The following is a 51,009-nucleotide window of genomic DNA, read 5'->3' on the forward strand; positions in this document are numbered from 1 at the left end:
TTCGGCCGGGGTGGCGCCGCGCGGGCGGGTGCCGGCGATGGGACGCACGATCACCTTGCGCGCCGTGCCTTCGTCTTCGAGGCGCACGAGGATCTCGGGCGAGGCGCCCACCACGTGAAACTCCTCGAAGTCGAAGTAGAAGAGATAGGGCGAAGGATTGAGCGAACGGATGGCGCGGTAGAGCGTGAGCGGATCGGCGCGAAAGGGCTTGCTCATGCGCTGCGACAGCACCACCTGCATGACGTCGCCCTCGACGATGTAGCGCTTGATCCGCTCCACGGCCGCTTTGAAAGCTTCCTCGCCGAAGGCCGACGCCGGCTCGCTGGGGGGAAAGGGGCGCGAGACGGGGATACGCACCGGCGTGCGCAGCCGCTCGAGCAGTTCCTGCAGGCGTTTCTTGGCACGGCGATAGGCTCCGGGCACCTCGGGCTCGGCGTAGACCACCAGCGTGAGCTTGCCGGTGAGGTTGTCGACGATGGCGAGCTCTTCGGAGACGAGCAAAAGGATGTCGGGCGTGCCGATCGGGTCGGGTTTCTCGATGCCGGCAAGGCGCGGCTCGATGTAGCGCACCGTATCGTAGCCGAAGTAGCCCACGAGCCCGCCGAGGAAGCGCGGCAGCCCGGCACGCGGCGGCACCTTGATGCGATCGAGATACTCGCCGATGAAGGTGAGCGGATCGCCGTAGTCGCGCCGCTCCACGAGCCGGTTGCCGTGCAGCAGCAAGGCGCTGCGGCCGTAGACTTCGAGGCGCACCGGGCTGGAGAGCCCGATCATGGAATAGCGCCCAAAACGCTCGCCACCCTGTACCGATTCGAGCAGGTAGCTCCAGGGTCCATCGGCGAGCTTGAGATACAAGGAGAGCGGCGTGTCGAGGTCGCAAAAGGTGGTGAGCGTGACCGGGATGCGGTTGTAGCCCTGCGCCGCGAGGGCGTCGAATTCGGATTCCTGCATGGCTTCGCCCTGGAAGGACTCAAGCCAGGTAGTTTAGCAGTTCCGGGAAGCGATCGAGAAAGACGGCGGCCGGCAGACGACGCAAAGCGTCGGGATCGCCGTAGCCATAGGTGACGAGTCCCACCGCCACCCCTGCCCCCTGTCCTGCCTGGGCGTCGATGGCCGAATCGCCCACGAGCAGCGCCCGCTCGGCCGGACGGTTGAGGTGTTCACAGGCGTGCAGCACCATGGCCGGATCGGGTTTCTTCACCGGCAGGGTGTCGCCGGCGACGACGACGTCGAAAAACGGCGCCAGATCGAGCGCTTCGAGCAGCGGCAGGGTGAATTCCCAGTCCTTGTTGGTGACGCAGCCCATCACCAGGCCGCGGCAGGAAAGTTCGGCGAGCGTCTCCGGCACACCCTCGTAGGGGCGGCTGGCCGTGCCATTGACCACGGCGTAGTGCGCCTTGAAGCGGTTCGTGGCTTCGGCCACCTCCGCCGGGTCGGTACGGCCGTTGGCGGCCATGAAGCGGCGCACCAGCTCGGCGATGCCATCGCCCACCCAGCCGCGGATCGCCTGCGGCGAGGAAACCGGCAGGCCGAGGTCGCTCAAGGTGCGCGCCGCAGCCTCGGCGAGGTCGGGCAAGGTGTCGACCAGGGTTCCGTCCAGATCGAACAGCAAGGCTTCCGCCGCGATCGGCTTGGCACTCATCTTTTCTTCCTTTCCACGGTTTGCAGCCGGGCCTTCATCCCAGCGATGATCGAATCGTAGCGGTGGGGATCCTCTGAGCGGGCGGCGCCGAACACCGCCGAACCGGCGACGAAGACGTCCGCCCCCGCTTCCGCCACCTCGGCGAGGTTGTCGAGGTTCACGCCGCCGTCGACTTCCAGAAGCAGACGGCGGCCACTCTCATCGGCATAACGATCCAGCATGGTACGCGCGGCGGCGATTTTTTTCAAGGCATGCGGAATGAAGCGCTGGCCGCCGAAACCGGGGTTGACGCTCATGAGCAGCACGAAATCGAGCCGATCGAGTACGTGTTCGAGCCAGACGAGCGGGGTGGCCGGATTGAGCACGAGCCCCGCGCGGCAGCCGCAGGAGCGGATGAGCTCGAGCGTGCGGTCGACGTGCTCGGACGCTTCGGGGTGAAAGGAGATGAGATCGGCCCCCGCCTCGGCGAACTGCGGCACCAGCGCATCGACCGGTTTCACCATCAGATGCACGTCGATCGGCACGGTGGCGTAGGGCTTGATCGCACGGCACACCATTGGCCCCATCGTGAGATTGGGGACGTAGTGGTTGTCCATCACGTCGAAGTGGATCCAGTCCGCCCCGGCGGCGATCACGTCGCGCACTTCTTCACCGAGACGGGCAAAATCGGCCGACAAGAGACTGGGAGCGATCAAGAAAGTCGAGGCATTCATGAGGCGGGGGGTGGCGCGTAGAGGAAGATGAATTCCACGGTGTCGATCACCACGCGATCCCGGTCGTGCAGCGGCACGAAGGGCGCGTTGGGGAAGACGCCGTTGATCTTGGGTGGCGCTCCGCTTTCGTGGCGCAGTAACACCCGCCAGCCCTGATCGATGAGGGCGATGACGGTGTGTCCGGCCTTCCCCAGGCGGGTCACCTCGCGCACCAGGGGAATCGTGCGGGTCTGACCGTTGTTCATGCCCATCCGCAGTTGGGGAACGAGCCCGCGGCGCAGCAGCGCGTCTTGGGTGGCGGCGGGCCAAGGAGGGGTGCGCTCGAGGCGGGAAGCACCGTAGAGGAAATGGTAACGGGCGATGCGAAACGCTTCGCCCGGCTTGAGGCGGTATTGCTGGATCTTCTTGCCCTCGACCCAGGTGCCGTTGCGGCTGCCCAAATCCTCGAGAAGGAGCTCGCCCCTCGAGGGCTGCAGGCGGGCATGCTGCCCGCTCACCGCCAGGCTATCGATGCGCAGATCGTTGCCCGGTTTGCGGCCGATGAAGAACTCGCGGGCGGGAAGATCGACGCGCACGAGCTCGCTGCCGTGATGGATGACCCGCAAGTGCCCCGCCCCTGCGGCAGGGGCGGGATCGGAATCAGTCGCAACCCCCATGGCATGTCCTCAGTAGGGCAAGGGACGACCCAGCCCGCGCTCGCGCGCGCGTTCGAGCACCAGGGCCGCCACGGCGAGATCCTGCACCGCCATGCCCTGCGATTCGAAGAGGGTGATCTGGCGCCCGTCCCTGCGTCCGGGGCGCATGCCGGCGATCACCTCGCCCAGTTCTGCCCACAGCCCCGGGCGGGTGCGGCCTTTCTCCAGCGCCGGCAGCAGGTCACCCGCCTCGCGCAAGGCCACCTCGCGGCTGTCGACGCAGATGAGGTCGGCGCGCAGCACGGCCTTCTCCGGTAGCTCTTGGCGCGCGAGGCTGTTCGAGCCGGCGGCGGTGACATGCACCCCCTCTTCGAGCCAGTCGGCCTCGAGCACCGGCTTGGGCGAGGTGGTGACGGTGACGACGACGTCGGCGCCACGCACCGCCGCCTCGATGGACTCGGCCGGCACGAACTTCCGCCCGGTACGTTGCACCATGGTCTCGCAGAAGGCGCGCACGTGCTCGGGGGTACGCGCGGCGACACGGAAGGTCTCGATCGGCAGTGCTTCGGCAAGCGCCAGCGCCTGCCCCTGGGCCTGCCAGCCGGCGCCGACGATGGCGGCGATCTTCGCATCGGGCCGAGCGAGGTATTTCGCCGCCACGCCGCCAGCCGCGCCGGTTCGCATCATGCCCAGCGTGTCGGCTTCCAGCACGGCCACGGGCTCGCCCGTGTCGCTGTCGAAGACGTGCACCCAGAAGCGGGCGCGGCCGCCCGAGGAGGTATAGACCTTGAAGCCGGTGAGCCGCTTGTCCGGCACCGCGCCTTGCAGCATGTGCGTCATCGAGGTGGGCAGGCGCACGCGCTGTCGGGGGTAATCCACCACCTCGCCTCTGGCGTGCGCCGCCATCACCGCCTCGACGGCGGCCATCACGGAGGGCATGTCGAGCAGCCCGGCGACTTCTTCTTCCTGCAGATAAATGGCCACGCTCGCCTCCTCGGCGCCAGGGATGGGATCAGAGCAGGCTCTTCATCAGCTTGCCCATCTCGGACGGGTTGCGCGTGACCTTGAAGCCGCACGCTTCCATGATCTCGAGCTTGGCCTGGGCCGTTTCGGCGCCCGTGGAGATGATGGCGCCGGCGTGCCCCATGCGCTTGCCCGGGGGCGCCGTGACCCCGGCGATGAAGCCGACCACCGGTTTTTTGAAGTGCTCCTTGCACCACATGGCGGCGTCGACTTCATCGGTGCCGCCGATCTCGCCGATCATGATGACGGCGTCGGTGTCGGGATCGTCGTTGAACATCTTCATCACGTCGAGGTGCTTGAGTCCGTTGATCGGGTCGCCGCCGATGCCCACCGCGGTCGACTGCCCCAGGCCGAGCTCGGTGAGCTGCGCCACCGCTTCGTAGGTGAGCGTGCCGGAGCGTGACACCACTCCGATGCGGCCTTTCTTGTGGATGTGACCGGGCATGATGCCGATCTTGAGTTCGTCGGGCGTGATGACGCCGGGGCAGTTGGGGCCCAGCAGCAGCGTCTCCTTGCCGCCGGCGGCGACCTTGTGCTTCATCTTGTTGCGCACGATGAGCATGTCACGCACCGGGATGCCCTCGGTGATGCAGATGACGAGGTCGAGGTCGGCTTCGACCGCCTCCCAGATGGCATCGGCCGCGCCGGCCGGCGGCACGTAGATGACCGAAACGGTGGCGCCGGTGGCCTCTTTCGCTTCTTTCACCGTGGCAAAGATGGGGATGTCGAAGATCTTCTCGCCGGCTTTCTTGGGGTTGACGCCGGCCACGAAGCAGTTGCGGCCGTTGGCGTACTCGAGGCACTTCTCGGTATGGAACTGACCGGTCTTGCCGGTGATGCCCTGCGTGATGACTTTCGTGTCTTTGTTGATCAGGATCGACATGGGTGGATTCCTTGGCGGCGGTTCGGTCAATGAGCGGCGGAGACGGCGGCGACGATCTTCTGCGCCGCGTCGGCCATCGTTTCGGCGGAGATGATGGGCAGGCCGGATTCGGCGAGGATTTTCTTGCCGATGTCCTCGTTCGTACCCTTCATGCGCACCACGAGCGGCACGTTCAACTGCACTTCGCGCGCGGCGGCCACCACGCCGTTGGCGATGGTGTCGCAGCGCATGATGCCGCCGAAGATGTTGACCAGGATGCCCTTCACCTTGGGATTGCGCAGCATGATCTTGAAGGCCGCGGTGACCTTTTCCGTGGTGGCGCCGCCGCCGACGTCGAGGAAGTTGGCCGGCTCGCCGCCGAAGAGTTTGATCGTGTCCATGGTGGCCATGGCCAGCCCCGCGCCATTGACCAGGCAGCCGATGTTGCCGTCGAGCGCGATGTAGGAGAGCCCGTACTTGGAGGCTTCCACCTCGTCCGGATCCTCTTCGTCGAGGTCACGGTAGGCCACGATCTCGGGATGGCGGAAGAGCGCGTTGTCGTCGAAATTGAACTTCGCATCCAGCGCCTTGATGCCGCCGTCGCCTTCGAGGATGAGCGGGTTGATCTCGGCGAGCGAAGCATCCGTCTCCATGTAGCAGGTATAGAGTTTTTTCAGGGTGTCGACGGCCGCCGGCATGGACGCCTCGGGAATGCCGATGCCGCGTGCGAGCCGCTCGGCCTCTTCGTCGGGGAAACCGACGATGGGATCGATGAAGGCCTTGAGGATCTTCTCGGGAGTCTTCGCCGCGACTTCCTCGATCTCCATGCCGCCCTCGCTGGAGGCAAGCACCGCGACTTTCTGCGTGGCCCGGTCGGTGAGGATCGAGACGTAGTATTCGTGTTTGATGTCGGCGCCCTCTTCGATGAGCAGGCGCTTGACGATCTGGCCTTCGGGGCCGGTCTGGTGCGTCACCAGGCGCATGCCGAGGATGGCCGAAGCGTGCTGGCGCACCTCGTCGAGCGAGCGGGCGAGCTTGACGCCGCCGCCCTTGCCGCGCCCGCCGGCGTGGATCTGCGCCTTCACCACCCACACGGGGCCGCCGAGCGACTTGGCCACTTCCAGCGCTTCCTCCACCGAAAACGCCGGCCCGCCCTTGGGCGTGCGGATGCCGAACTTTCTCAGGACTTCCTTGGCTTGGTATTCATGGATTTTCATGTTCACCCTTCGTTTTTCCATGCCCGATCGGGCACGAGGTTGATCGGTCGCACCGCAGCGGATCGCGACGGCGCGGCGTTCTCCCGGGGCCGAACGTTTCGGCCCCGTCCCTTGGTTTGGCACGGATAATTATAACGACAATCGTCCCCGCCTTCGTGCGGCGGTGCACGATTTCTTCGTTTGCGGCCAGCGCTCGGTGCGCTTTCAGACGGGGCTCGGCACTTCATGATAGTCGACCACGAGCCCAAATTCCTGCGCCAGCCAACACCCCAGTGCCTGCACGCCGAAGCGCTCGGTGGCGTGGTGCCCTGCGGCGATGAAGGCCACGCCCGCATCACGCGCCAGATGCACGCAGGGCTCGGAGACTTCGCCGGTAATATAGACGTCGACGCCCTCGGCGATCGCGGCGGCGAACTCGCCCTGCGCCGCGCCGCTGCACCAGGCGAGCCGCTCGATGCGCCGTTGCGGCTCGCCCAGCACCAGCGGCTCATGGCCCAGCATGGCGTTCAGCCGTTCGGCCAGGGCGGAGAGCGTGAGCGGCTCTTCGGGCCAGCCGAGCCAGACGAGATCCTCCCCGCCGCAGCGGCCCTCGGGGCGCCAGCCCATCGCCCGCGCCCAGGCGGCGTTGTTGCCCACTTCCGGATGCGCGTCGAGCGGCAGGTGATAGGCGATGAGGCTCACTTCGTGCACGAGGAGCGGCCGCAGGCGCCGGAGCCGCCAGGCGGTGAGGGTAGGATCCTCGCCGCGCCAGAAAAAGCCGTGATGCACCAGGATCGCGTCGTAGCCGCCAGCGATCGCGCGCTCGATGAGCGCGACGTTGGCCGTCACGCCGCAGAGCACGCGCCTCACGTCCGGCCGTCCTTCCACTTGCAGCCCGTTTGGGCAATAATCGCGAAACGATGCAGGCTGCAAGAGGCCGTCCAGGGCCACCACCAGATCCGTCAATCGCATGTTCGCCGCTCCTTTGGGGAATCGATGAAGAAACTGTGGCAGATTTTCGCGCAAACCGTCACCGTCGTCGCCCTCGCCGGCTTCGTCGTGGCGCAACTGAAGCCGCACTGGTGGTTCGGCGCGGGCGCCCCGCTCACCGTCGAACGCAACGCGCCCGCCGCCGCGGCGGCCAAGGACTACCGCCTCGCCGCCGCCCGAGGGGCCGCTGCCGTCGTCTCGCTGCAGCCGATGGAGGCGGATCGGGCGGAGGCAGAGAAAGCCCCGCGGCGGCTGCAGCTGCCCGAGGGGCACCCCGACATTCCCCTGCCCGACGAAGACTCGCCCCGCCTGCCCGAAGCCATGGGCTCGGCCGTCCTCATCGCCGAGGATGGCGTGCTGGTCACCAACGCCCACGTCGTGGAAGGGAACGAGCGCTTTCTTGCGCGTTTTGGCGACGGGCGCAGCATCCCGGCGCGCGTGGCGGGACGCGATCAGGAGAGCGACCTCGCGATCCTGCGGCTCGAAGCCCCCGGCCCCTTCGCCGCCCTTCCCTTCGCGCCCGCCGACAGCTTTGCCGTGGGCGACGTGGTGCTCGCGGTAGGGCATCCCTTCGGCGTGGGGCAGACGGTGACGATGGGGATCATCTCGGCGCTGGGACGCAACGACCTGGGCCTTTCCACGTTCGAGAATTTCATCCAGACCGACGCGGCGATCAATCCCGGCAATTCGGGCGGCGCCCTCATCGACACCCAGGGGCGGCTGGTGGGCATCAACACCGCCATCTTCTCGCGCACCGGTGGGTCGCTCGGCATCGGGTTCGCCATTCCGGTGCAGATCGCGCAGCCGGTGGTCGAGGAGCTGCGCTCGCGCGGTTATGTGCGTCGCGGCTGGGTCGGAGTGCAGTTGCAGCCGCTGGAAGCAGCCCTTGCCGAGGCCATGGGCGTGATGGCGCGCGAAGGGGCGCTGGTGGCGGCGGTGCTGCCCGACTCGCCGGCTGCCGCCGCTGGCCTCAGGCCCGGCGATGTCATCCTCGCCATCGACGGCAAACCGACGCGCACCGTGCGCGAAGTGCTCGACACGGTGGCGGCGATCCCGCCGGGCAAGGAGGTCACACTGCTTCTGGAACGCGAACGGCGCACGCTCGAGGTGAAGCTCGTCGCCGGTGAGCGGCCGCGACCGGGCTCGTGACCTTTCTTCCGCGTCAGTCCTGCATCCGCTGCGGCGACTTCTCTTCCCGCGGCGCGGGCAAGGTCTCTTCGGCCGCGTCCTTGGCCGAAGCGCTCCACCGTACGAAGACGACTCCCAGCTCGTAGAGCAGGATCATCGGCACCGCCAGCATGAACTGGGAGACGACGTCGGGCGGAGTGACGACCGCCGCGACGACGAAGGCGCCGACGATCACGTAAGGCCGGGCCTGGCGCAGCTTGGCGGCGTCGACCACCCCGGCCTTGGCGAGCAGGATCACCGCGATCGGCACTTCGAAGGTGATGCCGAAGGCGACGAACATGGTCATCACGAAGCCGAGATACTGCTCGATGTCCGGCGCCACCTGGACGCTCGCAGGAGCGAATTCGGCGATGAAGCGGAACACCCCGCGAAAGACGAAGAAGTAGCAGAAGGCCACGCCGAGCAGAAAAAGCGCGGTGGAGGCGATCACCAGCGGCGCGACGAGGCGCTTTTCATGGGCATACAGGCCGGGGGCGACGAAGGCCCAGGCCTGGTAGAGCACGTAGGGCAGCGCGATGAGGAAGGCGAGCAGCATCGTCACCTTGATCGGCACGAAAAACGGGGTGACCACGCCGGTGGCGATCATGGTCGCGCCGGCCGGCAAGGCATCGAGCATCGGCTTGGCGAGCAGGTCGTACCAGAATCCCGCCCAGGGCGCCAGACAGAGGAAGACGAGCAGTACCGCGATCGCCGAGTGGACCAGGCGGCTGCGCAGCTCGACCAGATGCGACAGGAAACTCTCTTCGCCGGACGTCGGTTCGCTCATCACGTCTTTCCGCTGCCAGGAGAGGGGGATGCCACTGGAACGGGCTCGGCAGGGGATGGGGCCAGCCCCAGGCCGGAGGGCAAGCTCATGGCCTCGCGTGCATCACCCGAAGGCGCGGTGCCCGTGCCAGCCGTCGAGCCCGAAGGGGCAGGCGGATGGGGGTGCGTCATGGGCAGCTCCCGTCCCGATGCCCGCACATCCGCCTTGGCGGACGGCACATCCTCCGGTTCGGCAGCGTGCGACGGGAGCGGCTCGCCGACAGCAAGCGCCTGACGCGCCTCCTCGACGCTCTGACGCAGCGGCGCCTGGACCTCCTCGGCCTGACGGCGCATCGTCTCCTGCAGCTCGCGCGCCTGGGATTCGATCTGGGCCTGCAGTTTCTTCAGTTCCTCGAGCTGGAGCTCACGCTCGATGTCCGCCTTGACGCCGGAGACGTAGCGCTGCAAGCGTCCGATGAGCTCTCCCGCCGTACGGGCCGCCTTGGGCAGGCGCTCGGGACCGAGCACGATGAGCGCCACCACGGCGATCACGATCATCTCGGAGAAGCCGATGTCGAACACACTCGCTCCTCAGCCGGACAACGAATGCGGCAGCCGGCTCACGCCTGCGTCCGCGACGCGTCGCTCTTCTCCCGCACGCCCCCTTCGATCGTGGTCTGGTCGCTCACGGCCTTGGGTGAAGCGGCGGCGGGCTCTTCTTCCGCGCTCTTCATCCCTTCCTTGAACCCGCGTACGGCGCCGCCCAGATCCTGCCCGATGTTGCGCAGCTTCTTCGTGCCGAAGATCATCACGACGATGAGCAGCACGATGAGCCAGTGCCAGATGCTAAACGAACCCATGACAGTTCTCCTATGACCTACGTCGCCGCTTCAGCGCTTGAGCATGATGGGCAGCGGCTCGTTTCCCCCGCCGAGGAGATGCACGTGCAGGTGCATCACTTCCTGGCGACCGATGCGCCCGGTGTTGATGATGGTGCGCCAGCCATCGGCACAGCCGGCCGCGAGCGCCACCTTGGTGGCGGCGACCATCAGGCGCCCCATCCAGCCGGCGTCGGCGTCGGTGAGCTCCTTGGTCGAGGGGATGTGGTGCTTGGGGATCACCAGCAGATGGACCGGCGCCACGGGACGGATGTCGTGAAACGCCAGCACCTCCTCGTCTTCATAGACCTTCTTTGCCGGAATCTCGCCGGCGACGATCTTGCAGAACACGCAGTTCGGATCGGCTTGCGTCGTCATGCTTTCCCTCCTTTGGCAATCACCACGGATTCGGCTTCCGCCGCCGTCGCCAGGCGCGCGCGTTTCTCGTCGATACCCGAGACGCCCTCCCGACGGCGGAATTCGGCGGCTATGTCCTCGACCGACAGGCCGAAATGCGCGAGCAGCACCATGGTGTGGAACCACAGGTCGGTGACCTCCCACACCAGATGCAGCCGGTCGCCGTCCTTGGCCGCCATGATCACTTCGGCGGCCTCCTCGGCCACTTTCTTAAGGATCGCCTCCGTACCCTTCTGGTACAGGCTGGAAACATAGGATTGGTCGGGATCGGCCGCCTTGCGTTCGGCGAGCGTCTGGCTGACGCGGCGCAGCACTTCCAAGTCGATCATGAGTATATCTCCTTCGGATCCTTCACCACCGCTTCGACGACTTCCCAAGCCCCGTCGCGCCAGCGGCGGTAGAAACAACTCCGCCGTCCGGTGTGACAGGCGATGCCGCCCTTTTGTTCGACGCGCAGCAGCAGCGCGTCGCCATCGCAGTCGAGCCGCAGCTCGACGAGCTTTTGCACGTGTCCGGAAGTCTCGCCCTTGGCCCACAGCCGACCGCGCGAGCGCGACCAATAGACGGCCTGCCCGCGCGCGAGCGTCTCGGCCAGAGATTCGCGGTTCATCCAGGCGAGCATGAGCACTTCGCCCGTGGCTGCGTCCTGGGCGATTGCCGGCACCAGGCCGTCTTCGCCCCAGCGCACGGCGTCGAACAGATCTTCGCTCACAGCCGTACCTCCACGCCGGCCGCCTGCATCGCCTCCTTGGCCTGGCGGATGCTGTATTCGCCGAAATGGAAGATGGAGGCGGCGAGCACCGCGTCGGCGTGCCCCTCGGTGACGCCTTCGACCAGATGCTGCAGCGTGCCCACGCCGCCGCTCGCGATCACCGGCACGGGCACGGCGTCGGACACCGCGCGGGTGAGTTCGAGGTCGAACCCCTGCCTGGTGCCGTCGCGATCCATGCTGGTGAGGAGGATCTCACCTGCGCCGAGCGCACAGACTTTCTGCGCCCATTCGATGGCGTCGAGCCCCGTGTCGACGCGCCCGCCGTGGGTAAACACCGACCAGCGTCCGGGCGCGACGCGTTTGGCGTCGATGGCCACGACGATGGCCTGCGAGCCGACGCGATCGGCCGCCTCGGCGATGAGCTCGGGCCGCTGTACCGCCGCGGTGTTGATGCTCACCTTGTCGGCCCCGGCAAGGAGCAGCGCGCGCACGTCCTCGAGGCGGCGCACGCCCCCGCCCACGGTCAGCGGGATGAAGACGCACTCGGCCACCCGCGAGACGACCTCGAGCAGGATGGCGCGCTCTTCGCTCGAAGCCGTGATGTCAAGGAAAGTGAGTTCGTCGGCCCCCTCGGCATCGTAGCGCCGCGCGATCTCCACCGGGTCGCCCGCATCGCGCAGCGACACGAAATTGACCCCCTTGACCACGCGCCCGGCATGGACGTCCAGACAGGGGATGACGCGCTTGGCGAGCATCAGGCCGTCCTTTGCGCACTGCGCCGCGCCGCGAGTTCGTCGGCGAGCGCCTGCGCGGCCTTGAAGTCCAGCGTGCCTTCGTAGATGGCGCGCCCGGTGATTGCCCCGATCACGCCGTCCTCCTCGATGGCGCACAGCGCCTCGATGTCGGCGAGCGTGGCGATGCCGCCGCTGGCAATGACCGGAGTGGCACGCAACGCACGCGCGAGCCGCGCCGTCGCCTCGACGTTCACCCCCGAGAGCATCCCGTCGCGGCCGATGTCGGTATAGACGACGGCCTCCACGCCGTAGTCCTCGAACTTGCGCGCGAGCTCGACGACGTCGTGGCCGCTACTGCGCGACCAGCCGTCGATCGCCACCTTGCCGTCCTTGGCGTCCAGCCCCACCATGACGTGGCCGGGAAAGGCGACACAGGCGTCCTGCAGGAAACCGGGATGCTTCACCGCGGCCGTGCCGATGATGACGTATTCGATGCCCAGCTCCACGTAGCGGTCGATCGTGTCGAGGTCGCGGATGCCGCCGCCGAGCTGCACCGGCACCTCGCCGTCGATTTCTTCCAGGATGGCCTCGATCGCCGCGAGGTTCTTCGGCTTGCCGGCGAAGGCCCCGTCAAGATCGACGAGGTGCAGCCGCCGCGCCCCTTGGTCGAGCCAATGGCGCGCCATGGCGGCCGGATCTTCGGAGAATACGGTGGCCTCTTCCATGCGCCCCTGGCGCAGCCGGACGCATTGGCCGTTCTTCAGGTCGATGGCGGGAATCAGCAGCATGATGTCACAGGTCCCATTGGGCGGTCTTGGCCGCCGTCGTTGTCACCCGGTGCGGCGAACCGCACCCCCTCCCCTGCGCCGCGCTCATGGAGCCCAGCGCACGAAGCGCTCGAGTAGCGCCAGCCCTGCCCGCCCGCTCTTCTCGGGGTGGAATTGAACCGCCACGAGATTGTCGTGCGCCACCGCCGAGGCGAAGACGACGCCGTAATCGGTGCGGGCGAGCACGAGTGAATCATCACGCGGCGCGACGTAGTAACTGTGCACGAAATAATAGCGCTCGCCGCTGCCTTGAGCCGGCAAAACGGGGTGTTCGCGCACGTTCTCGACCCGGTTCCAGCCCATGTGCGGCACTTTGAGATGCGCTTGCCCGGGCGCAAAGGCGCCGTCGCGTGGGAAACGCACCACCTCGCCGGCAAAAAGGCCAAGCCCGGCGGCACCGCCTTCTTCGGAGCGTTCGAAGAGCATTTGCAATCCCACGCAAATGCCGAGAAACGGCCGCTCGCGCGCCGCCCGCAGCACCGCCTCGTGCATCTCCTGGCGCTGCAGCGCCCCCATGCAATCGGGCATCGCCCCCTGGCCGGGAAAAACGACGCGGTCGGCCTCGCGCACCTCGCGCGGCGTACGCGCCAGGCGCACTTTGACACCGGGCGCGACAGTCTGCAACGCCTTCTGCACCGAGCGCAGATTTCCCATGCCGTAATCGATCACCGCGATGTTCATGGCCGGCTCACAGCACCCCTTTGGTCGAGGGCATTCGCCCCTCCAGCCGCGGATCGCGGGCGCAGGCTATGCGCAGCGCCCGGCCAAAGGCCTTGAAGAGCGTCTCGCACTGATGGTGGGCATTGACGCCGCGCAGGCCGTCGAGATGCAGCGTCACCGCAGCGTGATTGACGAACCCCTGGAAGAATTCGCGCACGAGATCGACGTCGAAAGCGCCGATGCGCGCACGGGTGAATTCGCAGCAGAAAACGAGTCCGGGGCGGCCGGAGAGATCGACCACCGCACGCGACAGCGCCTCGTCGAGCGGCACGTAGGCGTGACCATAGCGGGAGAGACCGCGCTTGTCGCCCAACGCCTTGGCGAACGCCTGGCCAAACGTGATGCCGACGTCTTCGACGGTGTGGTGGTCGTCGATGTGCGTGTCGCCTTCGGCACGAATCTCGAGATCGATAAGCCCATGCCGGGCCACCTGCTCGAGCATGTGGTCGAGAAACGGCACGCCAGTAGAGAGTTCGGCGCGGCCGCTGCCATCGAGATCGAGCGCCACGCGCACGCGGGTCTCGAGGGTGTCGCGCTCGACGACGGCGGCACGGCGCACAGGAGATTCGGTCATGGAAGAACCAAGGAAACGGAACATGGCGACGTGCGCATGATACCATTGGGCGTGTCGAGCGTAGCAACCCTGATCCCGAGAAAACGGCGCATGGATGATCGTTACTGGAGCCCTACCGTCAAGCGGCTCACCCCCTACGTTCCGGGCGAACAGCCCCGAATCCCCGATCTCATCAAACTGAATACGAACGAACATCCGCACGGCCCCTCGCCCAGGGTGCTTGCCGCCATCCAGGCCGAGCTCGACGAGCGGCTGCGTCTCTATCCCGACCCCGAAGCGACGGCGCTGCGCCACGAACTCGCACAACGCCACGGCGTGGAGCTGGACAACGTCTTCGTCGGCAATGGCTCCGACGAAGTGCTCGCCTTCGCCTTCCAGGCGCTCCTGGGTCATTCGGGGCCGGTCTGGTTTCCCGACGTCACCTACAGTTTCTATCCCGTCTATTGCACGCTCTATGGCCTGCCCCACGAGACGGTGCCACTGACCGACGACTTCCGTCTGCCCACAGATGCCTTCCTGCCCCAGCAGGGGCGCGCCGCCGGCGGCATCGTCTTCGCCAATCCGAACGCCCCCACCGGCATCGCCCTGGAACTCACCGAAGTCGAACGCATCGTGGCCGGCAACCCGCAGTGCGTGGTCCTGGTCGACGAGGCCTACGTCGATTTCGGGGCGCAGAGCGCCATCCCGCTCGTCAAGCACTACCCCAACCTCCTGGTGGTGCAGACTTTCTCCAAGAGCCGGGCGCTGGCCGGATTGCGCGTGGGCTACGCCATCGGCCAGGCGCCGCTCATCGAGGCCTTGCGCCGCGTCAAGGACAGCTTCAATTCCTACCCCCTCGACCGGCTCGCCCAGGTCGGGGCGATCGCGGCGCTGCAGGACGAAGCGCACTTCGAGGCCATGCGGCTGGACGTGATCGCCACACGCGCCTCGCTCGCGCGCGGGCTCGAAGCGCTGGGCTTCGAAGTGCTCCCCTCGCAGGCGAACTTCGTCTTCGCCCGCCACCGGGAACGGAGCGGCGCGGAGCTCGCGCAGTCCTTGCGCGAACGCAAGGTGCTGGTGCGCCGCTTCGATCAACCGCGCATCGCCGATTTCCTGCGCATCACCGTAGGCACCCGCGAGCAGTGCGCCCGGCTACTGGAGGCGCTCGCCGAGATCCTGGGGGGTTAGGAGTAAAGACCATATCTACATGTCAAGCATCAGGCATGAAGCGCCTCGAGAAACGCCTCGATGGAAACGCCAGCCTGCTTGAGCACGCCGACCAAAGTGCCAACTTTCAGCTCACGGTGATTCGGCACGACGCATCCTGCCGAGCCGCGACGCATCACGAGATGACTGCCTCGCTGACGCACGATCACGAACCCGAGCCGCTCCAAAGCGCGCACGACTTCGGCCCCGGATACGACCGGCAATTTAGGCATGTTCGGGCACGTCGAACGTCGTCAGCAATGGCCGCCCGGCAACGGCCAGGGGAAATTCCTCCAGGTAGAGCGCCGTCGCCTCACGCAAGTTGGCCAAAGCCTCTTCGATGGTTTCGCCCTGCGTCGTCGTGCCGGTTTCGGGGTTGAATGCCACATAGCCCCCTTCCGGCGCCGGAGTCAAAACAGCGGATAGTTCCATCGATCCTTCCTCATCGGTTCTCACGCCATCAAGGCAAAATGCGCATCTGCGCCGAACGCGCGTGCGCCATGAGCCCTTCGCCTTGGGCGAGCGTGGCAGCGATGGGGGCGAGCTTTTGCGCGCCGGCGCGCGATACGGCGACGAGGCTCGTGCGCTTCTGGAAATCGTAGACGCCCAGGGGGGAAGAGAAACGGGCGCTGCGCATCGTCGGCAGCACGTGGTTCGGCCCGGCGCAGTAGTCGCCGATCGCCTCCACCGACCAGTGGCCGAGGAAGATCGCCCCGGCATGACGGATCTTGTCGGCCCAGGGTTCGGGATCTTCCAGGGCGAGCTCGAGGTGCTCGGGGGCGATGCGGTTGGCGATCGCCACCGCCTGCTCCAGGTCATCCACCCGGATGAGCGCGCCGCGATGGGCGAGCGAGGCGGCGATCACCTCGCGGCGCGGCATCGTCGGCAGTAGCCGCTCGATGGCCTCCGCCACCGCATCCAGAAAATCCGCCTGCGTGCTCACCAGGATCGATTGCGCGAGTTCGTCGTGCTCGGCTTGGGCGAAGAGATCCATCGCCACCCAGGCCGGATCGCCCGAGCCATCGGAGAGGATCAGCACTTCGGAGGGCCCCGCCACCATGTCGATGCCCACCACGCCGAAGACGCGCCGCTTGGCTTCGGCCACGTAGGCGTTGCCGGGGCCGACGATCTTGTCGACCTGCGGAATCGTCTGTGTGCCGTAGGCGAGCGCCGCCACCGCCTGCGCCCCGCCGAGGGTGAAGACGCGATCGACTCCGGTGAGGTGCGCTGCGGCGAGCACCAGGGGATTTTTCTCGCCGCGCGGCGTGGGCACGGTCATGATGAGCTCGCCCACGCCGGCCACTTTGGCCGGGATGGCGTTCATCAGCACCGAGCTGGGATAGGCGGCGCGCCCGCCGGGGACGTAGAGCCCGACGCGATCGAGCGGCGTCACTTTCTGCCCCAGGCGCGTGCCGTCCGCCTCCTCGATCACCCAGCCCTCGAGTTTTTGCCGCTCGTGGAAGGTTTCGATGCGCTCGGCGGCACGCACCAGGGCGTCTTTCTGCTCGGCGGGCAGCGCGGCAAAGGCCTCGGCGAGCGCCGACTTCGGTAGTTCCAGCTCGGCCATGTGGGTCACGGTCAGACCATCGAAGCGGCGGGTATAGTCGAGTACCGCCGCATCGCCCGTGGTGCGCACCGCGCGCAGGATCTCGTCGACGGCGCGGCCGACGGCCTCGTCCGTCTGCGCCTCGAAGGCGAGCAGCGCGTCGAGCTGGGCGAAGAAGTCGGGGTCGCGCACGTCCAGCCGGCGGATGCGCGCGGCGGACGAATCAGGCGTCTGGCTGGTCATGGAGGGTCTCCGCGAAGGTGTCGATGAGCGGCTGCACCAAGGTACGCTTGAGCTTCAAGGCGGCCTGGTTGACGATCAGACGGCTGGAAATGGACATGATTTCCTCGACCTCGACCAGATGATTGGCGCGCAGCGTGTTGCCCGACGAGACGAGGTCGACGATGGCATCGGCCAGGCCAACCAAGGGCGCGAGTTCCATCGAACCGTAGAGCTTGATGAGATCGACGTGTACGCCCTTGGCGGCGAAATGCGCCTTGGCGGTCTTGAGGTACTTGGTCGCCACGCGGATGCGGCTGCCGAGCTGAACCGCCGCGCCATAATCGAACCCCTCGGGCACGGCCACGCACAGGCGGCAGCGGGCGATGCGCAGATCGAGCGGCTGATACAGCCCCTGCCCGCCATGCTCGAGCAGCACGTCCCGCCCGGCGATGCCCAGGTCCGCCGCCCCGTATTGCACGTAGGTGGGCACGTCGGTGGCGCGCACGATGAGCAGCCGCACCTCGGGACGGTTGGTCTCGAGGATGAGCCGACGCGAGGTCTCGGGGTCGTCCTGCGGCACGATGCCGGCCGCTGCGAGCAGCGGCAGCGTCTCGGTGAAGATGCGCCCCTTGGAGAGCGCGAGCGTGATCCGTTCCATGAGCCGATTCTACCGGATGCGGCGCACCTGGGCACCCAAGGCGCCGAGCTTTTCTTCGAGCTGCTCGTAGCCGCGATCCAGATGATAGATGCGCTCGATCACCGTCTCGCCTTCGGCCTTGAGCGCGGCCACCACCAGCCCGGCAGATGCCCGCAGGTCGGTGGCCATGACGGTGGCCCCGTCGAGCCGCGCCACCCCCTTGACCACGGCGGTGTTGCCGTCGATACGGATGTCGGCTCCGAGTCGCTGCAGCTCGACGGCGTGCATGAAGCGGTTCTCGAAGATGGTTTCGCGGATGACACCGCTGCCCTCGGCCACCGTGTCGAGGGCCATGAATTGCGCCTGCATGTCGGTGGGGAAACCCGGGTAGGGAGCGGTGCGCACGTCCACCGCCCGCAGCCGCGGCGGCGCCTCCAGCGCCACCCAGTCGGGGCCGGTCTCGATGCGGCAACCGGCCTCGGCGAGCTTGGCGAGCACCGCTTCGAGCGCATCGGGGTCGGCCCGGGTGAGCCGGACCTGCCCCCCCGTGATGGCGGCGGCGCACAGATAGGTGCCGGTCTCGATGCGGTCGGGCATGACGCGATAGCGGGCGCCATGCAACCGACGCACGCCGCGCACGCGCAGGGTGTCGGTGCCAATGCCTTCGATGTCCGCGCCCATGGCCACCAGGCAGCGGGCGAGATCGCTCACCTCCGGTTCGCGCGCCGCGTTCTCGATCACCGTCGTTCCCTCGGCCAGGCACGCGGCCATGAGCAGGTTCTCGGTGCCGGTGACGGTGACCAGATCCGGCACGAGCCGCGCCCCGCGCAATCCTGGCGTGGTGGCGTGGATGTAGCCGTGTTCGACGCGCACCTCGGCACCCAGCGCCTGCAACCCCTTGATGTGCTGGTCGACCGGGCGCGCGCCGATGGCACAGCCGCCGGGCAGGCTCACGACGGCTTCGCGGCAGCGCGCCACCAGCGGCCCCAGCACGAGGATGGAGGCGCGCATCGTCTTGACGAGCTCATAAGGCGCTTCGGGGGACGCGATGCGCTGCGCCTGCAGCCGCAGGGTCGCACCCTCGCGCTCGATCGCCACCCCCATGCGCGCCAGGAGCGCGAGCAGGGTGTCGACGTCGCGCAAGCGCGGAACGTTCTCGATCTCGAGCGGCTCGTCGGTGAGCAGCGCCGCGCACAGAATGGGCAGCGCCGCGTTCTTCGCCCCGGAGACGGGGATCTCACCGGCAAGCCGCGCGCCGCCGACGATGGCGAGTTTGTCCACCCCGTTCTCCTTCAGCGCGACTCGAGCTCGGAGCGCAGCCGTTCCCACTCCTCGGGCGTGAGGGTGGTGAGCGCAAGGGCGTGGATCTCCGTGCCCATCGCCGGGCCCAGCGCCTGATAGACCAGCTGGTGCTGCTGCACCTTGCGCTTGCCGCGAAACGCCTCGCTCACCACCAGGCCGGTGAAATGCACCCCATCCTTGCCCTCGACCTGCACGTGCAGGCAGGGCAGATGGGCCGCGATGGCCGCTTCGATCGCCTTGGGATCGTACATGTCGGGCTCCAGGAAGCTCATTGACGCAGTTTGTAGCCGCGGGCGAGCAGGGCCAGCGTCAGCGCCACCACCACGGCCGTGGCCGCGAGCGACACCCCCAGACTCACCCAGGGATTGGTGTCCGCCTGGCCGAAAAAGCCATAGCGAAAGCCGTCGATCAGGAAGAAGAACGGGTTGAGGTGGGACACTTTCTGCCAGAAGGGAGGTAGCGCCGCGATCGAGTAGAACACCCCCGAGAGCATGGTGAGCGGCATGACGAGGAAGTTCTGGAAGGCGGCGAGCTGGTCGAACTTGTCCGCCCAGATGCCGGCGACGATTCCCAGCGACCCCAGCAGCAGCGAACCGATCACCGCAAAAGCGAGCGCCCACAGCGGCGCGGCGAGCGGCAGATCGACGAAGACGAGCCCCACCAGGATCACCCCCAACCCCACGGCGAGTCCCCGCACCACGCAGGCGAGCGCGTAGCCCCAGAAAAATTCCTGGTGCGACAAAGGCGGCAGGAGCACGAAGACGATGTTACCCGTCACCTTGCTCTGAATGAGCGAAGAGCTGGAGTTGGCGAAAGCGTTTTGCAGCACCGACATGATCGCAAGACCCGGGATGAGAAAGGCCGTATAGGGTACCTCGCCGTAGGTCGTCACATGCCGGTCGAGCACGTTGGAGAAGATGAGCAGAAAGAGCAGCGCGTTGAGGATGGGCGCGGCCACCGTCTGGAAAGCCACTTTCCAGAAGCGCATCACTTCCTTGTAGAAGAGCGTGCGGAACCCCGCGCCGAAACATTCAGGCACTTCGCATCACCTCGACGAAGACGCGCTCCAGATCCGGCTCGCCCACGCGTAGCTCGCGCACCTCGGCCCCGGCCTCGCGCAGGCGGCGCAAGATGAGTTCGATGTCGGTGTAGTGCTCGAAGGGGATGCGCACCCAGCCATCCTCGCCTGCCTCGCCGCCCAAGGCGAGCGCCGCCTGGGGTTGGTCGAGCCGCACTTCCAGCTCATGGGCCTGGAAGCGCGCGAGCAGCCGCTCGGTGGTATCGAGCGCCACGATGCGGCCGGCCTTGAGCATGGCGATGCGGTGGCACAGCGACTCGGCCTCTTCGAGATAATGGGTGGTGAGCAGAATCGTGTGTCCTTGATCGTTGAGCTTCTGGATGAACTGCCACAGGCCGTGGCGCAGCTCCACGTCCACGCCGGCGGTGGGCTCGTCGAGCACGATCACCGGCGGGCGATGTACCAGGGCCTGCGCCACCAGTACCCGGCGCTTCATCCCACCCGAGAGCGTGCGCATGTTGGCCTCGGCCTTGTCGGCCAGCCCCAGGCCGTGCAGCAGCTCCTCGATCCAGGCTTCGTTGCGGGTGAGGCCGAAATAGCCGGACTGGATGCGCAGGATCTCGCGCACCGTGAAGAAGGGGTCGAAGACGAGCTCCTGAGGAACCACGCCGATGGCACGGCGCGCCTGGCGGTAGTCGCGCACGACATCGAAGCCCATGACGCGCACGCTGCCCTCGCTCGGGCGCGCCAGCCCCGCCAGAAGCGAAATGAGCGTGGTCTTGCCTGCCCCGTTGGGTCCGAGCAGGCCGAAGAATTCGCCGCGCTCGATGGTGAGGTCTACGCCAGCGAGCGCCGTAAAGCCACCATAGCGCTTGACGGCGCCTTGCAAGGCAATGGCAGCGGTCATGTCCCGGACGGCTCCGGCGCCAAGGGCAACAGGGTATCGACGCCGTAGAGCTGCGCGAGCGCCAGCGCCTGATGTGGCAGACCGGCGATCTCGATCGTGGCCCCGCACCGGCGCGCCCGACGCAGCCAGTCGATGAGGAGGGCCACCAGCGAGGAATCGCAGCCGCTCACGCCAGAAGCATCGACGAGGACGCGCGAGCCGGCAGCGACCCCCTCCGGCCAGCGGTCGAGGAAACCGGTGACACTGCGTAGATCGATGCGCCCTTCGAGCGGCACGCGCAGCGCCTGGCCTGAAGCAGACATCGCCTTGCTCACCCCTGCTTCGCCGTATCGGCCGGCATGGTCTCGCCGTGGGCATTCTTCTCGGCAAGTGTCTGGATGAGCCCGTCGATCCCCTTGGCCTGGATCTCCTGGCCGAAGGTGCTGCGATAGCTGGTGACCAGGCTCACGCCGGCCACCACCACGTCGAACACTTTCCAGCCGTCACCTTTGAGTTCCATGACGTAGTCGATGGCGATCGGCTCGCTGCCAGGACGGATCACCATCGAGGAGACGCGCACGGTCTTGTCGCCCGGCGCCATGCGCAGCGGCTTGAATTCGAGTTTCTCGTCGCGGTACTCACGCAGCGCGTTGGCGTAGGTGCGCACCAGCAGGGTCTTGAATTCCTGCGTGAGACGCTTGCGCTGCTCGGGTGTGGCCTGGCGCCAGGGCTGACCGACGGCGAGCATCGTCATGCGCTCGAAGTCGAAATGCGGCAGGACGCGCTGCTCCACGTAGGCGAGCCATTCGTTCATGTCCGCATCGGTCTTGATCGGACGCTGTTTGAGCCGCTCGATCACCTCGTCGGAAATCTCCTTGACCAGCACGTCCGGCGCCTTGGGTTCGGCCCGCAGGGCCGCCCCCCATGTCAGGGCCAGTAGAGCCAGGCAGGCGGCCAACCATCGCCGCATCATCGTTTGCTTCATCACACATCCTCTCTCATGTCGGGTTCGGGAAAGCCAGATATTCAGCGACTCCCGCCGTTCGAAGCGCCGTTGCCGTTGAAATCCTCATATTCGATCGGCGGATTGCCGTCGTGTATCAGATAATTACGCCGCTGGAAGTAGACATCGCGCAGGTGTGCGTACTTGTCGATGATCTGCCCTTCGGTAGCCCGATCGGCCGGCAGCAGCTCGGCGCGCTTGACCACGATCTCGGCCGCCTTGAAGGAATATTTCGCCGCATCGCCTTCGACGTAGGTGGTCGGATCGCTGTAGTAGTCGACCGGCAGCGCGGCGGTGTCGCGCAGGTTGTGACCACCGAAGAGCGGCAGCACGAGGTAAGGGCCGTCGCCCACGCCCCACACGGCGAGCGTCTGGCCAAAATCTTCGTTGTGCTTGGGCAAACCCGCCTCGCTCGCGATGTCGAGCACGCCAAGCAGCCCCCAGGTGGAGTTGAAGGCGAAGCGAACGAGGTCGTTCAAGGCTGCCTGCGGCTTGCCCTGCAGCAGGTTGTTGGCCGCGTTGCCCAGATCGCCCAGGTTGCTGAAGAAGTTGCCCACGCCCGTCTTCACCGGCGAAGGCAAGACGTTCTCATAGACCACCGCCGCCGGGCGGATCACGACGGTATCGAGCGCGTCGTTGACCTGGAACATCGCCCGGTTGAAGCCTTCCCAAGGGTCCTTGGGATTGGACGGTTGGCTGGTCGCGCAGCCCGACATTGCCACGCAGGCGGCGATCGCCGCGATCGCACGGGTTTTCTTGTTCACCTCGTTCCCCTTTCCTCGTTATTTGCTGCCGCCTTCGGCCGCCTTGTTGAACAGGAACTGGCCGATCAGCTTTTCCAGCACCAGCGCCGACTGGGTCATCTCGATGCGATCGCCGTCCTTGAGCATCTCGCTATCGGCTCCGGCCGCCAGCCCGACATATTGCTCGCCCAAGAGGCCCGAGGTCAAGATCGAAGCGATCGTATCCTTGGGAAAAGGATAGGCCGCCGAGACCTTCATTTCCACTTCGGCCTGGTACGTCTGCGGGTCGAAACGGATCGCTGCGACCCGGCCCACGACCACCCCGGCGCTCTTGACCGGAGCCTTGACCTTGAGCCCGCCGATGTCCTCGAAGCGCGCGCGCAGCGTGATCGTCTCGCCCCGCGTTCCTTCCTCCGAGACGTTGGCCACCTGCATCGCCAGGAACATCAGCGCCGCGAACCCCAGCGCCACGAACGCCCCCACCCACAGATCCAGTATCGCTCGATTCATCGCCACTCCCGGGACCGTCGCCCGTCCGTCATTTACCGATATACATGAAAGAAGTCAGAATGAAATCCAACGCCAGCACCATCAGCGAGGAATAGACCACCGTCTTCGTGATCGCCCGCGACACGCCCTCGGCCGTCGGCGTGCAGTCGTAGCCTTGGAAGACCGCGATGAGGCTAACCGCCCAGCCGAACACGAAGCTCTTGACGACACCGTTCACCACGTCTTCGCGGAAGTCGACGGAATTGGCCATCTGCGACCAGAAGGTGCCGTTGTCCACGCCGATGACCACCACGCCGATGAACCAGCCGCCGATGACCCCGACGGTGCTGAAGATGGCCGCCAAGAGCGGCATGGACAGCACCCCGCCCCAGAAGCGCGGCGCCACCACGCGGGCGATGGGGTTGACGGCCATCATGTCCATGGCCGTGAGCTGCTCGGTGGCCTTCATGAGGCCGATCTCGGCGGTGACCGCCGAACCGGCACGGCTGGCGAAGAGCAGCGCCGCCACCACCGGCCCGAGCTCGCGCAGCAGCGACAGCGCCACGATGCTGCCGAGCGCCGACTCCGAACCGAATCGCTGCAGGGTGTCGTAGCCCTGCAAGCCCAGCACCATGCCGACGAACGCGCCCGAAACCACGATGATGACGAGCGACAATACGCCAGAAAAATAGAGCTCGCGGATCGTGAGGGAAAAACGCGCGAACGACGGCCCCGAGTGGCGCAGCATCGCGAAGAGGAAGCGGGTCGCGAATCCGACCTGCCACACCCCATCGACGGTGAGATGCCCCAGGGTACGCAGCAGCTGGATCATGGCGCAACCTCCGCTTCGAGGAGCAAGCTTTCTTCGAGAGGAGGCGCCGGATAATGAAACGGCACGGGTCCGTCGGCTTCGGCGTAAATGAACTGATGCACGAAGGGATCGGGGGAATTCCGGATTTCGTCGGGCGTGCCCTGGGCGATGATCTTCCCCTGCGAGACGAGATAGACGTAATCGACGATGGACAGCGACTCGACCACGTCGTGCGTCACCAGGATGGAGGCGGCACCCAGCGCATCGTTGAGCTTGCGGATTGCCTGCCCGATCACGCCGAGCGAGATCGGATCGAGCCCGGCGAAAGGCTCGTCGTACATGATGAGTTCCGGGTCGAGCGCCACCGAGCGGGCAAGCGCCACGCGCCGCGCCATGCCACCCGAGAGCTCACTGGGCATGAGCGTGGCGGCTCCCCGCAGACCCACCGCGTTGAGCTTCAAGAGCACGAGGTCGCGGATCATGGATTCGGGCAGGTCGGTGTGCTCACGCAAGGGAAAAGCGACGTTGTCGAACACCGACAGATCGGTAAAGAGCGCACCGAACTGGAAGAGCATCCCCATGCGCCGGCGCAGGGCGTAGAGCTCCTTTTCGGAGATGCGCTCCAGAGACTGGCCGAACACGCGCACGCTTCCCTTGCGGGCGCGCAGCTGGCCGGAGACGAGACGCAGCAAAGTCGTCTTGCCCGAACCGCTGCCGCCCATCACAGCCACGAGCTGCCCACGGCGCACCGAAAAATCGATGCCGGAGAGGATCAGGCGCTCGCCGTAGCCGGCGTCGACGCCGCGCAACTCGACCACTGGATCTGCAGAATGAGGATTCGTCGTCACCGTCTCACTTCCACCTCGGATCTGCCCAATGATACACGAAGCCCGCAAACGGGACCAAGCAGGCGGCCGCGACGAAAATCCTAAAGTCCGCGCTCGGTGCGCCGATAACCCTACAAAACCCGGAGCCCAGCAAAATGCGCCCCCTGACACTTTTACCCTCACTCCTGACGCTCATCCTCCTTGCCGGCTGCGCCTCGCAGCATCAGAATGTACAGGTCGTCGTGAGCGGCAACGGTGGTCCGGAGGCCAGCGCAAGCGTTCGCGGCACCCGCAAACCTTCGCCTCCGCCGGGCGATTATGCCTACACGTACGTCGAAAATTACGACCCCTCGTCTGGCGAAGACTTCCTCGTCACCCATCGCCCACGCGAGCGCAATTGATGTCCAGGAGAACGACGATGAAACGCCTCGCCCCTCTTTGCCTCGCCCTGCTGCTGGCGGCTTGCGCCCAGAGCGCCACCCGCGAAGTGAGCACCACCTCTGCTCCTGCCGCCCCGGCAAGCCCTGCAACCGCCCCCGACGCCCTCGCCTACCGTCCAGCCAATTCCGGCGCGGCCCGATTCAACAGCAAAATCATCTTTCTCGCCGACCAGATCGAACGCAACATCCAGCACAAGAACCTGCTGCCGGCCGTGCTGGCGAGCACCTTCGTCAATCTCGACGATCTCGACGATACCTCGCCGCTGGGGCGCCTCATCACGGAAAACCTCATCCACGAGCTGCAGGTGCGCCACTGGAACGTCTACGACATCCGCCTGAGCAAAGCGGTAGCCGTGAATCCTGCGGGCGAATTCGTCCTCACCCGCGACCCCAAACTGCTCGAATACCAATACCTGGTCGCCGGCGTGCTCGCCGGCACCTATTCGGTCACCGACGACGAAGTCTTCGTCAATGCCCGGGTGATCGACGTCAATACCGGCGTGGTCGTGAGCTCTGGCCAGATCAGCCTGCCCATCGACGACTTCGTCGCCCGGCTGCTCGTCGATGGCGACCAGCTCAAACCGATGCGCATCATCCGCGGCAAATGACCTTCCGCTTCTCGGCTACGGCCGCGGCGTTGCTCACGGCGGGGCTCCTTTCCGCCTGCAGCCTCGCCCCCACGGCCAGCATGTGCCGCGAAGCGACCGAGAACGAGCTCGGTCGCATGGCCCGGCAGACCTGCCCGCGCGGCGGCAGCGTCATCATCCCCGATTTCGTCGAGGTCGACGGATACCGCACGGGGCGCTTTGGCAAGGCGCTGGGCGAAGCGTTTGGTCTGGCGTGGAGCCGGCATTGCGCCGCGCCCATGCGCCAGGTCGAGGTAGGCGAGCACCTCAGCCTCGACGAGGACGGCCTGCGGCTCCTCACCCGCGACCCCGAATCGATCCGGCAAGACATCGTGATCGACCGCTACGCCCTCGTCGGCACCTACCGCCGCGTGGGCGAGGCGCTGCAGCTCGGCGTGCGCCGCATCGATCTGGTCGACGGCACGGTGCGCGCCGCCGCCTCGGGCCAGATTCCCGAGCGCTGCTTCGGTGCGGAACCGACCCGCCGCGGCAGCAAGGAAAAGCTGCGCACCACGGTCAGCGATTGATGGTCCCGCGCGGGGATCGTCCGGCGGCTCGGCGTGCGAGCGCTCACGGCCCCTGCAGCAGAATCGCCTCGCCGCGCTCGAGCGCTGCCTGCTCGCCACGCAGGATCACCACGTCGCCCGCCTGCAATACCAGCTGCGGTTCCGGCGTCTGGGCGCGGATGCCGCGCCGGCGCACCGCCGCCACCGTCACGCCGCACTCTTCCAATCCCACATCTCCCAGGCGCCGCCCTACCGCCCAGGAATCGGGCGACAAAAGCACCGAATGCAGACGCATGCCGCCCTCGCCCGCTTCGCTCTCGTCGGAGCGGCCGGCGAAATAGCCGCGCAGCAGCGCATAGCGCTGCGCCCGGATCTCGCGGATGCGCCGCGCCACGCGCGTGAGCGGCATGCCGATGAGCGCCAGCGTGTGCGTGGCCAGCATCAGGCTCACCTCGATCGCCTCCGAGATCACCGCCGTCGCTCCGGCCGCCATCAAGCGATCGACGTCGTTCTCGGTGCGGGCGCGTACCACCACCGGCACGTCCGGGCGCAATTCGCGCAGCACCGACAGCACGCGCAGCGATGCCCCCAGTTCGGCAAAGGTCACCACCACCGCCCGCGCCCGCAACAAACCCGCCGCGATCAGGGTCTCGCGCCGGCTCGCGTCACCGTAGAGTACGCTCTCGCCGGCCACTTCCGCCTCCCGCACCCGCTCCGGATCGAGGTCGAGCGCCACCGTGGGCACCGCCTCGTGCTCGAGCAGCCGCGCCAGATACTGACCCGTGCGCCCGTAGCCGAGCACCAGCACGTGCTGCTTGACGAGCATGGTGCGCGAGGCGATCTGGGTGAGTTCCATCGAGCGGGCGAGCCACTCTGAGGCGACGAAGCGCAGCACCAGCCGATCGGACACCGCGACGATCAAGGGTGCGGCCAGCATCGACAAGACTAGCGCCGCCACCGCCGTCTGCAGCCATGCCGACGGCAGCAGACCCAGCCCCGCCGTCTGCGCGAGCAGCACGAAGCCGAACTCGCCGCCCGTACATAGCCACAGTGCCGAGCGCATCGCCACTGCCGCGTTCGAACCCAGGGCGCGCGAGGCGCCCCACACCACCGCCGCCTTGATGCCCAGCATGCCGACGAGCAGCAGCACGACGAAGACGAAATTGCGCGTCACCTCGCCCACGTCGAGGAACATGCCCACCGTAATGAAGAAGAGACCGAGCAGTACATCGCGAAACGGCTTGATGTCCTCTTCCACCTGGTAGCGGTATTCCGTCTCCGAGATCAGCATGCCGGCGAGAAACGCCCCCAGCGCCAGCGACAGCCCCAGGGCGTTGGAGAGCGCAGCCATCCCCAGCGTCACCAGCAGGACGTTGAGCATGAAGAGTTCGGGCGATTTCTGCCGCGCCACCCAGGTGAACCAGCGGCGCATCACCGGCTGTCCGAAGCGCAGCACCAGCACGAGCAGCACGGCGATCTTGAGCACCGCCGCCCCCAGCGTCACCCACCAGCGCTCGCCGTCGGGCGCCGCCAGGGCGGGCACCAGAATGAGCAGCGGCACCACCGCCAGATCCTGGAAGAGCAGCACACCGATCACTTCCCGTCCGTGCGCTTTGTCGAGCTCCAGCCGCTCGACGAGCAGTTTCGAGAGGATGGCCGTCGAAGACATCGTCAGTGCCCCGCCCAGCGCCCAGGCCGCCAGCAGCGACAAACCCAGAGACCAGCCGAGGAGCGTGAACACCAGGTGCGTGACGAGCACCTGCAGCGCCCCCAGGCCCAGGACCACGCGGCGCATCGCGTTCAACTGCGCCAACGAGAACTCCAGGCCGATCGAGAACATGAGGAAGACGACGCCGAACTCGGCCAGCACCGCCGCCCCGCCCTCCTCCGGCATCAGGCCGAGCGCGTGCGGCCCCACCGCCACGCCGACGAGCAGATACCCCATCAGCGCCGGCAAGCCCATGCTCTTGAACAAGGCTACCGCCGCGAGCGAACCCGCCAGCAGCAGCAAGACCGTCGTCAAGCCTCCCTCCATGAAAAACCCGCTCCCTGCGTTTTTGCTATACTGGGCTTCCCAGTATAAACGAGGCCGCAGCCGAGCCCATGGATCGCCCTCTTGATCCCGGGCGCATCCTCGAGAGCGCCCGGCGCACCCTGCGCATCGAATCCGAAGCCATCGCCGCCCTCGCCGAGCGGCTCGGCCCTTCCTTCGCCGAAGCCGTGCGGCTCGTCCTCGGCGCGCGCGGCCGGGTCATCGTCACCGGCGTGGGCAAATCCGGCCATATCGGGCGCAAGATCGCCGCCACCCTCGCCTCGACCGGCACCCCCGCCTACTTCGTCCATGCCGCGGAGGCCGCGCACGGGGATCTCGGCATGATCGCCCCCGACGACGTCGTCATCGCCATCTCCTACTCTGGCGCGAGCGACGAGGTGCTGATGATCCTGCCCGCCATCAAGCGCCAGGGCGCCGCCTTGATCGCCCTCACCGGTCGGCCGGACTCGCCGCTCGCGCGCCAGAGCGACGTGCACCTCGACGTGAGCGTGCGCGAAGAAGCCTGCCCGCACAACATCGCCCCCACTGCGAGCACCACCGCCGCGCTCGCCATGGGCGACGCGCTCGCGATCGCGCTCCTGCAAGCGCGCGGCTTCGGTCCGGAGGATTTCGCCCGCTCGCACCCCGGCGGCGCGCTCGGGCGCCGGCTGCTCACGCGCGTGGCCGACGTCATGCGCCCGCGCCCCGAGGTCCCGACCGCGCCACCCAACGTTCCCCTCACCGAAGCGCTGCTCACCATGTCGCGCGGCGGCATGGGCATGGTCGCGGTGGTCGATGCCGACGACCGGCCGCTGGGCATCTTCACCGACGGTGACCTGCGCCGCACCATCGAACAGGGCGCCGACCTGCGCAGCGAGACGCTCGCGCAGCGCATGAACCCATCGCCCAAGACCATCTCCCCCGAGGCGCTCGCCGCCGAAGCGGCGCGCCGCATGGAAGATGCGCGCATCAGCCAGATGCTGGTGGTCGAGGACGGCCGGCTCGTCGGGGCGCTGCACATGCACGACCTCATGCGCGCCAAGGTGCTGTGATGACCACCGCCACGGCCAAAGCCGCCCGCGTACGTCTAATGGGCTTCGACGTCGACGGCGTGCTCACCGACGGGCGCCTTTACTACGGCCCCGAGGGCGACACCCTCAAGGCGTTCCATACGCTCGACGGGCACGGACTCAAGCTGCTCGCCCGCGCTGGAATCGAACCGATCGTCATTTCCGGCCGAACTTCCGCCGCCCTGGCGCGCCGCTGCGCCGAGCTGGGGCTGCCGCTGGCGATGGGAATCGAAGACAAACACGCCGAGATGGCGACGCGGCTCGCCGCGCGCGGGCTCGGGTTCGAGGCGGCCGGCTACATGGGCGACGACGTCGTCGACCTGCCCCTCATGCTTTCCTGCGGCTTCAGCGCGGCGCCGGCCGACGCGCACGAGCTCGTCAAGTCGCGCGCCGACTGGATCGCCCCTCGCCCGGGCGGGCGCGGCGCCGTGCGCGCGCTGTGCGACTTCCTCCTGCACGCCCAAGGGCGCTGGGACGAGCTCCTCGCGCCCTACCTTCGCGCCCCATGACCCTCCTCCGCCCCACCGTCCTCCTGCCGCTCCTCTTCGCCACGCTGGTGGCCGCCTTCTCCTTCTGGCTCGAACGGCGGGTGAATCTGCTCACGCAGTCGCCTCCCGTGGAGCCCGCCGGCGAGATCGACCTCGTCTCCGGCGAGCTCGCGGTCGACGTCTATTCCGATACCGGTCTGCCCATGCACCACATCGAGGCCGATCATGCCATCCATTACCTCGCCGGCGATCGGACCGCGCTCGAGCGTCCGCGCGTCACGTCCCTGCGCGAGGACGTGCGCTTCACCGGCCGTGCCCAGCGGGCCGACGTCTTCGATCATGGCGAGCGCATCGAAGCCTTCGGCGACGTGCTCGTCACCCGAGTGCTCGACGGCGCCGAGACCCGCTACGAGGGGCAGATGCTCGTCTGGTGGCCCGACGAGGGCCGCGCCCGCTCCGACCTGCCCGTCGTGATCACTCGCGGCGAGCGCCGCGCCACCGGCGACCGGATGGAGGCCGAAGACCATCTCGCGAAAATCACCCTGATCGGCAACGCGCACGTGCATTGGCCGCCCGAGCCCAAGACGGCTGCCAACGCGCTTGCGCCGGCAAAACCCGCCGCTGGCAAAACGACCGCACCCACCCCTCGCGCCAGACCCGATTCCCGCCAACCCGCCCCCCGACGGAGTCCCAGCCGATGACCCGCCTTTTTCTGCTCCTCTGCCTGCTGTTCGTGCTCGCCGTACCGCTCGCGCACGCGGAGAAGGCCGACAAACAAAAGCCCATCGAGATCGATGCCGACCGCATCCACGTCGACGACCGGCAGAAAGTGCACGTCTTCGAGGGCAACGTGCTCATGAAACAGGGCACGCTGGAGATCCGGGGCGATCGCGTGGTCGTGACGCAAGACGAGCAGGGCTTCAAGACGGGCGTGGCCACCGCCCAGGGCGGCAGGCTCGCCACCTTCAAGCAGAAGCGCGACAACAGCAACGAATGGGTCACCGGAGAAGCCGAGCGGCTCGAGTACGACGCGCGCACCAACAAGATCAAGCTCATCGGCCGGGCCCGCGCCACTTCCGGCCAGGACGAAGTACGCGGCGCCTACATCGAATACGACCAGAACACCGACCAGTACTACGTCACCACCGCCGGCGGTGCCTCCAGCGCCCCCTCGGGCCGCGTGCGCGCCGTGATCCAGCCCAAGGACGACGGCGGACAATGAGTTTTTCCCACCCACGAGAGGAGCACTTCATGGACTACCAGAACATCATCGTCGAAACCCACGGCCGCGTCGGTCTCATCCGGCTCAACCGGCCCAAGCAGCTCAACGCCCTCAACGATGCGCTGGTCGACGAGCTGGGGCATGCGCTCGACGTCTTCGAGGCCGACGAAGGAATCGGCGCCATCGTCATCACCGGCAGCGAGAAAGCCTTCGCCGCCGGCGCCGACATCGCCGCCATGGCCAATTTCTCCTACATGGACGCCTACAAGGGCAACTACATCACGCGCAACTGGGAACGCGTCAAGACCTGCCGCAAGCCGGTGATCGCCGCGGTGGCCGGTTTCGCTTTGGGCGGCGGCTGCGAGCTCGCCATGATGTGCGACCTCATCATCGCCGCCGACAACGCCAAGTTCGGCCAGCCCGAAGTCAAGCTCGGCATCCTGCCCGGCGCCGGTGGCACCCAGCGCCTGCCGCGCGCCGTGGGCAAGGCAAAAGCCATGGAGATGTGTCTCACCGGCCGCTTCATGGATGCCGAAGAGGCCGAGCGCAGCGGCCTGGTGGCGCGCGTGGTGCCGGCCGAGCGGCTGCTCGAAGACGCCCTCGAGACCGCCAAGACCATCGCCAGCTACTCGCTGCCGGTGGTCATGATGATCAAGGAGTGCGTCAACCGCGCCTACGAGAGCCCCCTCAACGAGGGACTCCTCTTCGAGCGCCGCACTTTCCATTCCAGCTTTGCGCTCGAAGACCAGAAGGAAGGCATGGCCGCCTTCCTCGAGAAACGCGCGCCGCAGTTCAAGCACCGCTGATCTCCCGGCATCCCGACGCCGCACCCGCGCCACGATCCCCTTGGGTGAGGATCGTGGCGCGGAACCTTGCAAAGCATCGAACATTCAAAGGCTTTGTGCAACGCACAAAATCACTTGACACACAGAAATCCTTGAACTATAGTGAGTGCGTTGCTGCGATGCAGCAATCTCAATCCCTCAAGGAGGACGTACCATGAGCACCACCGACACCCTCACCCAACGCGGCCGTCAAATCTCCGATGCCTGGCTCGCCGTCGCCAGTTCCGGCTTCTCCACCATCGAACGCCTCATCGCGCTGCAGATGAACGCCCTGCGCGAAACGATCGAACAGTCGCTCGCCCACGCCAAGCAAGTGGCCGAGACCAAGGACGCGCAGGAATTCTTCAAGCTGCAGCAGGAAGCCCTCACCCCCTCGATCGAGAAAACGCTCGCTTATCAGCGCAACGTCTACGAAGTGCTGCAGCAGAGCCAGACCGAGATCGCCAAGATCGTCGAGACCCAGCTCTCCGATCTCAACCGGCAGATGATCGAGCTGCTCGACAAGATGGCCAAGTCCGCACCCACCGGTGCCGAGACGGTCATCGCTGCGGCCAAGTCCGCCATCGCCGCGGCCAACAGCGCCTATGACAATCTCGCCAAGGCCGCCAAACAGGTGGCCGAGATCGCCGAAGCCAACATGACGGCGGCGACCAACGCCACCGTCAAGGCCGTGACCTCCGCCTCGCAGCAGCTCGCCACCAAAGCCGCTCCGGCGGCGACGGCTGCCCGGAAACCCTCGGCGAGCGCTTCCCAAAGCGCGGCCTGAGTCGCAAACTGAATGCGGTGCCATGCACCGCGTTGCGTGAAACGCCCGCCCCGAGCGGGCGTTTTGCTTTCCCCCTGCCCCCGGCTCTGCTAGGATAGCGTTTCGACCGAACTTCCTTCCTGCAGACCATGCGTTTTCTCCTCCCCCTCGTCCTTGCCCTGGCGCTTTCCGGCTGCGGCGTGAAAGGACCGCTCTACCTGCCTTCCCCGCCCTCCTCGGGGGGATCGAAATGAATTTTCCCATGCCGACGCTACGGGTCACGGCGCACGGACTCGCCCTCGAAGACGTTCCGCTCACGACCATCGCGGCCACTTACGGCACGCCCTGCTACGTCTATTCGCGCACGGCGATCGAAGAAGCGTTCGAGCGCTATCGCACGGCGCTGCCGCCCGAGCGCGCCGAGATCTGCTACGCGGTCAAGGCCAATGGCAACCTATCGATCCTGCGGCTGCTCGCTGCGCGCGGAGCGGGCTTCGACATCGTCTCCCGCGGCGAGCTCGAGCGCGTGCTCGCGGCCGGCGGTGAGGCGAAGCGCGTCGTCTTCTCGGGCGTCGCCAAAGGGGCCGCCGAGATCCGCCGCGCGCTGGAAGTGGGCATCGGCGTGTTCAACGTCGAATCGGCGGCGGAGCTCACCCGCATCGCGCACATCGCCCGCGAGATGGGGCGACGCGCCCCGGTGGCGCTACGCATCAACCCCGACGTCGACCCCAAGACGCATCCCTACATCTCCACCGGACTCAAGCGCAACAAGTTCGGCATCCCCGTGGCGGAAGCGCTCGCGCTCTACCGCCAGGCCAAGTCGATGCCCGAGCTCGATCTCGTGGGCATCGCCTGCCACATCGGCTCGCAGCTGCTCGACCCTTCCCCGCTGCTGGAAGCTGCCGAGCGCGTGAAAGACGCGGTAGAGCAGCTCGAGCGCGACGGCATCGCGCTGCGGCACATCGACCTGGGCGGGGGGTTAGGCATCCGCTACCGCGACGAGACCCCGCCCGACATCCCCGCCGTGCTGCGCGCGCTCGCCGAGCGTTTCGCCGATCGGCCCGAGCGGCTGATGTTCGAGCCGGGGCGCTCCCTCGTCGGCAACGCGGGTTTGCTGCTCACGCGCGTCGAATACCTCAAGCACGGCGAGGAACAGGACTTCGCCCTGGTCGATGCCGGCATGAACGACCTGATGCGCCCGGCGCTCTACGACGCCTGGCACGAGATCGTCCCGGTCGTGCCGCGCTCCGGACCGGTACGCCGCTACGACGTGGTCGGGCCGGTGTGCGAATCGTCCGATTTTCTCGGCCGCGGGCGCGAACTCGCCCTCGAAGCGGGCGACCTTTTGGCGGTGCTCTCGGCCGGCGCCTACGGCATGGCCATGAGCTCGAACTACAACGCCCGGCCGCGCCCGGCCGAAGTGCTCGTCGAAGGGGCGGCGCACCGCCTCATCCGCGCGCGCGAACCGCTGGAGAGCCTGTGGGCCCTGGAGCAATGAACGGGCGGCGCACCTGGCGCCCGCTCCTGCCCGCCGCCGTGCGCATCCTCCTCCTCATTCTCTTCGCCGCGCTTCCTTGGCTGGGGCCGGAGGACGTTCGCGCCGACACGCTCCCGCCGCCGGTGCGCGAAGCCCTGAACAAAGCGCAGGTGCCGCCCGAGGCCGTCTCCGTCCTCATCCAGCCCCTGGAAGGCGGCGCGCCGCTCCTGGCGGCGAACGAGACCGTGCCGCGCAACCCGGCCTCGGTGATGAAGCTCGTCACCACCTTCGCCGCCTACGAAACCTTCGGCGCCCAGCGCCGCTGGACGAGCCGCTTGGTGGCCCGCGGCCATGTGCTCGGTCAGGAGCTCGTGGGCGATCTGGTGCTGCAAAGCGACGGCGACCCTTACCTCACCGCCGAGCGGGCCTGGAAGCTGCTGCGCACGGCGCGCGCGCTGGGGATCCAGACCATCCGTGGACGGTTGAGGCTGGAGGCCGACGGGCTGCGCATCCCCCCGACCGACCCGTTCGCCTTCGACGGCGACGGCTATCGACCCTACAACACCCCCGCGAGCGCGGAACTCGTCAATTTCAACACGGTGATCGTGCAGATCCAGCCCTCTCCCGACGGCACGCGGGCACTCGCCACGCTGCACCCGCCGCTTGCCGGCGTGAACGTCGGCAACGCCCTGAAGATCGAGGCCGGCCTCTGCCCCGCCGACGTCGTCAAACGCCTCGAGACGGGTGTGCAGGAAGATGCGCAAGGCGTGGCGATCACCCTTTCCGGACGCTATCCGACGAGCTGCGGCATCCGCTGGCTCGGACTCTCGCCGCTACCCGCCGAGCGCTTCGCCTCGGCCATGCTCGAAGGCATCTGGCGCGAGCTCGGCGGCCGGCTGCTGCCCGCCGATGCGCCCGCCCCAGCCACAAGCGAATGGCTCGTGGCCAGCGACGACTCGCCCACGCTCACCGAGATCGCCTACCAGATGAACAAGTGGTCGAGCAACCCGATCGCGCGCCAGCTCCTCGCCCTCGTCGGCGCGGCGCGCTCGCCCGAGGCGCCGGATCACGTCGCCGCCGGCGCGCAGGCCGTGCAGGCACTGCTCGCTGAAGCGGGGATCGATCGCCACGGCGTGGTACTGGAAAACGGCGCGGGGCTGTCGCGCGAAGAGCGCATCGCCGCTTCCGACCTCGCCCGCCTGCTGCAAACGGTCTGGAACCGTCCCTACGCGGCCGAATTCATCGCCACCCTGCCGGTGGCCGGCGTCGACGGCACCGCCCGGCGCCGCTTCAAGGACGCCCCCATCCGCGAGTGGGCGCATGTGAAGACGGGGACGCTGCGCGACGTGCGCGCGATCGCCGGTTTTGCCCAGAGCCGCTCGGGACGGCGCTACGTGATCGTCGCCTTCGTCGAACACGCGAATGCGGCTCAGGCCAGCGACGTCCTCACCGCCCTCTTCGACTGGTTGTGGGAGCACTGATTCCCATTGCACCTCCGGCGCAGGTTGCGCCATAATCGCGCCCTGGCGCGTTCGCCCGAAAGGAAGTCCCGATGCACCGATCGACCGTCCGCCGGCATCTCTGGTTGCGCACCTCCATGGCCCTCTACGGCGCGGCCGTCTTCGGCCTTGCAGTGGCCGCCCTCTCGGGTCCCAACCCTTACGGGCGCAAGGCGGTGGTGGCGGAACTGCCGCCGATCACCCTCACCCCGCCCTCGTCGGGCGATGCCGCGCACGCTTACGTGATCCGCGAAGCCTTCCGCCGCGGCGAAACGCTGCCCGCCTTCCTCGAGCGCATCGGCGCCGAAGACGAAGCGCTGCTCGACTATACCTCGCTCGATGAAGAGGTCCGCGCCATCCAGCGCCAGCTGCGCGCGCACTCCACCGCCACGGTGCGCCTGCGCGCCGACGGTCAGGTCGATGCCCTGGTGCTGCCTCTGGTGAGCGGCGAGCGCGTCACCATCCGCCGCAGCGACGAGGGCTTTCGCCTCGAATCCCCGGCTCCAGAGACCGCCGGCAGCACCCATCCCTTCCTGGAGTTGCGCCAGGGCGTGATCACGCACTCGCTCTTTGCCACCTCCGCCGAGATCGGCATGCCGGATGCCATCGCCACCAAGCTCGCGGAGATCTTCGGTACCGAAATCGACTTCTCCCGCGACCTGCGCGAGGGCGACTCCTTCGCCGTCATCTACGAAACCACGCTCGACGCCGAGGGGTTGCCGCAACCCGGCGAGATCGTGGCCGCCGAATTCGTCAATCAGGGCAAGCGCCACGTGGTACTGCGCCATACCGATGCCGGCGGCAAGAGCGGCTACTACACCCCCGACGGCCGGGTGCTCGGCACCGGGTTCCTGCGCTATCCGCTGCAGTTCACCCGCGTGAGCTCGAGCTTCGGCGCCCGCTTCCACCCCATCAAGAAAGAATGGCGCCAGCACGCCGGCACCGACTTTGCTGCCGCCCCCGGCACGCCGGTGATGGCCGCTTCCGACGGCGTGGTGAAGTTCGCCGGCTGGCAGAATGGCTACGGCAACTTCGTGCTCATCGAGCACCGCAGCGGCTATGCCACCGGCTACGGCCACCTCAAAGGCTTCGAACCGGGCCTCAAGGCGGGCAAGCGCGTGTCGCAGGGCGACGTGATCGGCTACGTGGGTTCCACCGGCTGGGCCACCGGACCGCATCTGCACTACGAGGTGCGCATCGGCGGCAAGGCGCAAGATCCGCTCAAGATCGCCCTGCCCGCGCCCGAGCCGCTGCCGGCGCGCGAGCTCGCCCGATTCCGTCAGGAAACGGGGCCGCTGCTCGATAAACTCGCGCTGCTCACGCGCACACCGACCGAAGTCGCCGCGGCCGATTGAGGCGAGGGTTCAGTCGAAGCCTTCGGCTTCGGCCAAGAGCGGCGCCGCACGGTCCTTGTCCGAGACGATGGGTTCGATCCCCAGATCCGGCCAGGCAATCGCCAGCGTCGGATCGTCGTAGCGCAGCGAGCGGTCACACTGCGGCGCGTAGTAGTCGGTGGTCTTGTAGAGGAGCCGCGCGTACTGGGAAAGCGCGAGAAAGCCGTGGGCGAAGCCGGGCGGGATCCACAGCTGGCGCTTGTTCTCGTCGGAGAGCTCGGCGGCCACCCAGCGCCCGAAAGAGGGCGAGCTTCGGCGCAGGTCGACGGCCACGTCGAACACCGCCCCCTCGGCGCAGCGCACCAGTTTCCCTTGCGCGTGCGGCGGCAGCTGGTAGTGCAGGCCGCGCAGCACACCGCGGCGCGAGCGCGATTCGTTGTCCTGCACGAACTCGACATCGACCCCCGTGGCGGCGAAGAATGCGCGCCGCGTGTAGACCTCGAAGAAATAGCCGCGTGCATCGCCATGCACCCGCGGCTCGAGGAGGATCACCTCGGGGATCTCCAGTGCCGTCGCGCGCATCACAGCGCCTCCCGCCCGTGTTCCAGGAGCTGGCGCAGGTAGCGCCCGTAGCCGCTCTTGCCCAGCCGCTCGGCCTGGCGCAGGAGCCCCTCGTCGTCGATCCAGCCCTGCATCCAGGCGATTTCTTCCAGGCAGGCGATCTTCAGCCCCTGACGCCGCTCGATGGTGGCGATGAACTGCCCGGCTTCGAGCAGCGAATCGTGCGTTCCCGTGTCGAACCAGGCATAGCCGCGCCCCATGAGTTCGACCGCGAGCCGCCCTTCCTGCAGGTAGCTGCGGTTGAGGTCGGTGATCTCGAGCTCGCCGCGCGCCGAAGGGCGCAGCGCCCGCGCGCGCTCGACCACGCTGCCATCGTAGAAGTAGAGCCCCGTGACGGCGTAGTTCGACTTGGGACGGGCGGGTTTCTCCTCGATGTCGATCACGCGCCCGGTGGCGTCGAAGGCGACCACGCCATAGCGCTCCGGATCCTGCACGTGGTAGGCGAAGACGGTGGCGCCCCGTTCGCGCGCGTCCGCCGCCCGCAGCAGCTGCGGCAGGTCGTGGCCGTAGAAGAGATTGTCGCCCAGCACCAGGGCCGAAGGCGCGCCGGCAAGGAAATGCTCGCCGATGAGGAAAGCCTGCGCGAGCCCGTCGGGCGAGGGCTGCTCGGCGTAGGACAAGGACAGCCCCCAGGCGCTGCCATCGCCCAGGAGCTGGGCGAAGCGCGGCGTATCCTGGGGCGTGGAGATCACCAGGATGTCGCGGATGCCGGCGAGCATCAGGGTAGACAGCGGATAGTAGATCATCGGCTTGTCGTAGACCGGCAGCAGCTGCTTGGAGACGGCGAGCGTCGAGGGATAGAGCCGGGTGCCGGAACCGCCGGCGAGGATGAGGCCCTTGCGTGCAGAAGTCGGATTCATGGCGGATGCGTCAATGGGGAAGAAGGGAGAGCGGCTCGGCGAGCACGGCCACCGTGCGCGCCACTTCGTCCTGCCACGGCGGCAGGCGCAGGCCGAAGGTGGTGGTAAGCCGCGTGGTATCGAGGCGCGAATTGGCCGGGCGCGGCGCCGCGGTCGGATAGTCGGCGCTCGCGATCGGCTCGAGCGCTTCGAGTGCGAGCGGCCAGCCGGACTCGCGCGCGCGCTCGAAGACGAAGGCGGCGTAGTCGTACCAGCTGGTCTCGCCGGTGGGGGCGAGGTGGTAAAGACCAGAGGGACAGGTATCAGGCGCAGTGCGCAGCCGGCGCACGAGCTCGGCGCTCACCTCGGCGGCGAGCCCGGTACCGGTGGGCGCGCCCACCTGGTCGGCCACCACGCGCAGCACGCGCCGGCTCGCGCCCAGGCGCAGCATGGTCTTGAGGAAATTGGCGCCGTGCAACCCATAGAGCCAGCTCACCCGCAGGATGAGGGCACAGGCACCGCTTTCGAGCACCGCTTCTTCGCCGGCGCGCTTGCTGCGGCCGTAGGCGTTCACCGGATGGGGCGCGTCGTCCTCGCGCCAGGGGCGGCTCCCCGTACCGTCGAAGACGTAGTCGGTGGAATAGTGGATGAGCCACGCCCCGTGCGCCGCCGCCCAGCGGGCGAGCTCGCCGGGCAGCTCGGCGTTGAGCCGCCAGGCGAGCGCCGTCTGCGTCTCGGCCTGGTCCACCGCGGTGTAGGCCGCGGCATTGACGATGCCCTGCGGGCGCAGGGCGTCGAGCCGCGCGCGCAGCGCCGCTGCGTCGCCGAGATCGAGCTCGGCGCGCGAAGGCGCCACGAGCGGGGCCTGCAGCGCGAGGAGCGGGGCGAGCGCCCAGCCGAGCTGGCCGCTTCCCCCCAGCAAGAGGATGGGTGCCTCGCTCATCGCGCCTGGGCCGGCAAGGACGCGCCGTAGTGGCACGACAGCCACTCGCGGTAGGCGCCGGAGGTGACGTGCTCGACCCAGTCGCGGTGCGCGAGATACCAGCGCACCGTCTTCTCGATGCCGGTATCGAAAGTCTCGGCCGGCCGCCAGCCCAGTTCGCGCTCGATCTTGCGCGCATCGATCGCGTAGCGCCGGTCATGCCCCGGACGGTCGGCGACGAAGGTAATCTGCTCGGCGTAGGAGCGGCCGTCGGCGCGCGGCGCGAGCGTATCGAGCCAGCGGCACAAGGTGTGCACCACTTCGAGGTTGGTGCGCTCGTTCCAGCCGCCGATGTTGTAGGTCTGCCCCGGCTGGCCGGCTTCCAGCACGCGCCGCAGCGCCGCGGTGTGATCGCCCACGTAGAGCCAGTCGCGCACCTGACGGCCGTCGCCGTAGATGGGGAGCGGCTCGCCGGCGAGCGCGCGCGTCAGGCACAGCGGGATGAGCTTTTCCGGAAACTGGTAGGGGCCGTAGTTGTTGGAGCAGTTGGTGGTGATCGTCGGCAGGCCGTAGGTGTGATGGAACGCACGCACGAAGTGGTCCGCCCCGGCCTTGCTCGCCGCGTACGGAGAATTGGGCGCGTAGGGCGTGGTTTCGGTGAAGGGCGGATCGTCCGGGCCGAGCGTGCCATAGACTTCGTCGGTGGAGACGTTCACGAAGCGAAAGGCCGAGCGATCGGGTTCGGGCAAGCACTCCCAATGCGCGCGCGCCGCCTCCAGCAGCCGCAAGGTGCCCAGCACGTTGGTGCGCGCGAACGCCTCGGGCCCGTGGATGGAGCGATCGACGTGCGATTCGGCGGCGAAATGCACGATGGCGCGCACCCGGTGTTGGGAGAGCAGGCGACGCACGAGGTCCTGATCGGTGATGTCGCCGTGCACGAAGACGTGGCGCGCATCGCCCTCGAGCGCGGCAAGGTTTTCCAGGTTGCCGGCGTAGGTGAGCGCGTCGAGATTGACGAGAGGTTCGTCGTGTCGCGCGAGCCAGTCGAGCACGAAGTTGCTGCCGATGAAGCCGGCGCCGCCGGTCACGAGGATCGTCATGGTCGGTAGGGATCGCGGAAAAGCGCGATGATACCAGCCTCAGCCTTCCATGTCGCGCGTGTAGCCCGCCCAGCCGATGATGAGCCGCACCCAGCCGAGCACCACCCAGCTGAGCGCCTTGCGCCAGCGGGGCAACCGGGCGAAGCCCTCTTCGTCGAGCCGCACCGCGCCCTGCGCCACATGCTGCTCGAGCCGCGCGCGCAGCTCCGCGCTGAAGCCGAGGTCGTCGACCCACACGTTGGCCTCGCGCGCCATGAAGAGGCTGAAGGGATCGATGTTGCTCGAACCCACCGTGGCATAGCGATCGTCGAACACCGCCACCTTGGCGTGCATCTCGGTGGCATGGTATTCCCACAGCTCGACGCCCTGGCGCAGCAGCCAGGGATAGAGGGCGCGCGTGGCCTGCGACAGGATGGGATGGTCGCTCAGTCCCTGCAGGACGAGGCGCACCCGCACGCCGCGCGCCGTGCAGGCCGCGAGCGCCCGGCGAAAGCGTTTGCCGGGGAAGAAATAGGCGCAGGCGATCCACACCTCCTTTCGGGCGCGGGCGAGCATGTGCAGATAGGCGTTCTCGATGTCGTGGCGATGGCGCCAGTTGTCGCGCAGCACCAGGACGGCGCGATGCGGCCCGGCCGGGCCGTCGTGCGCGGCACGCGCCACGAGGCGGGGCGGGCGGCGCCTGCCATTCGTCCAGCACACCAGGCGCCACAGCCGCTGCATCGCCTGCTGCACAGAACGCACGAGCGGCCCCTCGATTCGAACCGCATAATCCCATCGCGGCAGACGGATCCGGCGCCCGGGCAGGCGGGTGAAATCGGAAAGGATGTTGATGCCGCCGACGAAGGCGACTCGCCCATCGCAACAGGCGAGCTTGCGGTGCAGGCGCCGCAGGCGATGGCGCCGCGGGATGAACCAGGGGCCGCGCAGCGGGCGATAGACCTCGACTTCGACGCCGGCGGCGGCCACCCCGTGCATGCGATGGACGATGAAATCGCGGGCGCCGAAGCCGTCTACCAGCAAATACACGCGCACACCGCGCGCCGCCGCCCGCACCAGCGCCGCGAGCACCGCCTCGCCGATCTCGTCGCACTCGAAGATGTAGGTCTCGAGCCGCACCTCCTCGCGCGCCGCATCGATCGCCCGTAGCAGCGCGGGAAAGAATTCCGCGCCGTTCTCCAGCAGCTGCAGACGGTTACCGGGCAGGAAATCCAGGGCCATCGTCCGGCCCCTCGGCCAGGAAGCGGTGCGGCGGCGCGCTCATCCGCCCTCCAGGGCGAGATCGACCACGAGCGGCAGATGGTCGGACAGGCGCGACCACGGCCGCCCGCGCGGCACCTGGGCCGCGTGCACCTCGCAGCCACGCACGTAGAGCCGGTCGAGCCGGCCGAAGGCCAGGCCGCGCGCCGGGTAGGTGCGCGGCGGCGCACGGCGACCGACGGCAGCGAAGGCGTCTTCCAGACCCAGGGGCGCGGCGAGGAGTTCCTCCGCCTCCCGCCCCCAATCGTTGAAATCCCCGCCCACGACGATCGGCGAGCGCGGCGGCAAGCCGGCGATCAGCTCCCGCAAGCGTTCGAGCTGCATCCGGCGCCAGCGCGCCCGCAGGCCCAGATGGACGCAGAAGACGTGCAGGCAAAGGCCATGCGGCAAAACCATGGCGCAATGCAGGATGCCGCGGCGCTCCCAGCGGTGCGCCGAGACGTCGTGATTGGCCCAGTCCTGTACCGGAAAGCGCGACAGCACGGCGTTGCCATGATGCCCCAGCTCATGGAAGAGGTTACCGCCGTAGATGCGCTCGGGCCAGTGTTCAGCGCCGAGATAGTGATGCTGCGGCTGGGCAGGCCAAAGGGGATGGCGCTGCGCGTGTCCAAGATGCGCCCCTTGAACTTCCTGCAGCAGCACGAGGTCTGGGCCAAGCTCGCGCAGCGCCTCGCGCATCTCGGCGATGGTCAGGTGGCGGTTGAACGGCCCCCAACCCTTGTGGATGTTGTAACTGACCACACGCAACGCCACCCCCGCCTGCCTCGCCCCGGCAGGAACGAGCTGGCGCGGATCTTCCAATGGCGCGCGCCAAGAGCGCCACCGCCCCCAAAGCTTCTGCCGTTTTTCTGCAACCATCGGAACGTTCATGCGGCCGAGAGCATCCGCTCGAGTGCGATTTTCGCCCATCGGGCCGTCTCCCCGGGCACGGCGATGCGATTGACCACCCGCCCCTGAACCAGATTGTCGAGCGTCCAGGCGAGGTGCTGCGGGTCGATGCGCTGCATCGTCGAGCACATGCACACCACGCCGCCCATGAACTGCACCGTCTTGCCCTGCGGAGCCATCTCCTCGGCCAGGCGGCTCACCAGGTTGAACTCGGTGCCCACCAGCCATTCGGTGCCGGCCGGCGCCGCGCGCACCGTGCTCTGGATGAATTCGGTCGAACCGACGTAATCGGAGGCGAGGCACACCTCGAAGGCGCACTCCGGGTGCGAGATGACGTAGCCCTGGGGATGCCTGGCGCGCCAGCGCTCGATCTGCGCCTTGGTAAACATCTGATGCACCGAACAATGCCCTTTCCACAGCAGGATGGTAGCCCGCCTGATCTGCTCCGGGCTCAAACCGCCGTAGGGCAGGTCGGGATCCCACACCAGCATGTCTTCCAGCGGGATGCCGCGCTGGTGGCCGGTCCAGCGTCCCAGATGCTGGTCGGGAAAGAAGAGGAGCTTGGGGCGGCGCGCCAGCGCCCACTCCATGATGTGCGGCGCATTGGTCGAGGTGCACACGATGCCGCCGTGGCGGCCGCAGAACGCCTTGAGATCGGCCGCGGAATTGATGTACGTGACCGGCGTATAGACCTCGGCCGGATCGCCGTCGAGCACCTCGCCCAGTTCACGCCAGGCGCGCGTCACCTTGGCGAGATCGGCCATGTCGGCCATGGAACAGCCGGCGGCCAGATCCGGCAGGATCGCCACCTGCTCGGGCTGCGACAGGATGTCCGCGACCTCGGCCATGAAATGCACGCCGCAGAAGACGATGTAGCGCGAGGAAGTCTGTGCGGCGAGCCGGGCGAGCTTGAGCGAATCGCCGGTGAGATCGGCGTGCCGATAGACGTCGGCGCGCTGATAGTGGTGGCACAGGATCACCGCCTCCTCGCCCAGCTGCGCGCGCGCCGCGAGGATGCGCTCCTGCGCCTGCTCGTCGCTCATTGCCCCATAGGGTGCGAACGGCAAGGCTTTTTCGAGAATCGTCGTCATCTCCACCTGCTCCTTTTCATCCCTGCACCCACGGCAGGCCATGAAACTTCCAGCCACCCACCGTGCCGCGATGCCCGGCGGCGTCTTTGGCGCCTTCGAAGCCTTCCAGTACGTTGTAGCACGAAGTGAATCCGGCCGCCGCCGCGGCGCGCGCCGCCTGGTCCGAACGCCCGCCCGAGCGGCACAGGAACATCACCAGCGACTCGGGATCGACCTGGGCGCGCAGATGGGCGAGAAAATCTGGATTGGGCGCGAGCCCCGGATAACGCAGCCATTCGATCTCCACCGCCCCGGGGATTCGTCCCACCCAGTCCCACTCGGCGCGGGTACGGCAATCCACGAGCACCGCCCCCGGCGCCATACGCCACACGAGATAGGCCTCGGGCGGGGTCAAGGCCCCGGCATAGGGCAGACCGAAACGCTCGGCGCGATCGCCGGCAAGCGCTAGAATATCGTGCAAGTTTCCCACGAGTCTCTCCATGGCTGAGCAAGCGAGTATACCGCCTTCGCCCGCTGCGACGGCACGGGCGCGCGGCAACGCCATCGCCCGCACGAGCCTGGCGGCGGTGGCGGTCAACGCCACCCTGGCCCTCCTGCAGATCGTCATCGGCCTGCTAGCCAACGCTTTCAGCCTGGTGGCCGACGCCATGCACACGCTGGCCGACCTCTCCACCGACGCCATGGTGAGCTGGGCAGGACGAAGCGCCGGCGCGCCCCCCGATGCCGAACACCCTTATGGACATGGACGCTTCGAGACTCTCGCCAGTTTCATCCTCGGCCTGGTGCTGCTGGGCGTGGGCTGCGGCTTCCTGTGGGCGGCGGGCATGAAACTGCAGACGCTCGAACATGCCCCGCCGATCGAGATCCCCGCCCTCGTCATGGCGGTGATCACCCTGCTCGCCAAGGAAGGGATGTTTCACTGGCTGTACCGCCGCGGACGCGCCCTCAAGGCGAAAGTGCTGGAAGCGGCCGCCTGGCATGCCCGCTCGGATGCCGCCTCCTCGCTCGTGGTGGCGATCGGCATCGGCGGCAGCCTTGCCGGCTACCGCTTCCTCGAACCGCTCGCGGCGGCGCTGGTCGGCTTCATGATCGCCTCGATGGGAGTGCGCTTTGCCTACCGTGCGGTGCGCGAGCTCGTCGACACCGGGCTCGAGCCGGAAGAAGTCGCCCGACTGACCGAGACGATCCGCACCACCCCCGGCGTCGAGGATCTGCACCAGATCCGCACGCGGCGCATGGCCGACCGCATCCTGGTGGATGCGCACATCCAGGTCGCCCCCCGCCTGTCGGTCTCCGAAGGGCACCGCGTGGCCGATACCGTATTCGCCCGCCTCAAGGGCCGCTTCCCCAACCTCGACGACGCGCTGATCCACGTCGATCACGAAAACGACACGACCCGCCCGCCCGGTCAGCTGCAGGCGCTCACCGACCGCACCGAAGTGGTGCAGGACCTGCGCGCGCTCCCGGCTTTCGCCGCCGCTTCGCCCGACTGGATCGTCCTGCACTATCTCGGCGGGCGCACCTATCTCGACCTGCTGGTTCCGGCCAAACACGCGCCTTCCCTGCTCGCCGCGGACCGTGCGGCCCTTTTCTCCCAGCTCGACGCCCTGCGCCAACGCCATCCCGACCTCGCTTCCCTACGGCTCTTCGTCGAGCTTGCACCGGAACCGGGCACAGGAAGCGAAAAATTGCACCAAATCAGTGCAAACGAAGTCCCTCCCCCCCCTCCTCCAGCCGGAAATGCCTCCCTTTGAGGCAAACCAAAAGCTGGCACGACACTTGCTAAAATCCTTCCACTTTTTCCTGACCCGGAGTCGATCCGATGAATGCCCAAGACGTCCTCAAGCTCATCCACGAAAGTGAAGCCCGTTTCGTGGACTACCGTTTCACCGACATCCTCGGCAAGGAGCATCACGTCACGGTGCCGGTCTCGGCCTTCGACGAAGAAGTCTTCGAGCGCGGCCACGCCTTCGACGGCTCCTCGATCGCCGGCTGGAAAGGCATCCAGGCCTCCGACATGCTGCTCGTGCCCGATCCGGATACCGCCTACGTCGACCCCTTCTACGAAGAACCCACGGTGGTCATCACCTGCGACGTGGTGGAGCCGGCCGACGGCAAGGGCTATGACCGCGACCCCCGCTCGATCGCCAAGCGTGCCGAAGCCTATCTGAAATCGACGGGATTGGGCGACACCATCTACGTCGGCCCCGAGCCCGAATTCTTCATTTTCGACTCGGTCGAGTGGTCGGTCGACATGTCCGGCTGCTCGGTGAAGATCCAGTCGGGCGAGGCCTCGTGGGAAGGCACCGGCCACCGTCCGCGCGTCAAGGGCGGCTATTTCCCCGTCCCCCCGGTCGACAGCCTGCACGACATCCGCTCCGCCATGGTGCTCGCCCTCGAATCGATCGGCGTACCGGTGGAAGTGCACCACCACGAAGTGGCCAACGCCGGCCAGTGCGAGATCGGCACCAAGTTCAACACCCTCACGCGCCGCGCCGACTGGACACAGGCGCTCAAATACGTGGTGCACAACGTGGCGCACCAGTACGGCAAGACGGCCACCTTCATGCCCAAGCCCATCGTCGGCGACAACGGCTCGGGCATGCACGTCCACCAATCCATCTGGAAAGCGGGACAGAACCTCTTCGCCGGCAACGGCTACGCGGGGCTGTCCGAATTCGCGCTCTACTACATCGGCGGCATCATCAAGCACGCCCGGGCGCTCAACGCCATCACCAACCCCGGCACCAACTCCTACAAGCGCCTGGTGCCGCACTTCGAGGCCCCGACGAAGCTCGCCTACTCCGCGCGCAACCGCTCGGCCTCCATCCGCATTCCCTACGTGGCCAATCCCAAGGCGCGGCGCATCGAAGCGCGCTTCCCCGATCCGCTCGCCAACCCCTATCTCGCCTTCGCCGCGCTGATGATGGCGGGGCTCGACGGCGTGCAGAACAAGATCCACCCGGGCGATCCGGCCGACAAGAACCTCTACGACCTGCCGCCGGAAGAGGACGCCAAGATCCCGACCGTGTGCCACAGCCTCGACCAGGCGCTGGCAGCGCTCGATGCCGACCGCGAGTTCCTCACCCGCGGCGGCGTCTTCTCCAACGACTTCATCGATGCCTACATCGAGCTGAAGAACGAGGAAGTGCAGCGCATGCGCATGACCACCCACCCGCTCGAATTCGAGCTCTACTACAGCCTGTGAGTGCGAGCTGCCCCCGCAGGGGGCGATGAAAGGAAGAGGGCGGCCGCGGCCGCCCTTTTTCCTTTATACTTGCTGCATGATCCGGTTTCCGTCCCGCCTCGCCTCCTGCGCCGTCCTCCTGGGTTTCGGCATGCTGTGCGCACCGAGCGCCTGGGCAACGCTGTGGAAATGCACCGACGGCGACGGACGCATCACCTACACCAACGATCGCGCCAGCACCAAAGGGATGCGCTGCGAGGCCCTGCGCGATCTCCCCTACCTCGACGCGACGCCCGCCCCTTCCGCCCCCGCTGCCGCTTCCCCCTCGAACTTTCCCCGGGTGAGCCCCGGCGAACAGCGCCAGCGCGACGACCTTCGCCGCCGCATCCTCGAAGAAGAGAAAGCCGCAGAGAACCAGCGCCTGCAAGAAACGCAGCGCGCGCTGCAGACCGCCTCGCCGGAGCGCGCCGCCGAACTCAAAGCCCAGGCCGAACGCCAGCGGCGCAACCTCGAAGCGATCGAACGCGAACTCCAGCGCCTGCGCTGAGTCTGCAGCATACCTGGCACCGTTCTTGCTGCATTTCTCCCGTTCCGACACCAGGCACCGCCATGCCGCCCGACCTCACCGCCCTCGACTGGCTCTCCACCGCCGTCGTCCTCGCCGGCCCCGACCGTCGGCTACTGACGGCCAACGCCGCGGCCGAGCACCTCTTCGGCCTTGCCCGCGAGCGCCTCGCCGGCCGGCCATGGGAAGAGATCTTCGGGGACTCCCCCACCTTGCGCACGGCCTTCGACGAGGCCGAACGCAACCGCTGGTTCTACGCCTGCCACGGCATCGGCCTTCATCTTCCTTCCGGCCAGACGCTCGCGGCCGACGTCACGGTGAGCCCCATCCAGGACGACGGCGAAGGATTCACCCTCGAATTCCGCCCCATCGACCAGCGCCTCAAGACGACCCAGGAAGAAGAGCGCCTGCGCCTGCAGCAGGCCGCACGCGAACTCGTGCGCGCGCTCGCCCACGAGATCAAGAACCCCTTGGGCGGCATCCGCGGCGCGGCGCAACTGCTGCAGATGGAACTGCCCGATCCGGCACTGGCGGAGTACACCGAAGTCATCATCCTCGAGACCGACCGCCTGCAGCGCCTGCTCGCCGGGCTGCTGGCCGCGCACCAGGCGCCGCACCCGGCCCCGGTCAACGTCCACGAGATCCTCGAGCACGTGCGCCGGCTGCTGCTCGCCGAATTCCCCGCCTTGAGGGTCGAGCGCGACTACGACGCGAGCCTGCCGGAGCTCACCGCCGACCGCGAGCGCCTGCTGCAGGCGATCCTCAACATCGCGCGCAACGCCGCCCAGGCCACCGGGGGCAAGGGTAAAGTCGAGCTGCGCACCCGCGCCGCGCGCCAGGTGACGCTCGCCAAACGGCGCTACCGCCTCGCGCTCCACGTCGAGATCGCCGACGATGGTCCCGGTATCCCCGAAGCGCTGCGCGAGCGCATCTTCTATCCGCTCGTGAGCGGGCGCGAGGGCGGCGCGGGACTGGGACTGGCGATCGCCCAGGATATCGTCGCCCAGCACCACGGCGCCATCGAATTCGACAGCCGCCCCGGGCGCACGCGCTTCCACCTCCTGCTGCCGCTCGCTTCCGGGAGCCCGACATGAACGACGCCATCTGGATCCTCGACGACGACAAATCCATCCGTTGGGTGCTCGAGCGCGCCCTCGAACGCGAGAACCTGCCGCATCGCGGTTTCGATCGTGCCGAGACGGCGCTGGAGGCGCTCACGCAGGAGCGGCCGGCAGTGGTGCTCACCGACATCCGCATGCCCGGCACCGACGGGCTCGAGTTCGTGCGCCGGCTGCATGAGCGCGCCCCCGGCACGCCCGTGATCGTGATGACCGCCTATTCGGACCTCGACAGTGCCGTGAGCGCTTTTCAGGCCGGCGCCTTCGAGTACCTGCCCAAACCCTTCGACGTACCCGAAGCCGTGCGCCTGGTGCGCCGGGCGCTGGAAGCGCGACCCGCAGCCGCCGCCCAAGACGAACCAGACGCCGCCCCCGAGATCTTGGGGCAGGCCCCGGCGATGCAGGACGTCTTTCGCGCCATTGGGCGGCTATCGCACTCGAGCGCCACCGTGCTCATCACCGGTGAATCCGGCAGCGGCAAGGAGCTCGTCGCCAGGGCGCTGCACCGCCACAGCCCGCGGCGCGACGGCCCCTTCATCGCCATCAACACTGCGGCGATCCCGCGCGAACTGCTCGAATCCGAGCTCTTCGGTCACGAGAAAGGCGCCTTCACCGGCGCCGCCAGCGCCCGGCGCGGGCGCTTCGAACAGGCCGAGGGCGGCACGCTCTTTCTCGACGAAATCGGCGACATGCCGGCCGATCTGCAGACGCGGCTGCTGCGCGTGCTCTCCGACGGGCACTACTACCGCATTGGCGGGCAGCAGCCGCTGCGCGCCAACGTGCGCATCATCACCGCCACCCACCAGGATCTGGAAGCCCGCGTGCGCGAAGGGCTCTTTCGCGAAGACCTCTATCACCGCCTTAACGTCATCCGCCTGCGCCTGCCGCCGCTGCGCGAGCGCGCCGAAGACATTCCGCTGCTTGCGCGCCACTTCCTGACCAAGAGCGCACGCGAGCTGGGCGTGGAGCGCAAGACGCTCTCGCCCGCCGCCCTGGAAGCGCTCAAGCGCTACCCTTTCCCCGGCAACGTGCGTCAGCTGGAGAATCTCTGCCACTGGCTCACCGTCATGACCCCGGCGCAGCAGGTCGAGCCGCACGACCTGCCGCCCGAATTCCGCACCCCCCTCGCCCCTGAAGCCCCCCTGCCGGATTCCCCGGCTTCCCCGGCGTGGGAGCAACTGCTCGCCGAAGAAGTCGACCGGCTGCTCGCCTCCGGTGCAAGCGCCCTCTACGACGCGCTGCACGCGCGCTTCGAGCGCGTCCTCTTCGAACGGGCGCTCGAGCATACCGGCCGGCGCCGCGCGGAAGCCGCCGCCCGGCTCGGCGTGGGCCGCAACACGCTCACGCGCAAGCTCAAGCGCTAGCGCCTGCCGTACAATAAGCGCTTCGCACCCTTCCTGCGACGCTCCATGCCCGCTCCCTCCGCCTTCGATCCGGCGGCATTGCACCGGCTCCTGCCCGAGGCGCTCGCCCGACGGCTCGACCTTCATTGGCTTGGCGAATGCGCCTCGACCAACGACGAGGCGATGCGCCTGCCGCTGCCCGATCCCGGGCGCCTTGCCGTCGTCGGTGCCGACCGGCAGACCCGGGGAAGGGGACGGCAGGACCGGGTCTGGCAATCCTGGCCCGATGCGAGTCTCACCTTCTCCTGCCTCTTCGCGTTTCCTCCGGGCACCTCGCTCGAAGCGCTGCCGCTTGCCGTCGGCGTGGCGCTCGCTCGAGGCTTGCAGGCGCTGGGCGTGCCCGGCGTCGGGCTCAAATGGCCCAACGACCTCCTCATCGCCGGCGCCAAGGTGGCCGGCGTGCTCATCGAAGCGCAAAGCCGTCATGCGGCGCCGACCCGCGTCGTCGTCGGCATCGGGCTCAATCTCGAACTGCCGCCGGATTTTCAGCCTGCAAGCGGCCTGCCGGCCACCGCGCTGGCGCATCACCTCGCCCCCCTGCCGCCGCGGGAAGCGGTGCTCGCCGCGCTCCTCGAACGGCTCGACGCCGTGCGCGCAAGCTATCTCGCCGGTCGCGGCTTCGTTCCCTGGCGCGACGAATGGAACGCGCTCGACGCCTACGCCGGCCAAGAAGTGGCGGTACGCGACGGCGAGCGCGAGCTCGTCGGGATCGACGCCGGTGTCGACGACACCGGCCGCCTGCTGCTCGACACCGCCAGCGGGCGCATCGCCTGCTGCGTCGGTGACGTCTCGCTGCGCCCCCTCGCATGAATCCGACGCTGCTCCTCGATCTGGGCAACACGCGGCTCAAATGGGCCTTGCTCGAGGGCGAACACTGGCGCGAGAGCGGCGCCTGCCGCCACGTCGACATCCCGCAGTGGATCGAAGCGATGCGCGCACGGCTGCCCGCTTCGACCCGGCGTTTCGGCGTGAATGTGGCGCACGACCGGCTCGCCCTCGAACTCGAACGCCAGCTCGGCCCCATTCGCTGGCTCGTGGCCGAGGCGCAGTGCTGTGGCGTCACGAACGGCTACGACGAACCCGAGCGGCTCGGCGCCGACCGCTGGGCCGCGCTCATTGCCGCGCACCACCTGCACGACGGCGCGGCCCTGGTGGTGTGCTGCGGCACGGCCACCACGGTGGATTGGCTCGAGGCCGACGGACGCTTTCG

62 protein-coding genes (1 of these 62 running past the window's edge) are annotated in these 51,009 nt (G+C 67.6%); 21 read left to right on the forward strand and 41 right to left on the reverse strand.

The annotated features are described in order from the left end of the window. The 8 genes from trpE to OA56_RS07745 all read right to left on the reverse strand — a co-directional run. Window positions 1–951, reverse strand: partial view of an anthranilate synthase component I gene (gene trpE, locus OA56_RS07710; RefSeq protein WP_461584473.1) — the 5' portion only. 540 nt of this gene lie to the left of the window's left edge; only the first 951 of its 1,491 coding nucleotides appear in the window; the start codon lies at window positions 949–951; its stop codon lies beyond the left edge, outside the window. A 19-nt stretch (window positions 952–970) separates the two neighbouring features. After that, window positions 971–1,642: a phosphoglycolate phosphatase gene (gph, locus tag OA56_RS07715; RefSeq protein ID WP_461584475.1), complete on the reverse strand. Its 672-nt coding sequence runs from the start codon at window positions 1,640–1,642 to the stop codon at window positions 971–973. Beyond that, window positions 1,639–2,355 (reverse strand): ribulose-phosphate 3-epimerase, encoded by a 717-nt coding sequence (gene rpe, locus OA56_RS07720; protein WP_055422572.1) that lies wholly within the window; start codon window positions 2,353–2,355, stop codon window positions 1,639–1,641. The genes gph and rpe overlap by 4 nt, the downstream gene beginning before the upstream one ends. Next, window positions 2,352–3,011: an FHA domain-containing protein gene (locus OA56_RS07725; RefSeq protein ID WP_055422571.1), complete on the reverse strand. Its 660-nt coding sequence runs from the start codon at window positions 3,009–3,011 to the stop codon at window positions 2,352–2,354. The genes rpe and OA56_RS07725 overlap by 4 nt, the downstream gene beginning before the upstream one ends. Window positions 3,012–3,020: 9 nt before the next feature. Next, on the reverse strand, window positions 3,021–3,974 hold the full coding sequence (locus tag OA56_RS07730; protein ID WP_055422570.1) for an ornithine cyclodeaminase family protein: 954 nt from the start codon (window positions 3,972–3,974) through the stop codon (window positions 3,021–3,023). 28 nt (window positions 3,975–4,002) lie between these two features. Next, window positions 4,003–4,896 (reverse strand): succinate--CoA ligase subunit alpha, encoded by an 894-nt coding sequence (gene sucD, locus OA56_RS07735; protein ID WP_055422569.1) that lies wholly within the window; start codon window positions 4,894–4,896, stop codon window positions 4,003–4,005. 26 nt (window positions 4,897–4,922) lie between these two features. Then, window positions 4,923–6,092 carry an ADP-forming succinate--CoA ligase subunit beta gene (sucC, locus tag OA56_RS07740; protein WP_461584478.1) on the reverse strand — a complete coding sequence of 390 codons (1,170 nt, stop codon included), beginning with the start codon at window positions 6,090–6,092 and terminating at the stop codon, window positions 4,923–4,925. Between the two features lie 204 nt (window positions 6,093–6,296). Next, window positions 6,297–7,043 carry a Nif3-like dinuclear metal center hexameric protein gene (locus OA56_RS07745; RefSeq protein WP_461584480.1) on the reverse strand — a complete coding sequence of 249 codons (747 nt, stop codon included), beginning with the start codon at window positions 7,041–7,043 and terminating at the stop codon, window positions 6,297–6,299. 24 nt (window positions 7,044–7,067) lie between these two features. Between OA56_RS07745 and OA56_RS07750 the strand changes: the two genes are divergently transcribed. After that, window positions 7,068–8,210, forward strand: coding sequence for a S1C family serine protease (locus tag OA56_RS07750; protein ID WP_461584482.1), 1,143 nt, complete (start codon window positions 7,068–7,070; stop codon window positions 8,208–8,210). A 13-nt stretch (window positions 8,211–8,223) separates the two neighbouring features. On the opposite strand, the gene tatC is transcribed toward OA56_RS07750, so the two are convergent. From tatC to hisB, 10 genes are all read right to left on the reverse strand, one after another. Then, the gene (gene tatC / locus OA56_RS07755; protein ID WP_141054335.1) at window positions 8,224–9,015 is read right to left on the reverse strand and encodes a twin-arginine translocase subunit TatC; all 792 of its coding nucleotides are present in this window, start codon (window positions 9,013–9,015) and stop codon (window positions 8,224–8,226) included. Further along, the gene (gene tatB, locus OA56_RS07760; RefSeq protein WP_141054338.1) at window positions 9,015–9,575 is read right to left on the reverse strand and encodes a Sec-independent protein translocase protein TatB; all 561 of its coding nucleotides are present in this window, start codon (window positions 9,573–9,575) and stop codon (window positions 9,015–9,017) included. The genes tatC and tatB overlap by 1 nt, the downstream gene beginning before the upstream one ends. A 38-nt stretch (window positions 9,576–9,613) precedes the next feature. Beyond that, window positions 9,614–9,853 carry a Sec-independent protein translocase subunit TatA gene (gene tatA, locus OA56_RS07765; RefSeq protein WP_141054341.1) on the reverse strand — a complete coding sequence of 80 codons (240 nt, stop codon included), beginning with the start codon at window positions 9,851–9,853 and terminating at the stop codon, window positions 9,614–9,616. A 30-nt stretch (window positions 9,854–9,883) separates the two neighbouring features. After that, on the reverse strand, window positions 9,884–10,249 hold the full coding sequence (locus OA56_RS07770) for a histidine triad nucleotide-binding protein (RefSeq protein ID WP_055422563.1): 366 nt from the start codon (window positions 10,247–10,249) through the stop codon (window positions 9,884–9,886). Continuing rightward, on the reverse strand, window positions 10,246–10,617 hold the full coding sequence (locus OA56_RS07775) for a phosphoribosyl-ATP diphosphatase (RefSeq protein ID WP_055422562.1): 372 nt from the start codon (window positions 10,615–10,617) through the stop codon (window positions 10,246–10,248). Before OA56_RS07775 ends, OA56_RS07770 begins: the two co-directional genes overlap by 4 nt. Beyond that, window positions 10,614–11,000, reverse strand: coding sequence for a phosphoribosyl-AMP cyclohydrolase (gene hisI, locus OA56_RS07780; protein WP_055422561.1), 387 nt, complete (start codon window positions 10,998–11,000; stop codon window positions 10,614–10,616). Before hisI ends, OA56_RS07775 begins: the two co-directional genes overlap by 4 nt. Further along, the gene (hisF, locus tag OA56_RS07785) at window positions 10,997–11,755 is read right to left on the reverse strand and encodes an imidazole glycerol phosphate synthase subunit HisF (RefSeq protein ID WP_028874112.1); all 759 of its coding nucleotides are present in this window, start codon (window positions 11,753–11,755) and stop codon (window positions 10,997–10,999) included. Before hisF ends, hisI begins: the two co-directional genes overlap by 4 nt. Further along, a complete protein-coding gene (gene hisA, locus OA56_RS07790; RefSeq protein WP_461584486.1) occupies window positions 11,755–12,522 on the reverse strand; it encodes a 1-(5-phosphoribosyl)-5-[(5-phosphoribosylamino)methylideneamino]imidazole-4-carboxamide isomerase in 768 nt (255 codons plus the stop codon). The genes hisF and hisA overlap by 1 nt, the downstream gene beginning before the upstream one ends. Before the next feature lie 84 nt (window positions 12,523–12,606). Then, window positions 12,607–13,242, reverse strand: a complete 636-nt coding sequence (gene hisH / locus OA56_RS07795) for an imidazole glycerol phosphate synthase subunit HisH (RefSeq protein WP_461584488.1) — start codon at window positions 13,240–13,242, stop codon at window positions 12,607–12,609. A gap of 7 nt (window positions 13,243–13,249) precedes the next feature. Next, on the reverse strand, window positions 13,250–13,855 hold the full coding sequence (hisB, locus tag OA56_RS07800; RefSeq protein WP_461584490.1) for an imidazoleglycerol-phosphate dehydratase HisB: 606 nt from the start codon (window positions 13,853–13,855) through the stop codon (window positions 13,250–13,252). Between the two features lie 90 nt (window positions 13,856–13,945). Between hisB and hisC the strand changes: the two genes are divergently transcribed. After that, a complete protein-coding gene (gene hisC / locus OA56_RS07805) occupies window positions 13,946–15,022 on the forward strand; it encodes a histidinol-phosphate transaminase (RefSeq protein WP_461584492.1) in 1,077 nt (358 codons plus the stop codon). Between the two features lie 29 nt (window positions 15,023–15,051). Here the strand turns inward: hisC and OA56_RS07810 are convergent, their stop codons facing one another. From OA56_RS07810 to OA56_RS07875, 14 genes are read right to left on the reverse strand one after another with little or no spacing between them, the layout of a single operon-like run. After that, window positions 15,052–15,273, reverse strand: coding sequence for a type II toxin-antitoxin system HicA family toxin (locus OA56_RS07810; RefSeq protein ID WP_055422556.1), 222 nt, complete (start codon window positions 15,271–15,273; stop codon window positions 15,052–15,054). After that, complete coding sequence (locus tag OA56_RS07815) at window positions 15,266–15,472, reverse strand: hypothetical protein (protein ID WP_055422555.1); 207 nt, start codon at window positions 15,470–15,472, stop codon at window positions 15,266–15,268. The genes OA56_RS07810 and OA56_RS07815 overlap by 8 nt, the downstream gene beginning before the upstream one ends. A gap of 28 nt (window positions 15,473–15,500) precedes the next feature. Then, complete coding sequence (gene hisD, locus OA56_RS07820; protein ID WP_055422554.1) at window positions 15,501–16,829, reverse strand: histidinol dehydrogenase; 1,329 nt, start codon at window positions 16,827–16,829, stop codon at window positions 15,501–15,503. Further along, window positions 16,810–17,466 carry an ATP phosphoribosyltransferase gene (hisG, locus tag OA56_RS07825; protein ID WP_055422553.1) on the reverse strand — a complete coding sequence of 219 codons (657 nt, stop codon included), beginning with the start codon at window positions 17,464–17,466 and terminating at the stop codon, window positions 16,810–16,812. The genes hisD and hisG overlap by 20 nt, the downstream gene beginning before the upstream one ends. Before the next feature lie 9 nt (window positions 17,467–17,475). Continuing rightward, on the reverse strand, window positions 17,476–18,726 hold the full coding sequence (murA, locus tag OA56_RS07830; protein WP_055422552.1) for a UDP-N-acetylglucosamine 1-carboxyvinyltransferase: 1,251 nt from the start codon (window positions 18,724–18,726) through the stop codon (window positions 17,476–17,478). Window positions 18,727–18,737: 11 nt separating this feature from the next. Continuing rightward, window positions 18,738–18,998 carry a BolA family protein gene (locus OA56_RS07835; protein WP_461584496.1) on the reverse strand — a complete coding sequence of 87 codons (261 nt, stop codon included), beginning with the start codon at window positions 18,996–18,998 and terminating at the stop codon, window positions 18,738–18,740. Between the two features lie 17 nt (window positions 18,999–19,015). Next, window positions 19,016–19,786: an ABC transporter permease gene (locus tag OA56_RS07840; RefSeq protein ID WP_055422550.1), complete on the reverse strand. Its 771-nt coding sequence runs from the start codon at window positions 19,784–19,786 to the stop codon at window positions 19,016–19,018. Next, the gene (locus tag OA56_RS07845) at window positions 19,779–20,672 is read right to left on the reverse strand and encodes an ABC transporter ATP-binding protein (RefSeq protein WP_055422549.1); all 894 of its coding nucleotides are present in this window, start codon (window positions 20,670–20,672) and stop codon (window positions 19,779–19,781) included. Before OA56_RS07845 ends, OA56_RS07840 begins: the two co-directional genes overlap by 8 nt. Beyond that, window positions 20,669–20,974 (reverse strand): STAS domain-containing protein, encoded by a 306-nt coding sequence (locus OA56_RS07850; protein ID WP_141054357.1) that lies wholly within the window; start codon window positions 20,972–20,974, stop codon window positions 20,669–20,671. Before OA56_RS07850 ends, OA56_RS07845 begins: the two co-directional genes overlap by 4 nt. An 8-nt stretch (window positions 20,975–20,982) precedes the next feature. Beyond that, entirely contained in the window at window positions 20,983–21,636 is a 654-nt protein-coding gene (locus tag OA56_RS07855; RefSeq protein WP_461584499.1) for an MlaC/ttg2D family ABC transporter substrate-binding protein, read from the reverse strand. A gap of 41 nt (window positions 21,637–21,677) precedes the next feature. Next, window positions 21,678–22,418, reverse strand: coding sequence for an MlaA family lipoprotein (locus OA56_RS07860; RefSeq protein WP_055422547.1), 741 nt, complete (start codon window positions 22,416–22,418; stop codon window positions 21,678–21,680). A gap of 18 nt (window positions 22,419–22,436) precedes the next feature. Next, a complete protein-coding gene (mlaD, locus tag OA56_RS07865; protein WP_141054360.1) occupies window positions 22,437–22,907 on the reverse strand; it encodes an outer membrane lipid asymmetry maintenance protein MlaD in 471 nt (156 codons plus the stop codon). A gap of 28 nt (window positions 22,908–22,935) precedes the next feature. Then, window positions 22,936–23,718 carry a lipid asymmetry maintenance ABC transporter permease subunit MlaE gene (gene mlaE, locus OA56_RS07870; protein ID WP_028874097.1) on the reverse strand — a complete coding sequence of 261 codons (783 nt, stop codon included), beginning with the start codon at window positions 23,716–23,718 and terminating at the stop codon, window positions 22,936–22,938. Then, on the reverse strand, window positions 23,715–24,545 hold the full coding sequence (locus tag OA56_RS07875) for an ABC transporter ATP-binding protein (RefSeq protein WP_055422545.1): 831 nt from the start codon (window positions 24,543–24,545) through the stop codon (window positions 23,715–23,717). Before OA56_RS07875 ends, mlaE begins: the two co-directional genes overlap by 4 nt. A 397-nt stretch (window positions 24,546–24,942) precedes the next feature. Here OA56_RS07875 and OA56_RS07880 point away from each other — a divergent pair, with 397 nt between their 5' ends. Together OA56_RS07880 and OA56_RS07885 are read left to right on the forward strand one after the other, a co-directional pair. Next, entirely contained in the window at window positions 24,943–25,572 is a 630-nt protein-coding gene (locus OA56_RS07880) for a FlgO family outer membrane protein (protein WP_055422543.1), read from the forward strand. Further along, window positions 25,569–26,117 carry a FlgO family outer membrane protein gene (locus OA56_RS07885; RefSeq protein ID WP_055422542.1) on the forward strand — a complete coding sequence of 183 codons (549 nt, stop codon included), beginning with the start codon at window positions 25,569–25,571 and terminating at the stop codon, window positions 26,115–26,117. Before OA56_RS07880 ends, OA56_RS07885 begins: the two co-directional genes overlap by 4 nt. A 43-nt stretch (window positions 26,118–26,160) precedes the next feature. On the opposite strand, the gene OA56_RS07890 is transcribed toward OA56_RS07885, so the two are convergent. Beyond that, on the reverse strand, window positions 26,161–28,131 hold the full coding sequence (locus OA56_RS07890; RefSeq protein ID WP_461584503.1) for a cation:proton antiporter domain-containing protein: 1,971 nt from the start codon (window positions 28,129–28,131) through the stop codon (window positions 26,161–26,163). Window positions 28,132–28,199: 68 nt separating this feature from the next. Here OA56_RS07890 and OA56_RS07895 point away from each other — a divergent pair, with 68 nt between their 5' ends. The 10 genes from OA56_RS07895 to OA56_RS07940 all read left to right on the forward strand — a co-directional run bounded on the left by OA56_RS07895 (window position 28,200) and on the right by OA56_RS07940 (window position 36,829). Continuing rightward, window positions 28,200–29,180 (forward strand): KpsF/GutQ family sugar-phosphate isomerase, encoded by a 981-nt coding sequence (locus OA56_RS07895; protein ID WP_028874093.1) that lies wholly within the window; start codon window positions 28,200–28,202, stop codon window positions 29,178–29,180. Then, a complete protein-coding gene (locus tag OA56_RS07900) occupies window positions 29,180–29,707 on the forward strand; it encodes a KdsC family phosphatase (RefSeq protein ID WP_055422540.1) in 528 nt (175 codons plus the stop codon). The genes OA56_RS07895 and OA56_RS07900 overlap by 1 nt, the downstream gene beginning before the upstream one ends. Further along, window positions 29,704–30,387 (forward strand): LPS export ABC transporter periplasmic protein LptC, encoded by a 684-nt coding sequence (gene lptC, locus OA56_RS07905; RefSeq protein WP_141054365.1) that lies wholly within the window; start codon window positions 29,704–29,706, stop codon window positions 30,385–30,387. The genes OA56_RS07900 and lptC overlap by 4 nt, the downstream gene beginning before the upstream one ends. Beyond that, window positions 30,384–30,908 carry a lipopolysaccharide transport periplasmic protein LptA gene (lptA, locus tag OA56_RS07910; protein WP_141054366.1) on the forward strand — a complete coding sequence of 175 codons (525 nt, stop codon included), beginning with the start codon at window positions 30,384–30,386 and terminating at the stop codon, window positions 30,906–30,908. Before lptC ends, lptA begins: the two co-directional genes overlap by 4 nt. Before the next feature lie 29 nt (window positions 30,909–30,937). Then, window positions 30,938–31,714, forward strand: coding sequence for an enoyl-CoA hydratase (locus OA56_RS07915; RefSeq protein ID WP_055422537.1), 777 nt, complete (start codon window positions 30,938–30,940; stop codon window positions 31,712–31,714). Between the two features lie 193 nt (window positions 31,715–31,907). Then, on the forward strand, window positions 31,908–32,519 hold the full coding sequence (phaP, locus tag OA56_RS07920) for a phasin family protein (protein WP_055422536.1): 612 nt from the start codon (window positions 31,908–31,910) through the stop codon (window positions 32,517–32,519). Between the two features lie 128 nt (window positions 32,520–32,647). After that, entirely contained in the window at window positions 32,648–32,752 is a 105-nt protein-coding gene (gene lptM, locus OA56_RS07925; protein ID WP_072247872.1) for an LPS translocon maturation chaperone LptM, read from the forward strand. Between the two features lie 8 nt (window positions 32,753–32,760). Then, window positions 32,761–33,996, forward strand: coding sequence for a diaminopimelate decarboxylase (gene lysA / locus OA56_RS07930; protein WP_461584507.1), 1,236 nt, complete (start codon window positions 32,761–32,763; stop codon window positions 33,994–33,996). Then, window positions 33,993–35,456 carry a D-alanyl-D-alanine carboxypeptidase/D-alanyl-D-alanine endopeptidase gene (gene dacB, locus OA56_RS07935; RefSeq protein WP_461584509.1) on the forward strand — a complete coding sequence of 488 codons (1,464 nt, stop codon included), beginning with the start codon at window positions 33,993–33,995 and terminating at the stop codon, window positions 35,454–35,456. Before lysA ends, dacB begins: the two co-directional genes overlap by 4 nt. A 71-nt stretch (window positions 35,457–35,527) precedes the next feature. Next, on the forward strand, window positions 35,528–36,829 hold the full coding sequence (locus tag OA56_RS07940; protein ID WP_461584511.1) for a peptidoglycan DD-metalloendopeptidase family protein: 1,302 nt from the start codon (window positions 35,528–35,530) through the stop codon (window positions 36,827–36,829). A gap of 9 nt (window positions 36,830–36,838) precedes the next feature. Here OA56_RS07940 and rfbC read toward each other — a convergent pair whose 3' ends face one another. The 8 genes from rfbC to OA56_RS07980 all read right to left on the reverse strand — a co-directional run bounded on the left by rfbC (window position 36,839) and on the right by OA56_RS07980 (window position 43,995). Further along, on the reverse strand, window positions 36,839–37,390 hold the full coding sequence (rfbC, locus tag OA56_RS07945) for a dTDP-4-dehydrorhamnose 3,5-epimerase (protein ID WP_461584513.1): 552 nt from the start codon (window positions 37,388–37,390) through the stop codon (window positions 36,839–36,841). Next, window positions 37,390–38,289, reverse strand: coding sequence for a glucose-1-phosphate thymidylyltransferase RfbA (gene rfbA, locus OA56_RS07950; protein ID WP_141054375.1), 900 nt, complete (start codon window positions 38,287–38,289; stop codon window positions 37,390–37,392). The genes rfbC and rfbA overlap by 1 nt, the downstream gene beginning before the upstream one ends. 10 nt (window positions 38,290–38,299) lie before the next feature. Beyond that, window positions 38,300–39,211: a dTDP-4-dehydrorhamnose reductase gene (gene rfbD / locus OA56_RS07955; RefSeq protein ID WP_461584515.1), complete on the reverse strand. Its 912-nt coding sequence runs from the start codon at window positions 39,209–39,211 to the stop codon at window positions 38,300–38,302. Beyond that, window positions 39,208–40,290 carry a dTDP-glucose 4,6-dehydratase gene (gene rfbB, locus OA56_RS07960; protein ID WP_055422530.1) on the reverse strand — a complete coding sequence of 361 codons (1,083 nt, stop codon included), beginning with the start codon at window positions 40,288–40,290 and terminating at the stop codon, window positions 39,208–39,210. Before rfbB ends, rfbD begins: the two co-directional genes overlap by 4 nt. A gap of 39 nt (window positions 40,291–40,329) precedes the next feature. Beyond that, window positions 40,330–41,508, reverse strand: coding sequence for a cardiolipin synthase ClsB (gene clsB, locus OA56_RS07965; RefSeq protein ID WP_461584518.1), 1,179 nt, complete (start codon window positions 41,506–41,508; stop codon window positions 40,330–40,332). Window positions 41,509–41,547: 39 nt separating this feature from the next. After that, window positions 41,548–42,348, reverse strand: a complete 801-nt coding sequence (locus OA56_RS07970) for an endonuclease/exonuclease/phosphatase family protein (RefSeq protein WP_461584520.1) — start codon at window positions 42,346–42,348, stop codon at window positions 41,548–41,550. A 65-nt stretch (window positions 42,349–42,413) separates the two neighbouring features. Next, the gene (gene nadA / locus OA56_RS07975) at window positions 42,414–43,526 is read right to left on the reverse strand and encodes a quinolinate synthase NadA (RefSeq protein WP_461584522.1); all 1,113 of its coding nucleotides are present in this window, start codon (window positions 43,524–43,526) and stop codon (window positions 42,414–42,416) included. 16 nt (window positions 43,527–43,542) lie between these two features. Further along, window positions 43,543–43,995, reverse strand: a complete 453-nt coding sequence (locus OA56_RS07980; protein WP_055422528.1) for a rhodanese-like domain-containing protein — start codon at window positions 43,993–43,995, stop codon at window positions 43,543–43,545. 10 nt (window positions 43,996–44,005) lie between these two features. Between OA56_RS07980 and OA56_RS07985 the strand changes: the two genes are divergently transcribed. The 7 genes from OA56_RS07985 to OA56_RS08015 all read left to right on the forward strand — a co-directional run. Then, window positions 44,006–45,280: a cation diffusion facilitator family transporter gene (locus OA56_RS07985; protein WP_461584524.1), complete on the forward strand. Its 1,275-nt coding sequence runs from the start codon at window positions 44,006–44,008 to the stop codon at window positions 45,278–45,280. Window positions 45,281–45,348: 68 nt separating this feature from the next. Then, window positions 45,349–46,734 carry a type I glutamate--ammonia ligase gene (gene glnA / locus OA56_RS07990; protein WP_461584526.1) on the forward strand — a complete coding sequence of 462 codons (1,386 nt, stop codon included), beginning with the start codon at window positions 45,349–45,351 and terminating at the stop codon, window positions 46,732–46,734. Between the two features lie 76 nt (window positions 46,735–46,810). Beyond that, window positions 46,811–47,260 (forward strand): DUF4124 domain-containing protein, encoded by a 450-nt coding sequence (locus OA56_RS07995; RefSeq protein ID WP_055422526.1) that lies wholly within the window; start codon window positions 46,811–46,813, stop codon window positions 47,258–47,260. A gap of 62 nt (window positions 47,261–47,322) precedes the next feature. Next, window positions 47,323–48,372: a nitrogen regulation protein NR(II) gene (gene glnL, locus OA56_RS08000; protein ID WP_055422525.1), complete on the forward strand. Its 1,050-nt coding sequence runs from the start codon at window positions 47,323–47,325 to the stop codon at window positions 48,370–48,372. Then, window positions 48,369–49,760 carry a nitrogen regulation protein NR(I) gene (gene ntrC / locus OA56_RS08005; RefSeq protein ID WP_055422524.1) on the forward strand — a complete coding sequence of 464 codons (1,392 nt, stop codon included), beginning with the start codon at window positions 48,369–48,371 and terminating at the stop codon, window positions 49,758–49,760. The genes glnL and ntrC overlap by 4 nt, the downstream gene beginning before the upstream one ends. 45 nt (window positions 49,761–49,805) lie before the next feature. After that, the gene (locus OA56_RS08010; protein WP_461584529.1) at window positions 49,806–50,609 is read left to right on the forward strand and encodes a biotin--[acetyl-CoA-carboxylase] ligase; all 804 of its coding nucleotides are present in this window, start codon (window positions 49,806–49,808) and stop codon (window positions 50,607–50,609) included. Next, window positions 50,606–51,009, forward strand: a 404-nt coding sequence (locus tag OA56_RS08015; protein ID WP_461584531.1) for a type III pantothenate kinase, incomplete at its 3' end; no start/stop codon positions are given. The genes OA56_RS08010 and OA56_RS08015, both read left to right, overlap by 4 nt.

Source organism: Tepidiphilus sp. HLB4 (genome assembly GCF_054823945.1).

Coding starts and splice junctions, on each gene's coding strand:
- gph (WP_461584475.1), bottom strand. CDS start 1,642: ATGAGTGCCAAGCCGATCGCGGCGGAAGCCTTGCTGTTCGATCTGGAC.
- rpe (WP_055422572.1), bottom strand. CDS start 2,355: ATGAATGCCTCGACTTTCTTGATCGCTCCCAGTCTCTTGTCGGCCGAT.
- OA56_RS07725 (WP_055422571.1), bottom strand. CDS start 3,011: ATGGGGGTTGCGACTGATTCCGATCCCGCCCCTGCCGCAGGGGCGGGG.
- sucD (WP_055422569.1), bottom strand. CDS start 4,896: ATGTCGATCCTGATCAACAAAGACACGAAAGTCATCACGCAGGGCATC.
- sucC (WP_461584478.1), bottom strand. CDS start 6,092: ATGAAAATCCATGAATACCAAGCCAAGGAAGTCCTGAGAAAGTTCGGC.
- OA56_RS07745 (WP_461584480.1), bottom strand. CDS start 7,043: ATGCGATTGACGGATCTGGTGGTGGCCCTGGACGGCCTCTTGCAGCCT.
- OA56_RS07750 (WP_461584482.1), top strand. CDS start 7,068: ATGAAGAAACTGTGGCAGATTTTCGCGCAAACCGTCACCGTCGTCGCC.
- tatC (WP_141054335.1), bottom strand. CDS start 9,015: ATGAGCGAACCGACGTCCGGCGAAGAGAGTTTCCTGTCGCATCTGGTC.
- tatA (WP_141054341.1), bottom strand. CDS start 9,853: ATGGGTTCGTTTAGCATCTGGCACTGGCTCATCGTGCTGCTCATCGTC.
- OA56_RS07770 (WP_055422563.1), bottom strand. CDS start 10,249: ATGACGACGCAAGCCGATCCGAACTGCGTGTTCTGCAAGATCGTCGCC.
- OA56_RS07775 (WP_055422562.1), bottom strand. CDS start 10,617: ATGATCGACTTGGAAGTGCTGCGCCGCGTCAGCCAGACGCTCGCCGAA.
- hisF (WP_028874112.1), bottom strand. CDS start 11,755: ATGCTCGCCAAGCGCGTCATCCCCTGTCTGGACGTCCATGCCGGGCGC.
- hisA (WP_461584486.1), bottom strand. CDS start 12,522: ATGCTGCTGATTCCCGCCATCGACCTGAAGAACGGCCAATGCGTCCGG.
- hisH (WP_461584488.1), bottom strand. CDS start 13,242: ATGAACATCGCGGTGATCGATTACGGCATGGGAAATCTGCGCTCGGTG.
- hisB (WP_461584490.1), bottom strand. CDS start 13,855: ATGACCGAATCTCCTGTGCGCCGTGCCGCCGTCGTCGAGCGCGACACC.
- hisC (WP_461584492.1), top strand. CDS start 13,946: ATGGATGATCGTTACTGGAGCCCTACCGTCAAGCGGCTCACCCCCTAC.
- OA56_RS07810 (WP_055422556.1), bottom strand. CDS start 15,273: ATGCCTAAATTGCCGGTCGTATCCGGGGCCGAAGTCGTGCGCGCTTTG.
- OA56_RS07815 (WP_055422555.1), bottom strand. CDS start 15,472: ATGGAACTATCCGCTGTTTTGACTCCGGCGCCGGAAGGGGGCTATGTG.
- hisD (WP_055422554.1), bottom strand. CDS start 16,829: ATGACCAGCCAGACGCCTGATTCGTCCGCCGCGCGCATCCGCCGGCTG.
- hisG (WP_055422553.1), bottom strand. CDS start 17,466: ATGGAACGGATCACGCTCGCGCTCTCCAAGGGGCGCATCTTCACCGAG.
- OA56_RS07835 (WP_461584496.1), bottom strand. CDS start 18,998: ATGTACGATCCCAAGGCGATCGAAGCGGCCATCGCGGCCCATCTGCCC.
- OA56_RS07845 (WP_055422549.1), bottom strand. CDS start 20,672: ATGACCGCTGCCATTGCCTTGCAAGGCGCCGTCAAGCGCTATGGTGGC.
- OA56_RS07850 (WP_141054357.1), bottom strand. CDS start 20,974: ATGTCTGCTTCAGGCCAGGCGCTGCGCGTGCCGCTCGAAGGGCGCATC.
- OA56_RS07855 (WP_461584499.1), bottom strand. CDS start 21,636: ATGAAGCAAACGATGATGCGGCGATGGTTGGCCGCCTGCCTGGCTCTA.
- mlaD (WP_141054360.1), bottom strand. CDS start 22,907: ATGAATCGAGCGATACTGGATCTGTGGGTGGGGGCGTTCGTGGCGCTG.
- mlaE (WP_028874097.1), bottom strand. CDS start 23,718: ATGATCCAGCTGCTGCGTACCCTGGGGCATCTCACCGTCGATGGGGTG.
- OA56_RS07880 (WP_055422543.1), top strand. CDS start 24,943: ATGAAACGCCTCGCCCCTCTTTGCCTCGCCCTGCTGCTGGCGGCTTGC.
- OA56_RS07885 (WP_055422542.1), top strand. CDS start 25,569: ATGACCTTCCGCTTCTCGGCTACGGCCGCGGCGTTGCTCACGGCGGGG.
- OA56_RS07890 (WP_461584503.1), bottom strand. CDS start 28,131: ATGGAGGGAGGCTTGACGACGGTCTTGCTGCTGCTGGCGGGTTCGCTC.
- OA56_RS07895 (WP_028874093.1), top strand. CDS start 28,200: ATGGATCGCCCTCTTGATCCCGGGCGCATCCTCGAGAGCGCCCGGCGC.
- OA56_RS07900 (WP_055422540.1), top strand. CDS start 29,180: ATGACCACCGCCACGGCCAAAGCCGCCCGCGTACGTCTAATGGGCTTC.
- lptC (WP_141054365.1), top strand. CDS start 29,704: ATGACCCTCCTCCGCCCCACCGTCCTCCTGCCGCTCCTCTTCGCCACG.
- lptA (WP_141054366.1), top strand. CDS start 30,384: ATGACCCGCCTTTTTCTGCTCCTCTGCCTGCTGTTCGTGCTCGCCGTA.
- OA56_RS07915 (WP_055422537.1), top strand. CDS start 30,938: ATGGACTACCAGAACATCATCGTCGAAACCCACGGCCGCGTCGGTCTC.
- phaP (WP_055422536.1), top strand. CDS start 31,908: ATGAGCACCACCGACACCCTCACCCAACGCGGCCGTCAAATCTCCGAT.
- lptM (WP_072247872.1), top strand. CDS start 32,648: ATGCGTTTTCTCCTCCCCCTCGTCCTTGCCCTGGCGCTTTCCGGCTGC.
- lysA (WP_461584507.1), top strand. CDS start 32,761: ATGCCGACGCTACGGGTCACGGCGCACGGACTCGCCCTCGAAGACGTT.
- dacB (WP_461584509.1), top strand. CDS start 33,993: ATGAACGGGCGGCGCACCTGGCGCCCGCTCCTGCCCGCCGCCGTGCGC.
- OA56_RS07940 (WP_461584511.1), top strand. CDS start 35,528: ATGCACCGATCGACCGTCCGCCGGCATCTCTGGTTGCGCACCTCCATG.
- rfbC (WP_461584513.1), bottom strand. CDS start 37,390: ATGCGCGCGACGGCACTGGAGATCCCCGAGGTGATCCTCCTCGAGCCG.
- rfbA (WP_141054375.1), bottom strand. CDS start 38,289: ATGAATCCGACTTCTGCACGCAAGGGCCTCATCCTCGCCGGCGGTTCC.
- rfbD (WP_461584515.1), bottom strand. CDS start 39,211: ATGAGCGAGGCACCCATCCTCTTGCTGGGGGGAAGCGGCCAGCTCGGC.
- rfbB (WP_055422530.1), bottom strand. CDS start 40,290: ATGACGATCCTCGTGACCGGCGGCGCCGGCTTCATCGGCAGCAACTTC.
- clsB (WP_461584518.1), bottom strand. CDS start 41,508: ATGGCCCTGGATTTCCTGCCCGGTAACCGTCTGCAGCTGCTGGAGAAC.
- nadA (WP_461584522.1), bottom strand. CDS start 43,526: ATGACGACGATTCTCGAAAAAGCCTTGCCGTTCGCACCCTATGGGGCA.
- OA56_RS07985 (WP_461584524.1), top strand. CDS start 44,006: ATGGCTGAGCAAGCGAGTATACCGCCTTCGCCCGCTGCGACGGCACGG.
- glnA (WP_461584526.1), top strand. CDS start 45,349: ATGAATGCCCAAGACGTCCTCAAGCTCATCCACGAAAGTGAAGCCCGT.
- OA56_RS07995 (WP_055422526.1), top strand. CDS start 46,811: ATGATCCGGTTTCCGTCCCGCCTCGCCTCCTGCGCCGTCCTCCTGGGT.
- glnL (WP_055422525.1), top strand. CDS start 47,323: ATGCCGCCCGACCTCACCGCCCTCGACTGGCTCTCCACCGCCGTCGTC.
- ntrC (WP_055422524.1), top strand. CDS start 48,369: ATGAACGACGCCATCTGGATCCTCGACGACGACAAATCCATCCGTTGG.
- OA56_RS08010 (WP_461584529.1), top strand. CDS start 49,806: ATGCCCGCTCCCTCCGCCTTCGATCCGGCGGCATTGCACCGGCTCCTG.